The organism is Arthrobacter glycogeni (genome assembly GCF_054510815.1).
The window spans coordinates 1-56,596 of the sequence record NZ_JBTNDV010000004.1 but is presented as its reverse complement, the minus strand read 5'-3'; the positions used below and the strand labels follow the sequence as shown (position 1 = coordinate 56,596).

Here is a 56,596-nt window from a genome sequence, read left to right as displayed (position 1 = left end):
GGTGCGTTGCAGTCCCAGCGCCCAGGTCAGGCCGACGACGGCGCGCAGCACCCTCACCGGGAGGTTCACGACGCGTCGGGCACCCAGCTGTCCGGCGACTCTGACCGGGGTAAGGACAGGTTCGGCGGCGATGTTGAACGCCCCACCGACGCGTCGGCTGACTGCCCGCCAGTAGGCATCGGCGACGTCGTCGGCGTGGACCGCCTGGAAGATCAGCCGATCCGGGATGGGGAGCAGCGGGAGCCGCAGCCGGTCCAGCAGAACCTTTGGCACCAGCGGCCCCAGGAAGTACCGGCCGATCTCGCTGCCAGCATCCTGCTGGAAAATCAGGCCGGGGCGCAGCCGGGTAACGGGGATTTCCGGGTACTGCAGTTCGAAGTCGTCAAGAAGCGCCTCCTGCTCCGCCTTATGTCGGCCGTAATGCGAGGTGCTGATCCCGCCGTGGGGCCAACTCTCATCCACCCGCTGTCCCTTGGTGGCCGGGCTGTACGCACCGACTGAGGAGGCGCACACGAAGTGGCGGACGGCGGCGTCGGCGGTTGCCCGCAAAGCGTTGGCGGTGCCGGTGACATTGGTGCGGTGCATCGCCGCTTCGTCGCGGTTCGGTTGGATAGCCCAGGCCAGATGCACGACGGCGTCGACCCCCTTGAGCGCAGCGGTCAGCGCCAGGCGACCGTCGTCGGTCCCGATGTCCAGGGCGTGCCACTCGCAACCCGCATAAGGCGCCTGAGTGTCGTCGGGAAGACGGCGTGCGAATCCCACCACCTCGACGCCCCCCGGATGTTCGCCCGCGGCTCGCCGTAACCGGCGCAGCACAGCGGTTCCGACGTTGCCGGTGGCACCGATGACGGCGATTCGCAGCGGCCTGGAGGATGAAGTCGGAAAGGGAGCCATCCTTCAACGGTAATCCTTGGGTAGGCTAATGCCCTAGTAAGCGTCCTGAGGATCAGGTGAGTCCTGGCGAACCAAGTGGAGGTACCAATGGCACGAAGCGGTGGCACAACGGCGGACTCGCCCGCGGCACAGACCCAGGACAAGGCCCAGAACGCGCCGCATCCGGACGATGACCGGAAAGCGGACAGTCCCACCGAGCTGAAGAAGCCTGCGTGGGGGTATGTGCTCAAGCGCACGGTCCGGGAATTCGGCAAGGACCAGTGCACAGACCTGGCGGCCGCGCTGACCTACTACGCGGTGCTCGCCATCTTTCCAGCCCTGCTGGCACTGGTGTCGATGCTCGGGGTATTTGGGCAAGCCGAAGCCACCACGGCAACAGTGCTCGACGTCCTCGAGGGCGTGGCTCCCGACATTGCCCGAAACAAGACGCTGACCGACACCATCGAGGGTCTCGCGTCCTCGTCGGGTGCCGGCCTCACGCTGGCGATCGGCATCCTCGGGGCTATCTGGTCGGCCTCCGGCTATGTGGGCGCCTTTAGCCGGGCGATGAACCGGATCTACGAGGTCGATGAAGGCCGGCCATTCTGGAAGCTGCGCCCCGCAATGCTCCTCATCACCGTCTCCGTCCTCCTCCTAGTTGTGATAATGGCGCTCCTGCTGGTGCTCTCCGGACCCATTGCCGAATCAGTCGGCAATGTGATTGGCCTCGGCGACACCGCGATCCTGATCTGGAACATCGCCAAGTGGCCGGTCATGGTGGTCTTCGCCGTACTGATGATCGCCGTCCTGTACTACGGCGCCCCGAACGTGAAGCAGCCTAAATTCCGCTGGATGAGCATGGGAGCCTTCGTTGCGTTGCTGGTCTTGGCGATGACGACGGCGGGCTTCTCCCTCTATGTTGGGAATTTCGGCAGCTACGACAAGACCTACGGTGCGATTGCCGGCGTCGTTGTGCTGCTGCTGTGGCTGTGGCTGGCCAACCTGTCCCTACTCTTCGGTGCAGAGTTCGACGCCGAGGTGGAACGGGGTCGACAACTTCAGGCCGGAATCGAGGCGGAAAAGACCCTCCAGCTTCCGCCGCGGGACGACAAGATGAGCCGCAAGAAGCTGGACAAGGAACTCGAGGACATTGACAAGGGCCGGGAGTTGCGCCGGAAGTACGAGCGCGAATCCGCCCAGCACAACAATGACTAATCGGCGACCCGCACGGTCCTGCACCTAAGCTTGAGTCATGAGCGAAAACGAGCACAGTACCCGCGGCGCCTACGTGAACACGGGTAAAGAATTCAGCCGCGACACCACCTACATCGAAACCCGGATTACCCGGGACGGTGCCGACGGTTATCCGGTGGAAGCCGGCCGGTACCGGCTGATTGCGGCACGCGCGTGCCCCTGGGCCAACCGCGCCATCATCGTGCGCCGCCTGTTGGGGCTCGAGGACGCCATCTCGTTGGGCACCCCGGGTCCGACGCACGACATGCGGTCCTGGACCTTCGACCTCGACCCCGGCGGACGCGACCCAGTGCTCGGAATCGAAAGGTTGCAGGAGGCGTTCTTCAAGCGGGACCCCGAGTACCGACGCGGCATTACGGTACCCGCGATGGTCGATGTGCCCTCCGGCGCTGTGGTCACCAACAACTTCCCGCAGATCACCCTGGATTTCTCCACCGAGTGGAAAGACTTCCACCGGGAGGGCGCCCCCGAGCTGTACCCGGAGGCACTCCGCACCGAAATCGACGAGGTCAGCAAGCGGGTGTTCACCGAAGTGAACAATGGTGTCTACCGGTGCGGATTCGCCGGTTCACAGAAAGCCTACAACGACGCCTACGACCGGCTGTTTGCGGCCCTCGACTGGCTGGAAGAGCGTCTGCAGCACCAACGCTTTCTGGTCGGAGACACCATCACCGAGGCCGACGTCAGACTGTTCACCACGCTGGTGCGCTTCGACCCCGTCTACCACGGGCACTTCAAGTGCAACCGGAACAAGCTCACGGAGATGCCGGCCTTGTGGGGCTATGCCCGGGACCTGTTCCAGACCCCCGGCTTCGGCGACACGGTGGACTTCGCCCAGATCAAGGACCACTACTACATCGTCCACGAGGACATCAACCCCACCGGGATTGTGCCCAAGGGTCCGGACCTGGCGAACTGGCACACCGAACATGGGCGGGAAAGCCTGGGCGGGCGCCCCTTCGGCAAGGGCACCCCTCCCGCCGCAGTCTGAACCGTCTGCGCAGTACCGCCCCGTATCGGATTGCCCAGGTATTGGGCGGGGTTTCGGCGTGTTTGGCCAAACACGCCGAGCGAATGACGACGACGGCGTGACAACCTGGGCAGACCTGTACGCACCCGGCGGTACAACGGTCCCACACAAGGTCAATTAGGGAACAGAACCGTTTCCTAATGAAGGTGACCATAGGCTAGCCTTACTTCTGTTCGAAATTTGACGGGAAGGAGGCGTGTCATGGCAGTGCAGACTGCGCAAGCCCCTCCCGAAAGCGCTCCGACACCGGCTGGCAGCAAACCCCACGGGCGCTGGGTCCTCAAGTTCAGCGCGACGGCGGTGGTCCTGGTCCTGATCTGCGCGGCATCGCTGGCCTTCGGTTCCCGGCTCATCAGCGTCGACGTGTTCGTCGCCGCGCTGACCGACTTCGACCCGGCCAACGGCGACCACGCAGTAGTCCACTCCCGGATTCCCCGCACGGTGACCGGCCTCATGGTCGGTGCCGCACTCGGCCTCGCGGGCGCCGCCATGCAGGGCGTGGCCCGCAACCCCCTGGCCGACCCGGGCATCCTCGGCGTCAACGCCGGCGCGGCGCTGGCCATCGTCACCGGCATTTACGTCTTCGGGGTGGCCGACGTGACCGGGTACATCTGGTTCGCCTTCGCCGGAGCCGCCCTTGCCGCCGTCATCGTGTACGCCGTAGCGAGCCTGGGCCGGGACGGTGCCACTCCCATCAAACTGGCCCTCGCCGGCGCGGCACTGTCCGCCGGACTTGTCAGCCTGATGAACGCCGTCCTCGTCTCCAGCCAGGAAACCCTCGACCGGTTCCGGTTTTGGCAGGTGGGCACCGTCTCCGGTCGGGGCTGGGACGTCCTCCTGCCGGTCCTGCCGTTCCTGATCATCGGGATCCTGCTGACCTTGGCGACCGGCAAGGCCCTCAACAGCCTGTCCCTGGGCGACGACATCGCCAAAGGCCTCGGCCAGAACGTGGCGGTCGCCCGCGGCGTCGCTGCCTTCGGCGTCGTCATCCTCTGCGGTGCTGCCACGGCCGCCGCCGGGCCGATCGCGTTCGTCGGCCTGGTGATCCCCCACCTGGTGCGGGTGCTCACCGGCCCCGACTACCGGTGGATCCTACCGTTTTCGATGGTACTCGCGCCGGTCCTGCTGATCGGCGCCGATATCGTCGGCCGACTGATCCTCCCGCCGGGTGAGGTGCAGGTGGGCATCATGACCGCCATCATGGGCGCCCCGGTGTTCATCTGGCTGGTCCGACGGCGGAAACTGGCCCAGCTGTGAGCCTCCACACCGCGCCCCACGCGGCCCCGACCAGCCCGACGCCGAGAGCCGCCATCAGTGACGGCCAGCACCGCCAGGCCGCGCAGCGCCTCAGAGCGATCATCATCCTCGCTGGGATCACCGCAGTCCTGTTCGCCGTCACCGTCCTCCTCGGCACCTACACGGTGACCATTCCCGACTTCTTCAGGATCCTCGGCGGCGCTGACATTCCCGGAGCCACCTTCATCGTGATGGAAAACAAGCTGCCCCGCGCCGTTATCGGCGTCCTCATCGGCGTGGCCTTTGGTGTCGCGGGCGCCATCTTCCAGACCCTGCTGCGCAACCCGCTCGCCAGCCCGGACATTATCGGGATCAGCTACGGCGCCAGCGCCTCGGCGGTGGCGGCGATCGTGCTGTTCGGTGCCGCCGGTGTTGCCGTGTCCCTGTCCGCCCTGATCGGGGCGCTCACCGTCGCGGCCGCCATCTATTTGCTGTCCCGCCGCGGATCGGTGGCCGGCTACCGGCTGATCCTCGTGGGGATCGGCTTCGCCGCTGTCATGCACGCCATGGTCAGTTTCCTGCTGACCCGCACCGATATCCGGACAGCGTCCGACGCGCTGGTCTGGCTGAACGGTTCGCTGAACTCCAGTAACTGGGACCGCGCCACCGTCCTGCTGCTCGCCCTGGCGCTGCTGGTCCCCACCGCCGCGGTCTTGTCGCGGGTGCTGCGTGGCCTGGAACTGGGTGACGACACCGCGGCGAGCCTCGGTGTCCGGGTGGAGCCGTCCCGGCTGGCCCTGATCACCGTCGGAGTTGCCCTCACCGCCGTTGCCACGGCAGCGGCCGGCCCGGTGGCGTTCGTCGCGTTCCTCGCCGGCCCGATCGCCCGGCGGCTCGTCAAGGGCGCCGTGTCGCTCACCGTGGCTGGCCTGGTCGGTGCGGTGATCGTCCTCGGCGCCGATTTCGTTGCCGCCACAATGATTCCCGGTGTGTCGCTGCCGGTCGGCGTGGTGACGGGCGTCCTCGGCGCACCGTTTCTCCTCTGGCTGCTGGTGACCGCCAACCGCACAGGCCAGGGAGGCTGATTTGACGTTGACAGCCAGTGAGCTGACCCTCGCGTACGATGACCGCAAGGTAGTCCAGGACCTCACCGTCGAACTGCCGGCCGGCAGGATCACGGTGATCGTTGGCGCCAACGCCTGCGGTAAATCGACCCTCCTGCGCGGCCTCGCCCGGCTGCTCAAACCGACGGCCGGCGTCGTCAGCCTCGACGGCAAGGACATTCATGCGCTGTCCACCCGTGCCGTCGCCCGCACCCTCGGGCTGCTGCCGCAGACCCCCGTCGCGCCGGACGGGATCACCGTCGCCGATCTGGTGGGGCGCGGCCGCTACCCGCACCAGGGCTGGTTCAGGCAGTGGACCGACGACGACGACGCCGCTGTCGCCGCCGCCCTCGAAGCCACCGACACCCTCGACCTCGTCGACCGATTCGTTGACGAACTGTCCGGCGGTCAGCGGCAACGCGTCTGGATTGCCATGGCCCTGGCCCAGCAGACCGACATCCTCCTGCTGGACGAACCCACCACCTTCCTCGACGTCACCCACCAGGTGGAGGTGCTGGATCTGATCACCGACCTGAACCGGCGCGATGGCACCACGGTTGCCATCGTTCTCCACGACCTCAACCTCGCCGCCCGCTACGCCGACCACCTGATCGCCATGAAGGACGGCCGAATCGCCGCCCAGGGCAACCCGGCCGACGTCGTGACCGAGGAGACAGTCACAGCGGTCTTCGGCCTGCAGTGCCGCGTCATTGCGGATCCTGTGTCCGGCACACCCCTGGTGGTGCCAGTGGGCCGGCACCACTCGAACGCCGAATCCACCCCAGCTTCATCCGACTCGACCACCGGGCGGGGGTACCTGCCCAACCCGCAGGACACGCTGGCGGCCCACCATCTGGAGGCGGCATCATGACCGACGTCGGCAACCGGACCGCCCGGCAGGGTCAGCGCACCGAAGCGGCAGTCCCGGCGGTGACAGCCTTCGACGTCGTCGTGGCCCGGGTGCAGCGCCTGAGCGACAACTTCCAGCGGATCACGTTCGGCGGGTCCTGCCTCAAGGACTTCGGCGTGCGGGGGGCGACCCTCGATCTGCGGATCAAGGTGGTAATCCCCGCCAGCCAGAACGACGACGCCCCCCACCCAAATCTGCGGGAGCTGCTGGAGGCGCCCACCGAGGGGCCCGGCTGGTACCAGCAGTGGCTGGCCCTGGACCCGGCCGACCGTGGATCGATGCGCACCTACACCGTCAGGGAAACCCGGTGCGACGACGACCAGCCCGAGATTGATGTCGATTTCGTGATGCATTTCGACGCCGACGGGAACGGGGGTCCGGCGTCGCTCTGGGCCGCCGCAGCAACACCCGGCGACCGGATCTGGTTGATCGGCCCGAACGCCCACGCCGCCACCTGCACCACTGCCGGATCCTACGGCGGGATCGAATGGCGCCCGGGGCTGGCCAAACACGTCCTGCTCGCCGGTGACGAGACAGCAGTCCCCGCCATCAGCGCCATCCTTGGCTCGCTGCCCACCCACATGGGTGGGCACGCCTTCCTTGAGGTGCCGGACCGGGCGGACTTCCAGGATGTTCCTACCGACTCCTCGGTTCACATCACCTGGCTGGCGCGGGGGCAACACCCCCACGGGGAACTCCTCGACGCAGCGGTCCGCGACGCGGTTCGCGTCCCGGGTTGGGTGTCGCTGGCGGCGCCCTTCGCCGTCGGCGTGGATCCCAGCTCTCCCGCCGGTCTGACCCTCGCGGCTGCCGCTGCCGCGGCGGCCGGTCCCGAGCCGGAAGAGGTGAACATCGATGAGGCGATCCTTTGGGAGACACCCCAGCTGTTGAACGCTTCGGCACTGATCGGCTCGCCTAACCCGGACCGGCCGTCCGGTGCCCTCCCCTTTTACGCCTGGATTGCCGGCGAAGCCGCGATGGTCCGTGGATTGCGGCGCTATCTGGTCCGCGACGTCGGCATCGACCGCAAACGGGTTGCCTTCATGGGGTATTGGCGCAGCGGCCGGTCGGAGCTTAGCTAGCCGCCACGCCCTGTGATATGTAACGGAATTGTAACTTTTCCGGCCGGTGGCCTACCCTTGTAGGGAGCCATTCGCATCATTGTGGCTCCCAGACTGCACGCCTAACCCTGTCAGTAGCTGGCCCCCAATTCACCGTGGCAGGGGTGGAGGACCCATCTTTTGGCAGTTTCCTGCCTAGGGGTGCAGCCCTTCGCAGATTGCTTTTCCGCTCTCGTCGGAACAGTAGGCAGAGGGCCGAGTCAACTCTTGCTCGAATCCGACAGCTAACTTCACCGGCGTTGCAGAGAGGCTTTTGTTGTGCACCATCCGGTTACTTCCGGGCGCCGCCGCGCGTCCGTCGAACCCACATTCCCCCGCCGGTCAGTTGTCCTCGCCACCGGGGCGCTCGCCGCAGCGGCGGGCCTTACCCTGACGGCGTTCTTCCCCTCGGCGGAGGTCCCACCCCGGCCAATCGCGGACGCGGTGACGAGCCCCACCGCGCCCGTCACCGCTGACGCCGACGCCACGATCGACTTCGGTAAGGAATCACCGCTCGCCATGGCCTCCACCCCGGCCGCCAAAACTACAGTCCTGTCCAGTGACGCCGCCACGTTCGCCGCGCCCATCACGGAAGCAACGATCGCCTCGCCGTTCGGCTATCGAGTGAATCCGATGGGCGGGCTCGGCGACGAGCTGCACACCGGCACCGACTACGCCGGCGCGTGCGACACCCCGGTGTTGGCTTCCCGCGCCGGCACCGTGGTGGAATCCGGGTGGCATGCCTACGGCGGTGGCCAGCGGATCGTGGTGGACCACGGCGGGGGACTCGAAACCTCCTACAACCACCTGAACACCCTCGGTGTCAGCGTCGGGGATGCCGTAGCGAAGGGGCAGGGCATCGGCGCCGTCGGCAGCACCGGCAACTCAACCGGCTGCCACCTCCACTTCGAGCTCCTGGTCGACGGCGAAAAGGTCGACCCCCAGACCCGGCTTTAGCGCGCAGCCCGGGAATCCCGCCGGCTGAGCCCCGTGGATGGGATTGTCTAGACAATCCCATCCACCGTGGCCGGCCGGTGGGAAATTGGAGCAGCTACGGGGTCGGGTTGGTGACTACTGCTGGATCCTTCTTGCCGTAGGGCATCCGCAACCGCAACGAGTTTGCATCCACGCGCAGGGCCATGTGGGTGCCCTTGCCGAGTGGGTCTCCGTCCAGTTGGATTTCCTGCGGCTCGTCGAGCTGGATTTCGGCGCTCTTGCACTGAAAGTACTCAAGCGACGGGTCTTTTCCCTTACCCCGGGCGAACAGCTTGCCGACGACGCCGAACCAGCCCAGCCGACCGGTCGGTGCAACGGTCATGACGTCCAGCAGGCCGTCGTCGATCTTCGCCCCCGGAAAAATCTCCAGTCCGCCCATAATCTTGCCGCAGTTTCCACCCATCACGCTGCGCAGGCGGCGGACGATGGGCTCGCCCCCGTCAAGGGTGATACGGGTTCGGGTGGGTTTCCCGCCCAGGTTGCGGATGCCGGCGTCGACGTAGGCCAGCCAGCCCACCTTGTCTTTAAGGTCGTCGCGGGTGTCAGCCATGATTGACGCGTCAAAGCCCAGGCCCGCCATCACCAGAAACACGTGGGATTCCTGCGCGCGGTCCACTGTGACGTGGATGACGTCCACATCGCGCTCGGTGCCGAACAGGGCAGCTTTGGCCGCCTCCTCGGGATTGTCGACGGCGATGTCCAGGTTACGCGCCAGCAGGTTGCCCGTCCCGAGCGGGATCAGGCCCAATGCGACGCCGGTGCCATTGACTACCTCTGCCACGCAACGGACCGTTCCGTCGCCGCCGGCAGCGATCACCACGTCCACACCAGCGTCAACGGCTTCTTTCGCCTGGCCGCGCCCTGGATCGTCGGCCGTCGTCTCCAGGTATAGGACCTCATCCCACCCGTCGGCGGCGCAGAGTTCCGAAACGATCGCGCGAATGTCAGCGCCGGTGTTCTTGACCGGGTTGATGATCAAGGCGGCACGCTTGTTCCGGGTTTCGGCGGGCTGGGTCATGGTGTCCTTCTCGGGGGTCGATGGGGGAATGATCAGGGAACGATCAAGGAATGGGGCTACTTCAACAGAAATTTATCAGGGTACTTGCTAACCCACCTTATCCCGCGCCGGGAGCGGGTAGCCTCGTCTAGTGGAATTTTCTCAGCGGTATGTGGCCCTTGGCGATTCGTTTACGGAAGGCGTGGGCGACTGGCATGAAGCCAGCCCCAACGGTGTGCGCGGGTGGGCGGACCGGGTGGCCGAGCAGCTGATCCTTGCGGACAGCTCGTGGGGCTACGCGAACCTCGCCGTCCGCGGGAAGAAGGTGCGCCAGGTCCTTGACGAACAGATTGATCGTGCGCTCGCCCTACAGCCCACCCTGATCACCATCTACGCGGGCGGCAACGACATTCTGCGGCCGCGCATCGACATCGACGCGTTGATGGCCGCGTACGACGACGGCGTGGGCCGGCTGGCGAGCTCGGGCGCCGCCGTCGTGCTGTTCACCGGGTTTGATTCAGTGGGTTCCGCAGTGTTCGGCACGACCCGCGGCCGGACCGCTATTTACAACGAGCTGGTGCGGGAGATCGCCGACCGGCATCATGCCGATGTAGTGGATTACTGGCGGTTCAGGGAGTTCCAGAACTGGGGATACTGGGACACCGACCGCATGCACATGTCAGCTGCCGGGCACACCCTGATGGCTAAACGGGTGCTCGAAGTCCTGAGGGCCTCCCATGAGATTGACCTGCCCGAGTTGGAGGCGGTGCCGGCGTCGTCGCGCATTGATCAGCTGAGAGCCGACGCCCAGTGGGCCCGGGATTACCTGTCACCGTGGGTCGGCCGACGACTGCGGGGCGTGTCCTCGGGGGATGTGTTGGCGGCCAAGTTTCCGGAGCTCACCCGACCAGTCTGGTCATAAGGGCCACACCCCCACTGCGCCGCCCGAGCGTTCTATGCCAGACTTGATTGATGACCGGTGCTCGATGGTTGAACCCCGATGAGCGGCAAGCCTGGCTTGCCCTCTACGCAGTCACCACCATTTTGCCGGGCACCCTCGACGCCCACCTTTTCCGGCAGGCGAAGATTACCCTGTTCGACTACCATGTCCTGGCGATGCTCTCCGAAACGGAGGACCTCACGCTCGCGATGAGTGAGCTGGCCGGCCGATCGAACGCTTCCCTGTCCCGCCTGAGCCACGTGGTGAAGAAGCTCGAGCAGCGTGGCTGGGTGACCCGGCGCCCGAGTGCCAGCGATGGTCGGGTGACCACAGCACGGATCACTGAGGAGGGCGTGGAGAACGTCCAACTCCTGGCCAGGGAGCATGTCGGGCACGTCCGGAAGGTGGTCTTCGACGCCCTGACCGAGGATGATGTGCACGATCTTGAGCGGATTGGCAAGAAAATCCTGGCCCGTCTCGACGATAGCCACTGGATCCTCGGTGAACCCCCACCCGGGGCTCAGCCGTGAAGCCGCCAAAGCCCACGCTGGCGATTGGTCTTAAACCGCGCCAGCTCCTAGAATGGGAGGGCATCAGGTGGCGGAGCGTGTGCAATTGCTCCGATGTCCGGGAAGTTAGCCTCCGGATGTCGGTAGTTAGGGGCTCAGGTTGCGCGAGAACCGCTCGTCATCCCAACGGCTTTGGCTATTGTTTTGGGGCGCCCCTGATCGCATTCCATGGCAGGTAAGACTGCCGGTACTCAGGTACTTTCATTTAACTCTTTTGGAGGATCGTCATGGCAGCTCACTGCCAAGTGACTGGAGCCGAGCCGGGCTTTGGGCACAGCATTTCCCACTCACACCGCCGCACGAAGCGCAGGTTTGACCCGAATATCCAGAAGAAGCGCTACTGGGTTCCGTCCCTGCGCCGCAATGTCACGCTGCAGGTTTCGGCCCGTGGCATCAAGACCATCGATGTGCGCGGAATTGACGCTGTTGTCGCGTCGATCCTGGCCCGGGGAGTGAAGCTCTAATGGCAAAAGATAAAGACGTACGCCCGATCATCAAGCTGAAGTCGACGGCCGGCACCGGGTACACCTATGTGACCCGTAAGAACCGCCGCAACGACCCGGACCGCATGGTCCTGATGAAGTACGATCCCAAGATCCGTAAGCACGTCGAATTCCGAGAGGAGCGCTAAACACATGGCTAAGAAGTCTAAAATTGCCCGCAACGAACAGCGCAAGGTCATTGTTGAGCGCTACGCCGAGAAGCGCCTTGAGCTGAAGAAGACTCTCGTTGACGCCAACGCGTCGGACGAAGCTCGCGAAGCTGCACGCCTGGGCCTGCAGAAGCTTCCCCGCAACGCCTCACCGGTGCGACTGCGCAACCGCGACCAGATTGATGGGCGCCCCCGCGGCACGCTGCAGAAGTTCGGTATCTCCCGTGTCCGCTTCCGCGACATGGCTCACCGCGGCGAGCTGCCCGGTGTAACCAAGTCCAGCTGGTAACACCGGCTGGCTGGTGCTAACCAGTGTGCAAGAGGACGGCGACCCACGGTCGCCGTCCTCTTGCGTTGAGCGCTCGTGCACTGGTCGCTGTAGTGGTGGTCTATGTAGGCCCGAAGCAGGGATTTCCCGGAGCGAGAACCCGAAATAGGGCCCTTTGGCACCCAAAACCCCCCAAAAACGCCGTAAACGACCGGAGTTTGGTGGTCAAGCTGGTAAGTTTTCGCACAGAGGCTTTCAGAACCGTGAAGGCTTTACAAATAACGGACAAGTCCAGGAGGACGTAAATTGGCAACGAAAGAAACCAAGAACCGCAGCGAACTGGTAGCAGAAGTAGCAGCGAAGGCTGACACCAGCCAGACCGCCGTCAACGGCGTTCTTGACGCACTGTTCGATGTACTGGCAACCTCGGCTGCCAACAACGTGAAGGTCACCATCCCAGGCTGGCTCGCTGTTGAGCGCACTGAGCGTGCCGCCCGCACCGGCCGCAACCCCCAGACCGGCGAGACCATCCAGATTGCAGCAGGCAGCAGCGTCAAGCTGACCGCCGGTTCCAAGCTGAAGGCTGCTGTCAAGTAGTCATTCACCTGGTCCGCTAGGGACTCCAGGCCGTCACCCTTTCCGGTGGCGGCCTTTCCTTTTAACCTGCTGCTCAGAGGGACGTGGAGCGCGGCGGATGACTGCGAATTGTTAGCGCTTCTACGGAGGGTAGACAATAGGAAGCGTGGCTACTACAACGAAGGCGCCCCGGCAGACCGACCGCCCGGGCGCACAGCAGGTCAAGGTTGGCTGGCTCATCGCCGGCGGAGCCGCCGTCGTGACGACCCTCGTCCTTGCGTTGCTGTTCACCGGTGCCGCCAGCCCGCGCCAGCTCGGCGACCCGGGGGCCCTGACCCGCTGGGGTCTGCCCGTGGCCAAGGCTCTCAATAACGTGTCGGCCGCCGCGGTGATCGGGTCACTGGTCTTCGCGGTGATGATCCTCCCGCGCCGGGTCGCTGGCTCACGCCGCCGCTCCAGCGAAGCAGAGGCCCCTGGCGAGGAACATCCGGCGTTCGGCGCGGTCATGACCCTCGCCTCGGCCGCTGCGGTGTCGTGGACCCTGGCCGCGGTCGGGGTGCTGCTGTTCACCTACTCCGACGCTGCGGGTCTGCCGCTAAGTGGCGATCCGGGCTACACCGAAGGCCTGGCGTCCTACCTCACCGACTTCGATACCGGCCGTGCCTGGCTGTCGACCGTGTTGATCGCCGCCGTCGTCGCCACCATGACGTTCGGTGCGCGCTCCAGTGGCTGGCTGGCCCTGACCGGCATCCTGTCCCTCCTTGGACTGATACCCATGGCTCTGATCGGTCATTCGGCCAGCGGCGATGACCACTACGCGGCCATCAATTCGATCGCCCTGCACCTGGTGGGGGTCTGCCTGTGGATCGGCGGCATCATCGTCCTGGCAGTGATCAGCGGACGATTGGGTTCCCTGACCCCCAGCGTGCTCCACCGCTTCTCGGCCCTCGCCGGGTTCGCTTTCGTCCTCGTGGTGGCATCCGGAATCATCAACGCCAGCCTGCGGATCAACGACCTGGGCCAGCTCAGCTCGGAGTGGGGGCTGCTGGTCACCTTCAAGACCGTAGCGACGCTCCTGCTCGGCGGTATCGGACTGATGCACCGGCAGTGGATCATCCCGCAGCTCGGAGACGGCAGCGGCGCGCCTGCCGGCGGTCAGCTCTCCGCCCGGCGAGTCCTGTGGCAGCTGATCGCCGTGGAACTGGTCATCATGGGCGCCGTCTCCGGCGTCGCCGTGGCCCTGGGGCGCACCGCGCCTCCCGTCAGCGACGAAATCGCGCCCGACGCAACCCCTGCACGCATCCTTTCCGGGTATGACCTGCCGCCCGAACTGACCCCCGAACGGTGGTTCTCCGAATGGCGCTTCGACTGGCTATGGGTCGCCTTCGTGGCGGTCGCCGGCGTCGCCTACCTGCGCGGCGTCATCAGGGTGCGCAAACGCGGCGACGACTGGTCCCTCCTGCGCCTGGCCAGCTGGCTGGTGGGGTTGGCGCTGCTGACCTACGTCACCTCCGGCGCTCCCGCCGTCTACGGCATGGTGCTGTTCAGCGCCCACATGGTAGGCCACATGGCACTGACCATGGTGGTCCCGCTGTTCCTGGTCCTTGGCGCACCGGTCACCCTGGCGCTGAAAGCGCTCACCCCGCGCGGGGACGGTTCCCGGGGCCTCCGCGAGTGGATCCTGGTGGTGGTGCACTCCCGCTTCTCGGCGCTCGTGACGCACCCGCTGTTCGCCGCGGCCAACTTCGCTGGCTCCATCGTGATCTTCTACTATTCGCCGCTGTTCGGCTTCGCGGTGCGCGAGCACGTCGGCCACGAGCTCATGTACGTGCACTTCCTGATCACCGGCTACCTCTTCGTGCTGTCCATGCTGGGCTCTGATCCGGTGCCGCGCCGCGCGCCCTACCCGCTGCGGATCCTGCTCCTGTTCGCCACGATGGCTTTCCATGCCTTTTTCGGTGTCGCGCTCATGGGGTCGACGTCGCTGCTCCAGGCGTCCTGGTTCGGCAACATGGGCCGGGATTGGGGTCCGTCGGCCCTTGAGGACCAGCAACTCGGCGGCGCACTCACCTGGGGAATAGGCGAGATTCCGACGCTGCTGGTGGCGATTGGCGTTGCGATCATGTGGTCGCGCGACGACGCCCGCGAGTCCAAACGGACCGACCGCGCCGCGGACAGGAATAACGACGCCGATCTCACCGCTTACAACAACATGTTCGCCTCGCTGGCGAAACGCGACACCCGCCGCAGTTCGGGGACACCCGGAGCCGGTGAGTCAGCCCCATCCCCCACACCTGACCGACCAGGAGAGCGTGAATGACTGAGACATCGATGACTTCGATCCGCACCGACTACCGGGTGCGCGCCTCCGAACTGGTGGGCCGCAACTGGCTGAACACCGGGGGGCGTCAGCTCACCCTTGAGGACCTGCGCGGGAAAATCGTCATCCTCGATTTCTGGACGTTCTGCTGCATCAACTGCCTACACGTGCTGGACGAGCTGCGTCCGCTGGAACAAAAGTTCAGCGACGTCGTCGTCACAGTGGGCGTCCATTCGCCCAAGTTCGAACACGAAGCTGATCCGGACGCGCTGGCCGCCGCGGTGGAACGCTACGACATCCAACACCCGGTGCTTGACGACCCGGAGCTGACCACCTGGCAGGCCTACACCGCACGCGCCTGGCCCACCCTGGTTGTCGTGGACCCCGAGGGCTACATCGTGGCTCACCTCTCCGGGGAAGGCCATGCGGCCGGTCTGGAGTCGCTGGTGCAGGAACTCGTCGAGGAGCACACCTCCAAGGGCACGCTGCACCGCGGCGACGGGCCCTATGTTCCCGCCGAAAGCACAGCCGGCGTCCTTCGGTTTCCCGGCAAAGCTGTTCCGCTGGATAACGGCTCTCTCCTCGTCGGCGACACCGGCCACCACCGTCTGGTGGAACTCGACGCGGATCTGGTCACCGTCCGCCGCACCATCGGGTCGGGGGAGAAGGGCTTTGTCGACGGGGCCGCCGCCACAGCCCAGTTCAACGAACCTCAGGGCCTCGCTGTCCTCCCCCCGCACATCGCCCGGGAGGTAGGGTACGACGTCGTCGTCGCCGACTCGGTCAACCACCGGCTCCGCGGCGTCGCCCTCGCTGATGGTGCAGTCAGCACCGTCGTGGGTAACGGCGTTCAGCGCCTGCTGGATGCCGGAAACCAGGTGAAGGCCCGCCCGTCCGAGCTTCAGGAGAACGCCGACCAGGCGAACGGGTACGACGTCGGGACCCCCGAGGATGCGACCCCCCGCCTCACCGACACCCACCTAGGCACCCGACCGCTGGAGGTCTCGCTGTCCTCCCCGTGGGACGTGCTGTGGTCCACGGTGCTCGAACGCGTGGTCATCGCGATGGCGGGCACCCATCAGCTGTTCACCTTCGACCCCGTCACCGGTGCCGTGGACATCCTCGCCGGCACCGGGCTTGAGGGCCTGCTCGACGGCGACGCGTCCGAGGCCTGGTTCGCCCAATCCTCGGGGCTCGCCGAAGACGCCAGCGGCAACATCTGGGTCGCCGACTCGGAGACCTCGGCGATCCGGACCCTGTCCTTCCCTGAGGTGAACGGCCACCGGCGGACCCAGGTGCGGACCGCCGTCGGCACCGGACTGTTCGACTTCGGGTTCCGCGACGGTCCAGCCGATCAGGCCCGGCTGCAACACCCCCTGGGCATCACGGCGCTCCCCGACGGATCGGTGGCCATCGCTGACACCTACAATGGGGCAGTCCGCCGCTTCGACCCCGTCACCGGGCAGGTGTCGACGCTGGCACGTGGCCTCTCAGAGCCCTGCGACGTCCTGCTGGACCTCACGCCCACCGCGACCGGCAGCGAACCACTCCTGATCGTCGTGGAAGCCAACCGGCACCAGCTGGTTCGCGTGCCCATCCCCAAGGAGGCGCTCGCCGTCGATGAAGGTGCCTCCCAGACGCTGCGGCCGCAGACCGCCGTCGTCCCTGGTTCGCACGCGCTGACCATCCGGTTCGCCGCACCCAAGGGGCAGAAACTCGACGACCGGTGGGGGGACCCGACGCAGCTGAAGATATCCTCGTCGCCGGATGAATTGTTGGTTTCCGGCGGGGGGACATCGGTGGGACTGACCCGGGAGTTGGTGCTGTCCGATGCTGTCACCGAGGGTGTTCTGCACATCACCGCGCGCGCTGCGGCCTGCGACGGCGAGCCGGGCGGGGAAATCCCCGATCACGCGGCCTGCCACTTGTACCAGCAGGACTGGGGCATCCCGGTGCGGCTGAGCGCCGACGGCGAAACCGAACTGACGCTGGACCTGCGCGGCCTGGATTAGTCCTGGCCCGCTAGTACTGGACCACCGGGGTGACGGCGATCTTGTCGTCGCTCACTGACAGTCGTGCGGTGAAGCCGAACTCCCGGGGGACCGTCACCGCTTCGATGGTGCCGGTGAACAGGTCCTGGAGCGACGTGGACAGCTCGGCGGTGCCCGACAGGGGCGCCATCACCCAGTCGCCGTTGAACGGTTCAATGGCGACGGCCGGGTACTCGGTGATGGACCACCGGATGTCCCCGGCCACCCTGTTCTCGGTCTGGAAATTGAACGGGCAGTTGGCCGGCTGGAACACCTTCTGCGCCGCGCACTCATCAAGGAAGCGCCGGACCTGACCGTTAACGGTCTCCACCAGGGCATCGGTCGCCGCGGTGGCCAGGGCGATCCGCTTTCCGGTGGCCATCCGGTCGGTGACGGCCACCGTCTGGGCGGGAGCCGCAAAGTACTCGCTGGTGTAGTGAGCTTCGAAATCGCCGGGATAGAACACCGCGAACCGGTTCCTGCCCTCGGGCATGCCGACCCGGGTGCCGTTGAGGGTGGCCTCCGCCTGATTGATCACCGAGAGCTCGAGCGTGGGCAGCACCGAGGGCACAAACTCCCAGGTGTTGAAGAACAGCCACTCGGTGCCAGCGCGTTCGAGCAGGAATGTGGAGGTGTGTTCGGTGCCGCGGACCGTGTAGGTGATGGCGATGTCCACCCGACCATCACCGACCTCAACAGGTTCGCTGACCGTGACGTTCTCCACGGCTGACATGGACTGCTGCAGGGGCGCGCCGTCAATCATCGCCGCATTGGCTGCCGGGACCGAGCCGTTGAGCAGGCCCAGGGCGCGTTCGCCGTCGCCGTCGGAGAGCGCCTCGAGGTAGTCGTGGACCTGTTCCTCGGGGCTGAAAAGGTGGGCGTTGACCAGCACCACGGTGGTGATCGCACCGGCAACCACGACCATCAGCCCCAGCAGCCAGGCTGCGAGGACTTTGATCACCGAGGACGTTTGCACGTTATTACGTTACCCGTTGAGCGGTTGACGGTTACCAACGACGACGACTACGCCTCCGCTGGGTGCCGAACAGTCCGCGGGCCAGCTCGGCCCCGATCGACCCGGCGGCCTTCACCGCAAGGTCCATCAGGTCACCGCCCTGCTCGCGCTCCTCGGGAGCCGTCCGGCTCGGTGATCGGCCGGGCGGGGCCGGGGCTGTGGTGGGTGGCGCCGCTGGCTGTTCGCGCGGCGTACCGGCGGCGAGTTTCTCGAATGCCGAGTGGTTATCGACGGCGGACCCGTAGCGTTCGCTGAGCGGGGAGAGACTGACGATACGTTCAACAACTCCTGGTGTTGAGGCTCCCATGGTCGATTCGGGCGATCTCATCCTGGCCCACGCCACGGGAGTGGGTGCGCCCTGGTCGTTCATGACGGTCACCACCGCTTCACCCGTCCCAGCGGAGGTGAGCACCTTCGACAGGTCATAACTGCTGGTCGGAAACGTTGACACAGTGGCTTTGAGGGCCTTAGCGTCGTCCGGGGTGAAGACTCTCAACGCGTGCTGGACGCGGTTGGCCAACTGACCCAGCACCTCAGCGGGGACGTCCCGGGGAGTCTGGGTCACAAAAAAGATGCCGATTCCCTTCGACCGGATGAGGCGCACCGTCGTCTGAATCGATTGCAGGAACTCTTTGGAGGCGCCGTTGAAGAGCAGATGTGCTTCGTCAAGGAAGAAGACCAGCTTCGGCTTGTCCTGGTCGCCAACTTCGGGCAGGTCAGCGAACAAGTCGGCGAGCAGCCACATCAGGAACGTGGAGAACAGTTGGGGTGACTGCAGCATGGTGGGCAGTTCCAGGCAGCTGATCATTCCCCGGCCGTCAGCTGCGAGACAGAGCAGATCGGCGGTGTCGAATTCAGGCTCCCCAAAAAACACCTCCATACCCTGGGTCTGGAGGGTGATCAGCTCCCGCAGGATGACCCCGGCGGTGGCCTTGGACAGTCCACCGAGATCCTTGAGGGCGGGTTTACCCTCGTCGGAGGTCAGGAAGGAAATGACCGCCCGCAGGTCGGCGAGATTGAACAGTTCAAGACCCGCCTGATCCGCGTAGTGGAAGACCAGGGCCAGACTCGATTCCTGGGTCTCATTCAGGTCCATCACCCGGGAGAGCAGCAGCGGGCCGAACGCCGAGATGGTGGCACGCACCGGAATTCCCACCCCGTTGCCGCCCAGGGAGAAGTATTCGACGGGGAAACTCCTCGCGGCCCATTGCTGGCCCACGCTCCGGGTCCGGGACAGCAACTTCTCGGTGCCGTTGCCGGGGGTGGACAGACCGGTCAAATCGCCCTTGATATCGGCCAGAAACACGGGAACACCCTGAGCGCACAGCTGCTCAGCCATCACCTGCAACGTGATGGTCTTCCCGGTTCCCGTGGCGCCGGCCACCAGACCGTGACGGTTCATCATCGCCAGCGGCAGCCGCACCGGCGCCTCAGGATGGACTTCCCCGTCCACCAGTGCAGCACCGAGATGAATCGATGCCCCGGCGAAAGTGTAGCCCTCGACAATCTCGGCAACCTGCGCTGAGCCGTCAGCGACTGTCATGGTTCACAGCGTGCATAGCTGTCACTTCCTCTGGCGTTGGGACCCCGACGACGCAGGTCACCGATGAATGGTGGGTCAGCTGGCGGCCGCGTGCTTGCCGCCACCTTGCTGGCCGGCGTCGTCGGTGACGTTACCCTGCCGGTTACCCGACCCGTGACCGTTGGCTCGGTCTGCTTCCTGGGCGGTGGCGATCTCCTCGGCACGCTCCTCCCCGGCTTCTGCGGTGAGGGCTGCGCCGGCCTCGGCGTCGCGTGTCAGGTTCTCCCCGGACTCAGGATCAAACAGGTGTAGTTTGCGGGTGTCCAGCCAGATGTCCGCTTCACGGCCACCGCGGATCCGGCTGGCGGCGTCGAGGGTCACCACAATCTGGGGGCGGAGCTCATCGGCGTCCATGTCGCGGGCCAGGTTGTTCAGCAGCTCACGCACCTCGGGGTCCGGGTCGAAGTTAATGTAGCCGTACTGCTCGTTACCAAGCCACTCGGTGTGGGTGAGGGTGGCCGAGAAGACCGAGCCGTGGGGTCGCTTGGATTCTTCGACGAGCTTGGCGTCCTCAAAGAACTCGGGCCGCACCCCTACCAGAACCACCTTTTTACCTTCGGCCTTCGCTGCCTTCTCGGCGGGGATGTCGAGCTCGCCGAGGACCGTCTTCAGCTTGCCTCCCTCGATGGTGGCGGGAAGGAAGTTCATCGACGGTGAGCCGATGAATCCTGCCACGAAGAGGTTCACCGGCTGTTCGTAGAGCTCCCGGGGGGAGGCGATCTGCTGCAGTTCCCCCTTCTTCAGCACGGCAACCCGGTCGCCCAGAGTCATGGCTTCGGTCTGGTCGTGGGTGACATACACGCTGGTCACCCCGAGCCGGCGCTGCATCTGTGAAATCTCGGAGCGCATCTGGCCGCGCAGCTTGGCGTCCAGGTTGGACAGTGGCTCGTCGAAGAGGAACGCGTCAGCCTGGCGCACAATGGCCCGGCCCATCGCCACTCGCTGCCGTTGACCGCCGGAGAGGTTGGCCGGTTTGCGCTGCAGGTGGTCGGTGAGCTCCAGGGTGGCGGCCGCCTCGGTGACCAGCTCGTTCACCTGATCCTCGGTGTGCTTGCCCTTGGCGAGGCGCAGCGGGAACGCGATGTTCTCGTACACGGTCAGGTGGGGGTACAGCGCATAGTTCTGAAACACCATGGCCAGGTTACGGTCGCGGGGTGCCTTGTCGTTGACGCGCTTGCCGTCGATCAGGAGCTCGCCGTCCGTGATGTCCTCAAGCCCCACGATCATGCGGAGGAGAGTCGATTTGCCGCAGCCCGACGGGCCAACCAGGATGATAAATTCGCCGTCGGCAATATCGATGCTGATGTCATTGACGGCGGGGAACCCGTCGCCGTATTTCTTGACCAGGTTGTTGAGAGTAATTGAAGCCATTTTCTGGTGATCCTTTTCTATGTAACTGGCGCGAGCGGCGGGGACTGAGCCGTTAGCCCTTTACGGCGCCGGAGGTCAGGCCTGAAACGATTTGGCGTTGGAACAGCAGGACCAACAGGACGATCGGGATGGTGACGATGATCGCCGCAGCCGAAATGGCGCCGGTGGGTGACTCGAACTGCGAAGCACCGGTGAAGAACGCCAGTGCTGCCGGAACCGGCCGCGCGGCTTCGGTGGACGTCAGCGAAATGCCGTAGACGAAGTCGTTCCACGCGATGAAGAACGCGATAATCGCCGTCGTGAAGACACCCGGGGCGGCCAACGGGACGATGGCTTTGCGGAAGGCCTGCCAGGTGGTGGCGCCGTCCACCTGCGCCGCCTGCTCCAGTTCCCATGGGATCTGGCGGAAAAACGCTGCCAGCGTCCAGATGGAGATCGGTAGGGTCAGGGACAGGTAGGGGATGATCAGGCCCAGCCAGGTGTCATACAGCCCGATGTTGCGCCACAGGTTGAAGAGGGGAGTGACGATCGAGATCACCGGGAAGATGGAGACCGCCAGGGCGGTGGTGAGGACCAGTTTCTTGCCGGGGAAATCCAGTCGTGCAATCGCGTAGGCGCACAGGGTGGCCAGGATGACGGCGATCGCCGTTGCGATGAGCGAGATGCCGATGGAGTTGCGCAGGGATGTCAGGAACAGTTCCTGTGCGTCGCCGACCAGAATCTGCTCGTAGTTGGAGATGGTGGCGGCTCCCGACGACGGCAGGAAGCTTCCGTTGGTGAGATCGCTGGGGGACTTGAACGAGGTGGCCAAGATGGAGGCCACCGGGAAGAGGGCGTAGATCAGTACCAGGACCGAGATAACCGCCCACCAGATCTTTTCGCGCCGGGAAGAGTTCTTCATTTCTTTTCTCCTCTCGTGCCGGCAAGATCCACTTTGAAGATCTTGATGGCAGCGAAACTGATCAGGATGACGCAGAGGAACAGCAGGACAGACACCGCCGAGCCGAGACCTATCTCGAGGCGGCTGATCGACGTCCGGTAGGCAAGAAGCGAGAGCACTTCCGTGTTGTTCTCACCGTTGGTCATGATGAACACGTTGTCGAAGATTCGGAAGGCGTCCAGTGCCCTGAAGAGGACGGCGACCATGATCGCTGCCTTCATGTTGGGGATCACCACTTTACGCATCTGCTCCCACCAGGTGGCGCCGTCGACCTTGGCTGCCTCGGTGAGCTCATCGGGTACCTGCGCCAGGCCGGCGAGGAGCAGCAGCGAGATGAAGGGGGTGGTCTTCCAGATCTCGGACGCCATGATCACGAACAGCGAGGTGCCGGTCTGGGCGAACCAGTTCAGGTCCGAATCGATGCCCGGCACCCAGTCAAACCAGGCGTTTACGTAGCCGGAATTGATGTCGAAGGCGTAGAACCAGGCGTACGCCGACACCACGGTGATAATGCCGTAGGGCACCAGGATCGCGGTCCGGAGGATGCCTTTCAGCGATTTCAGGGCCTTGCTCATGACCAGGGCGAGGGCAAAGCCGAGAACCAACTCGACGGCGACGGTTATCACCGTGATAAGAACTGTTACCAGAAGGCCCTGCCACCACACGCCGTCGGAGAGGATCGTAATGTAGTTCGCGAACCAGATGAACTCCCGCTCGTCGGGGGCGGTGAGCCGGAACGCGAAGAGGGATTCGAAGAACGCCTGCAGAATCGGGTATAGGGTCACCAGCAGCATCACGACGAAGGCTGGACCGGCGAGGTACCAGCCCATCCGCCGTTCGGCTTTGACCCGGTCGCTGTACTGCTTCTTCGGCGACTTACCGGTTCGCTTGTTGGCGGCGTCGGGCTTGTTGATCGTTGAGCTACTCACAGTAGCCTCTCCCCTCTGAGCACTGCGGTGATGAACTCCTGGGACTGCTCCGGGGTCCGGTCAGAGTCCACCTCGTTGGGTGGTGACCATTCCTGCTGCAGTCCGGTGGAGATTTCGTTGTAGAACGGTGTCTGGGGCCGGGGGGCCGCGAGTTCAAGGGAATCCCTGATGGTGGTGGCCATCGGGAAATCTTCCTCGATCGTGGGATCGTCGTAGGCCTCCGAGTTGGATGGCGGGTTGCCGTTGGTGATGAAGTACTCGGTCTGGTTCTCCGGCTTGACGATGCACTCGATCGCCTCGTAGGCCAGCTCCGGGCTGTCGCTGGCCGCTCCGACGCCGAGGTTAATTCCGCCCAGGGGTGGCGCGGTGTCCTCGCCCTCGGTGACCGCTGGGAACAGCGCCCACCCGATGTCGTCGACTACCGACTGGTCAAGGGATCCCGCCTCGACGGCGCCCAGGGTGGCGGGCCAGACGAACGGGTAGTTGACCATGAAGGAGCCCTCATCGCCCTGGAACAGGGTGAGGGACGTGTTCTCCGTGGAAGTCGGCAGACCCGGACCGCCGAGTCCCTCAGCGCCGATGGTGCCGATGATCCGGGCCGCCTCGCGGCCGGCGTCGGACACCAGTCCCAGTTCGAGCTCGTCGGCCGGAGCCTCGGGGTTCTCGAGGATCTGGCCGCCGGCGGATGCCACGAGGGCGTTGATCCACACGGTCATCGACTCGGCGGGGGAGCCCTGCACGCCGAGCAGTTTGTCCTGTTCGGTGGCCGCGTCGATCAGCTGGTCCCACGTCACCGGCTGGGACATGTCCAGCCCTGCAGCCTCAGCCACCGATTCGCGGTACCAAAGTATCTGGGTGTTCGCCCAGAAAGGCACTGTCACCAGTTCGTCTTTCCAGGTGGCGCCGGCAAGGGCGCCTTCGAGAACGTCTTCGGAGAACACGTCTACCGAGTCTTCGGGAATGGGTGCGAGGAAGCCCGGCTCCGCAAGTTCGGGGATGAACGGCGGGTCAATGCTCATGATGTCCATCGACGTGTCGCCGGCAGCGAGCCTCCGCGCCAGCTGCTCGCGCTGTGCTGCTGCATCGGTCGGCAGGAGCGACGTCTCAATCCGGTAGGCGCCGTCGGCCTCTTCGGTGCAGCTGGCAGCAATCGCAGCCTGTCCACCGGCGTCGGGGTTGATGTACCAGGTGAGCGTCGTTTCGCTTTCCGCCGGGCCGCAACCGGTCAACAGCATGGTCCCCGTGACCAGGGTTGCCACAGCCGCGGACTTTGGCCGGCTCCGGACTGGATCGAGTTTCCTTCGCCTTTTGGGCATTCCCACTGTGCCTCCACCTCATTGTAGAAAGCCCGGTCGCCCTAGATACAGCAGACGAACCAAAGCAACCTTATCTTTGAGACCCTATGCCCTGAGCTGGAAATCCGCCAGAATATCCGATTGCAATCCGGGCGAGGCCGATCGACGGAGGCAAAGCGAAAAGTAAATTGTTACTGGGAAAGAGTTGAATTATTCAGGGCGTGCGGGGGCCGCTCAAGGCCTTCGACGACGCTCTCTGCGGGGTCGGTGCCAAGGTCGACGATGCGGTTCCGCCCGTCGACGTGGACCACGGTCGGCAGGAAGTGGTGCGCCTCGGCGTCGGTCAGTTGCGCGTAGGTGATCAGGATGACCGTGTCGCCGCGGTGGACCAGGTGGGCTGCCGGTCCGTTGATGCCCAGCACTCCGGAACCGCGCTCGCCGGCAATCGTGTAGGTCTCCAACCGGGCCCCGTTGGTGACATCCACAATCGAGACCATCTCACCGGGCAGAATGTCGGCGGCCTCAAGCAGGTCGAGGTCCACGGTGACAGAACCCACGTAGTGCAGGTCTGCGTGGGTTACCGTGGCGCGGTGAATTTTGGACTTGAACATTGTGCGATTCATCAGCATCCAGTCTACCGCCGTCCCGGAGCGCCCCGCTATGTGCTGTTGCCCACGCTCACCGGGCGGGTTTCCCGACGTCGGTGTGCAGGTTTGCCCGGATAGTGCACCGGACGTCGTCGTTCACCGGGGTGGCGGGCCGGGACACACGGGTGGACAGCGAGAACCTGAGCAAACTTGCACACCCGCGCCGAATCCGACGGTGGTCAGGCGTCGGACGCCTTCCGGAGGGCGCGTCCCATGATCGCCGAGGTCAATGCCGCCACGAGTTCCTGATTGGCGAGAGGATTGCTGAGGAGGGTGAAGTCGACGGCGCCCACCGGCGGCAGATTAAAGCGGTTGCTGACCTGCACCAGGTCCTCGGGGATCAGGGACTGCGGGAACACGGCGAGGCCGATCCCGGCGCGGGCGGCCGCGAGGACACCGTTAATCTCCCGGGTGTTGCAGGTAATGCGCCAGGTCCGGCCGGCCTTTTCGAGGGCATCGATGGCCATTTGGCGGGTGAGGCTGGGGGACTGGTAGACGATCAGCGGGACCGGCGCGCCGTCCTCGAGGGTGGTTTTTCCGTGCCCGGCCCAGACCAGTTGATCACTTTGCACCAGGGTTCCCTCCCCGGTGCCGCTCATGTACTTGATGAAGATCAGGTCCAGTTGGCCCGCACGCAACCGGCGGAGCAGGAGCGGGCTCTGGGTCACGGTGAGTTCGAGATTGATCTGCGGATAGAGCTGACGGAAATGGCGGAGGATGCGTGGCAGCTGAGTGATGGCCAGGTCATCGGCGACGCCGAACCGGAGCCTGCCGCGCATCGCCGAGCCGGAGAAGTAGACCAGCGCCTGCTCCTGCGCTGCGAGGATGGTCCGCGCGAAGCCGGCCATGGCATCCCCATTGTCGGTCAGACTCACGCCGCGGGTGTCGCGCGAGATCAGGAGCCGCCCGGCCGCCTCTTCCAGCTTCCTGATGTGCTGACTAACCGTGGGCTGGCTCAGGTTCAGTCGGCCCGCGGCGCCGGTGAAACTCAGCGTCTCAGCGACGGCGAGGAAGGTCTTCAACTGAACGGGGTCGTACATAAGTTTCACCACTCATTACGTTTTCGAATACGAGTTATAGCCACCATACGCTTTCATTATGAATCGGTGGTGCGTAGCGTGGAGAAGGTTCCCACCCTCTGCACAGGAAGACACCTTGGCACCCCCACCGCCCTCCGCCGGCCCGGCCGGAGACCCCACGCTTACCGCACCCCTGCCGATCACCACCCAGCGTCCGGCCTGGCGTGACACGTTCATCTCGCTTCGTATCCCCAACTTCCGCAGCTTTGCGATCTCCCACCTGATTGCGGTGATTGCGGTCTGGATGCAACGCATCGCCCAGGACTGGATGGTGCTGGAGCTCTCCGGCTCGGTCACCGCCGTCGGCATCACCGTGGCACTGCAGTTCGCGCCGTTCCTTCTGCTCGGCCCGTGGGGCGGCATCATCGCCGACCGGTATCCCAAGCGGCTTCTGCTGATGATTACGCAGAGCCTGGCCGCCCTGATGGCGGCTGTGATGGCGGTTCTGGCCCTCACCGGTGTGGTGGAGGTGTGGCACGTTTACGTCATCGCCTTCGTGCTGGGACTGGTGACGGTGGTGGATGCACCCGCCCGGCAGGTGTTTGTCAATGACCTGGTGGGGCCGGTTCACCTGCGGAACGCGATCAGTCTCAACTCATCAATCTTCCAGGTCGGCGCGATGGTGGGTCCTGCTGTCAGCGGCGTGCTGATCACAGCCATCGGCGGCGGGTGGGCGTTCGCGGTGAACGCCGTCGCCTGCCTCTACACCGTCCTCACCCTCGCCCTCCTGAAGACCGACCAGCTGTCGGTTGCCGTCCGGGCCACCCGGACCAAGGGACAGCTCCGGGAGGGAGTCCGCTACGTGAGAGGTAAGCCAGCCATCTTCTGGTGCATGCTCACCGGCGCGTTTGTTTCGGTGTTCGCCATGAGTACCCCGGTCCTGATGGCCGCTTTTGCCGACACCGTTTTTGACTCGGGCGCCCAGGGCTATGGGTTTCTCAACACGGCGCTGGCAACCGGGTCGCTGGTCGGTGCTCTTGCGTCCACCCGGCGCACCAACCTGAGACTGCGCGGGGTGCTCGGCGGCGCAGCGGCGTTCGGCGGTTTTATGGCCCTCGGGTCGGTGGCCCCCAACCAGACAGTTTTCGCCGTCCTGATGTTCTTCGCGGGCATCGGCTGCCTCTGGTTCATCACCGGGGCGAACCAGTTGGTGCAGGTCTCCTCTAACCTGGCCATTCGGGGCCGGGTGATGGCGCTGTACATGATGGTCCTCATCGGTGGGCAGGCGATTGGTGGGCCAATGATCGGCTGGCTTGCCGAAAACATCGGGGCGCACCCCACGGTGCTGATTGCCGGAGGGGTGCCCCTGCTCGCCTCGGCGGTATTCGCTGTCGTGCTCGCACGGAAGGGTCAGCTGACGCTGCGGTTCCGCTACACCGCTACCCCCAGACAACGACGGCGGCTGTTGGCGATCGTCCCCAAGTCACCCGACGCACGAAGCCACGCGGCCGTCTAATCCCGTCACCTTGTCCGGCGCGTGCCTGGCGGAAGAATGTGCGCAGGTGTGGCGGGTGAAGTAGGTCTTGATTCGCCACGGCTGCGCAAAGCCCGGGGGCTGCCGCCGGTGGGCGATAATGCCGTATGACTGTTGTCCTCGTTGTGGTTCTCTTCATTCTCGCCGCCGTCGCCGAGATCGGTGGCGCCTGGTTAGTGTGGCAGAGCATCAGAGAGGGCCAGCCGTGGTGGTGGGCGGGTCTGGGAGTGATGGCCCTCGCGGCCTACGGGTTCATTGCCACCCTGCAGCCGGATGCCAACTTCGGGCGGATCCTTGCCGCATACGGCGGGATCTTCGTCGCGGGGTCGCTGGCCTGGGGCATGGTGTTCGACGGGTTCCGGCCCGACCGCTGGGACTTCGCGGGGTCGGCTCTGTGCCTGGTCGGTGTGGCAGTGATCATGTTCGCGCCGCGACCGGTGGCCTGAAGCGACGCTCAGGTCCGCCAGGCGACCTCCTGCCACCCGAAGGCGGCGGATGAAAAGTGGAGCGGGCGACGGGAATCGAACCCGCGTATCGAGCTTGGGAAGCTAGCGCTCTACCATTGAGCTACGCCCGCCTGAAGACCAGCCACAACCATGGCGTGAATCCCGGCAAAACAACGAGATTCAGCCTACCTCACCTGTGCCCTCTCGAAAACACTGGGTGTCAGGCGCCCGGCGGCCGGTATTTCACCTCTCCAGCTACCCGCAGGGCATTCAGGGTCTCCTCGACGCTCATGAGAACAGTTGTCTCATGGGCGCTCAGAGCCCCACCCTGGGTGATGGCCAGGGCCACCGCGGCCATCGACGCGTTGTCGGGTGCTTCCCACAGGCTGTACCCGTCGTGGGTGCCGAACGCGTACCAGAAACCGTGCAGCGTCCCGCCGACCGACTCGATGTAGGCCCGCGCCGCCGCTCCCCGGTCTTCAGGGTTGGCGATCAGCCGGGCCCACGTCTCAGGGGTGTAACTGAACTTCGATAGATAGAGTGGCATTGCCTTCCCTTTCCTCGGGCGCCGGACTGGCCGGCTACGCCCCAGTCTAGAATCTGCCAGCATAAAAGGACCCCCGGATCGGCCAGGAATTGCTGCGGCGAAGGTGGGTACCCTAAGACCATGAGCGTCGAGAAAAACACCCGGCACCTGGAAGCGGGCCTCCAGACGGATTTCACCGCCACAATGAGCTACGGCTCGTACCTTTCGCTGGGTGATCTGCTCTCGGCGCAGCACCCGGTGAGCCGCCCCGAGCACCACGATGAAATGCTGTTCATCATCCAGCACCAGACCTCTGAGCTGTGGCTGAAGCTCGTCCTGCACGAGCTCCGCGCCGTCAGGGCCAAACTGCAGGTTGATGACCTGCGGTCGGCGATGAAGGGGATCGCCCGGATCAAGCACATCCAGCGCTCCCTGACCGAGCAGTGGTCAGTCCTGGCGACCCTCACCCCCTCCGAATACGCAGAGTTCCGCGGTGACCTGGGCGCCGCCAGCGGATTCCAGTCCTACCAGTACCGCGCCGTGGAGTTTCTGCTCGGCAACAAGAACGCCGGCATGCTTGAGGTCTTCGCCAATGACCCGGCCGCCCGGGAGCTGCTGGCCACGCTGCTCGACCAGACGAGCATCTACGACGAGTTCATCCGCTTCCTCGCCCGCCGGGGACACGATGTCCCCACCGAACTACTGGACCGGGACGTCCGGACAGCCCACGTGTTCAACCCTGAGCTGGTTCAGGTTTACAAGGCGGTGTACGAGAACGCAGAGGACAACTGGGACCTCTACGAGGCCTGCGAGGAGCTGGTGGACCTTGAGGACAACTTCCAGCTTTGGCGGTTCCGGCACCTGAAGACTGTCGAACGCACCATCGGTTTCAAACGTGGCACCGGCGGGTCCTCCGGCGTCGGGTTCCTGCAGAAGGCACTGGAGCTCACCTTCTTCCCCGAGCTTTACGCAGTGCGCACGGAGATCGGCCGATAACCACTAACGTCGAGGACTGCGGTATTTTTGAACCGTGCTGATCTCCGACCGCGACATCCGAACCGAAATTGACCGCCAGCGAATCGTGCTGGACCCCTATGACGAGGCGATGGTCCAGCCATCCAGCGTGGACGTCCGGATTGACCGTTACTTCAGGTTGTTCGACAACCACAAGTACGCTCACATTGACCCGGCGGAAGATCAGCCTGAGTTGACCCGGCTGGTGGAAGTTTCCCCGCACGAACCGTTTATCCTGCACCCCGGAGAGTTCGTCCTCGGCTCAACCTACGAGACGGTGACTCTACCCGACGACATTGCCGCGCGGTTGGAGGGCAAGTCATCCCTCGGCCGACTCGGCCTGCTGACGCACTCCACCGCCGGCTTCATCGATCCAGGCTTCTCCGGTCACGTCACCCTCGAGCTCTCCAATATGGCCACCCTGCCCATCAAGTTGTGGCCCGGATCCAAGATTGGGCAGCTCTGCTTCTTCAGGCTCACCTCCCCGTCGGAACATCCCTACGGCTCCGGCCCCTACGGCAACCGCTATCAGGGCCAGCGCGGCCCGACGGCGTCGCGCAGCCACCAGAATTTCCACCGCACCGCCATCTGAGCGTGGGTGCTTCCGGCCCGACCGCTAGTGGGACGGTACGACGGCGATAGCCACCCGGGCGGGCGGCTTGACCGGGAGTAACACCAGTAGGCCAGCCAGCAGCACCACAAGAATGCCGATGATCCCGAACCGCTGCTCACCGAAGATGATGATTGACGTGGCAAACAGGGCAGGGGCCAGGAAGCTGACCGCCCGGCCGGTAGTCGCGTAAAGGCCAAACAGTTCACCCTCCTCCCCAGCCGGCGCCAGCCGGGCCAGGTACGCGCGGGATGAGGCCTGGGCCGGACCGACGAACAGGGTGAGCATCAAGCCGAACACCCAGAACGTCACATCACCGGTCCAGGTGAAACCGAAGACGTCGCGGGTGCTGGGCCCTAAAATCAGTACCGCGGAGCCGGCGATCAGCAGACCGATCAGCGAGACGATGATGACCCGCTTCGGCCCCACCCGGTCATCCAGGAAGCCACCGACAATCGCTCCCATGGCGGCGATCAGGTTGCCTGCGATGGCGAAGACGATCACCTCGCTCAGGGTGAAACCGAAGGTGCCCGCCGCGATGATGCCGCCGAAGGTGAAGACGGCCGCCAGTCCGTCACGGAAAATCGCGCTGGCCAGCAGAAAAAAGATGGTGTGGGGGCTGGTGCGATAGATGGCCTTGACCCGCCGGAACAGCAGGCCGTAGGACGCGAGGAACCCCAACTGGGCTGCTTTCTCCTTCCTGGGCACCTCCGGGACGGCGAACATCACGGGCAACGCAAACGCGAGGAACCAGAGCGCCGAGAACACTGCCACCAACCGGATGTTCAGGCCGTCAGCGGTGTCGGAACCGAACCAGGCGAAGATCGGCTCCACGAAGGCCACCAGCACCAGCACCAGGGCGACGATGCCGCCGACATAACCCATCGCCCAACCAAATCCGCTGATCCGGCCGATGCTGTCCGGGGTGGAAATCTGGGTCAGCATCGCGTTGTAGTTCACGCCGGCAAACTCGAAGAAGACGTTGGCCAGCGCGATCAGCGCGACGCCCAGGAGCAGGAACTCGGGCTGGGGGTAGACGAAGAAGCACAGCCCCGTCAGCAGTGCCACAACCAGGCTGTTCACCCCGAGCCAAAGCTTGCGGCGGCCGCCGTTGTCCGAGCGCTGCCCCGTCACGGGTGCCAGCAAAGCAATCAACACCCCAGCGGTGGCAAGCCCCCAGCCAAGTATCACTGACGCCTGGTCCTCCCCGCCAAACGCATCACTGGTGAGGTACACGGTGAACACGAAGGTGGTCATCACAGCGTTGAAGGCGGCCGATCCCCAATCCCATGAGGCCCACGCAAGAACCGGCCGGGACAGTAACCGGCCCGCACCGCCAGGAGCACCGGGCGAGGGGCCCTCCGGTGGGCCTGTCGGGAGGAAAGGTGATGGCACAGGCTGGGGGAAATCCACGCTCATACGGTGAATGCTATCCCGCCACTCCAAAGAATAGAGGAGAACAGTGGCGCGCGGTCGCGCAAACGTAACGGCATCAGCTGGTATTCCGCGAATCCGTGGACAGCCGCCCACGGCGTAACGCGGCCTGCCTGCCAGTATTCCGCAGGTAGAATAGATGGAAGCCCTTGACCGTCCGTGCTGGTAACAGCTGACCGTCTCATCTGAGAGATCAGGAGATCATCGTGCTCATCGTGCTCATCGCGTTGTTCGCCGTGTCTCTCAGCGCGCCCCTGATCTTCCGGCGGCTCGGCCGCTCGGCCTTTTATGTACTTGCCGCCGTCCCCGCGGCGGCGTTCGTCTGGCTGATTGCCACGTTCGGTCAGTACACGGGAGAGGGCCAGAGCCTCCCGGAAGGTCAGCCCAACGCACCGCCGTCGATAGTTTTCCAATGGATCCCCGACCTCAAGCTCGAACTGGCGTTCAGGATGGACACGCTGTCAGCAGTCCTGTCGCTGCTCATCCTGGGTATCGGCGCCCTCGTGCTGTTCTACTGCGCTCGGTACTTCAAACAAGATGAGTCGAACATCGGCCCGTTCGGCGCCCAACTGCTCGCCTTCGCGGGCTCGATGTTCGGGCTGGTCACCGCCGACGACCTGATCCTGCTGTTCATCTTCTGGGAACTGACCACAGTGCTGTCCTACCTGCTGATCGGTTACTCGCGGCACCGTCTGGCGGCCCGACGCGCGGCCCTGCAGGCCCTGATCGTGACCACCTTCGGCGGCCTGACGATGCTGGTGGGCATGATCATGCTCGGCCAGACCGCCGGGACCTACCGGATCTCGGACATCATGGCCCAATCCGATGCGCTGCTCGCCACCGGGATGGTGGTCGACGTCGCCGTCGGGCTGATCCTCGTGGGCGCGCTCACCAAATCCGCGCTGATCCCCTTCCACTTTTGGCTTCCCGGCGCGATGGCGGCGCCCACACCGGTGAGCGCCTACCTGCACGCCGCCGCCATGGTCAAGGCCGGCATCTACCTGGTGGCCCGGTTCGCGCCGGGGTTCGCCGAGGCCGCGTCCTGGACGCCGATGGTGATGACCCTCGGACTTGCGACCATGCTCGTCGGCGGCTGGCGAGCGCTGCGGCAGCATGACCTCAAACTGATCCTTGCCTACGGGACGGTCAGCCAGCTTGGCTTCCTCACCATGGTGGTCGGGTTGGGCGGGCCAGGCGGTGCGCTGGCCGGGTTGGGTTTGCTCGTTGCCCACGGGCTGTTCAAGGCAACCCTATTCCTCGTCGTCGGCATCATTGACCATCAGTCGGGTACCCGTGACATCCGCAAACTCGCGGGGATCCGCCGGACCGCGCCAGTGCTGGCCGTCGTCGCCACCATCGCCGCGGCATCCATGGCCGGGCTGCCGCCCTTGCTGGGGTTCGTCGCCAAGGAGTCGGTCTTTGAGACCTTCGTCCACCAGGCCGAGACCGACCCCACGCCCCTCGGGGCGATACTGCTCGTCGGCATTGTTGCCGGTTCGGCCCTCACCTTCGGCTACAGTGCCCGGTTTGTCTGGGGCGGATTTGCGGGCAAAGGAAAGGAACCCACCCCGTTCAAGACCGTCGAAAAGTCCTTCCTCCTCGCCCCGGCGGTGCTCACCGTATGCACAGTGGTCCTCGGTTTCTGGCCGGCCCCGCTGGATTCCATCATCCAGCCGTACGTCACCCTCTTCGAGGCCGACGGCGAGGAACGTTACCTCGCCCTCTGGCACGGGTTCACACCCGCCCTGCTGCTGTCCGGGGTGACTATCGCCGCCGGGCTGCTGCTGTTCTGGTTCCGCGCCCACGTGGAACGCGCCCAGGCCAAGGTTCCGTCGCTGGTTGATGCCGAGCGCGGCTACAAGTACACCATTGGGACCCTCGACGACGTCGCCGTCTGGGTCACCGGCCGCACCCAGCGTGGTTCGCTGGCGTTCTACCTGTTCGTCATCCTGACCATGGCCATCCTGACCCCGCTGACGGCGATCGTCTTCTACGACGCCCCGCTACCGGACCAATGGCACCTCGCTGACTCTCCGGGCCAGATGGTCGCCGGCGTCGTCATTATCCTCGGGGCCCTCGCGGCCCTCCGCGCCACCAAACGCTTCATGGCGGTCCTGATGGTGGGCGTCACCGGCTACGGGATGGCGCTCATTTTCGCTCTGCAGGGTGCACCCGATCTGGCACTGACCCAGATGCTGGTGGAAACCATCGTCCTGGTGGCATTTGTCCTCGCCCTCCGCTCCCTGCCAGCCCGGCTGTGGCAGCGGGAACCTGGCCGGTACCGGTTGCTGCGAGCGGTGCTGGGCATCTCCTTCGGCCTGGTGATGGCCGCGATCGCCATGTCCTCCATGGCCTCCCGCGTCGCCGTCCCGGTGTCGCTGGAATACCCTGCGTTGGCCTACGACGACGGCGGCGGAGAGAACATCGTCAACGTCACGCTCGTGGATATCCGGGCGTGGGACACCTACGGCGAAATCTCCGTCCTGGCCATCGCTGCCACGGGCATTGCCAGCCTGATCTTCATCCGCGGGCGCGGCGACACCCGCCAGCGGGCGAAGAGCGTCAAATCCGGAACTGTTGACCGTGGACAGGAGCCGATTGCCAAGTTCGGCCGGGAAGCTGCAGCCTTGGAACTGGCGCGGAAGTTCTCGTCGGTTTCCCGCGACGCCTGGCTGGTCGCAGGCCGCACCCTCGCTCCCGAACGCCGCTCCATCATCTTCGAAGTGGTCACCCGGCTGCTCTTCCACTCGATCATCATCTTCTCGATTTACCTGCTCCTTGCCGGCCATAATCTTCCGGGCGGCGGGTTCGCTGGTGGCCTGATGGCGGGGCTGGCCCTCACCGTGCGGTACCTGGCCGGTGGACGCTTCGAGCTTGCAGAGGCCAGCCCGGTCAGTGCGGGCGTCCTGCTGGGAACGGGAATGGCCACCGCGTCGCTGACCGCCGTCGTGCCCGTCCTTCTGGGCGGCCAGATCCTGCAAAGCGCCATCCTCGAATTCACCATGCCCGTCTTCGGGGACGTCAAATTCGTCACCTCCACGATCTTCGATATCGGTGTCTACCTGGTGGTGGTGGGGCTGGTCCTCGACGTGCTGCGCAGCCTCGGATCGGAGATTGATGAGCGCAGCGAAGGCCTTTCAGCGACCGACGACCCGGACGACATGCAGGCCCAACAGCAAGAACACACCGAATCCGGCGAGGGAGTGGTCCGATGAGCGTGAACATCACCCTGCTGGTGGTGATGGCCGCCCTGTTCGCGGCAGGCATCTACCTCCTATTGGAACGCAGCCTGACCAGGGTACTTCTGGGCCTGATTCTCCTTGCCAACGGCGCCAACATCCTGCTTCTTTCGACCGGGGGCCAAGCGGGCGTCGCTCCGCTGTTTTCGGCGGACATTCCCGCCGAGGACTACTCCGATCCGCTGCCCCAGGCGCTGATCCTCACGTCCATTGTGATCTCCTTCGCCGTGACGGCTTTCATGCTGGGCATCATCTACCGGTCCTGGGTGCTGGGCCGTCGCGACGAGGTCCAGGATGACATGGAAGACCGCAGGGTGGCGAGCCAGGGCAGCTTCGATGCCGAAGACGACGCCGACGTTCCCGAGGAGACAACAGAATTCACTCCGCTGGAGGAAGCTGAGGAAGCCCCTGGATCTCAAAACGCCGGAGTCCTCAGCCCTCCCTCCGACCCGAAGGAGTCCCGGTGAACATCGCAAGCCTCGCACCGTTGGCCGTAGTCTTGCCGTTCCTCGGCGCGGCAATTGCCTTTCTACTGATCCGTCATTCCCGGTCCCAGCGCGCGGTCAGCATCTCGACTCTCAGTATCACCCTGGTGCTCGAACTGTTTCTGCTGCACAATGCCGCCAACCATGGGGCGACGGCGGTGTTCATCGGCGGGTGGATGCCGCCGTTCGGGATCACCCTGGTTGTCGACCAATTCTCGGCCCTGATGCTGGTCATCTCCACGGCCGTCAGCCTCGCCGTGCTGATCTACGCTACCGGGCAGGGTATGACGGACGGCGATGAAGACGGACCGATTTCGATCTTCCACCCCACCTACCTGATCCTGGTGGCCGGCGTCTCCAACGCTTTCATGTCCGGAGACCTCTTCAACCTGTACGTGGGCTTTGAGATCCTGCTGACCGCAAGCTACGTCCTGATGACCCTGGGCGGAACCACGCCACGGATCCGGGCGGGCGTCACCTATGTGGTCGTCAGCGTGGTGTCCTCCCTGCTCTTCCTCATCGCGATTGGCATGATCTATGCCGCCACCGGCACTATCAACCTGGCAGACCTCGCGATCAAGCTCGGCGAGATAGACCCCTCCACCCAGATGATGCTGCACCTGATGCTGCTGGTCGCCTTCGGGATCAAGGCGGCGGTGTTCCCACTCTCCTTCTGGCTCCCGGACTCCTACCCGACGGCGCCCGCGCCCGTTACCGCCGTGTTCGCCGGGTTGCTCACCAAGGTTGGCGTCTACGCGATGGTGCGCACCGAGACGCTGCTCTTTCCTGGGGACCGGATCAACACCTTGCTGATGGTGGTAGCCATCCTCACCATGCTGGTGGGGATCCTGGGTGCCCTGGCTCAGGCGGACATCAAACGAATGTTGTCCTTCACCCTGGTTAGCCACATCGGGTTCATGATTTTTGGGCTGGCGATCTCGACAGTGGTCGGGTTGGGCGCCGCGATCTTCTATGTGGCTCACCACATCACGGTGCAGACCAGCCTGTTCCTGGTCACCGGGCTCATCGAACGCCGCGGTGGGACCGCCAACATGGACCGTCTCGGTGGGCTTGCCAGGATATCCCCCTTGCTGGGCGTCCTTTTCTTCATCCCGGCGATGAACCTGGCCGGCATCCCTCCCTTCTCAGGTTTCCTGGGCAAGCTAGGCATCCTGCAGGCCGGGGTGGAGCTGGGTTCGCCGATCGCCTACAGTGCCGTCGCCGCCAGTGTGCTCACCAGCCTGCTGACCCTGCTGGCGGTAGCCCGGGTCTGGAACCGCGCGTTCTGGCGTCGCCCCGAAGACGCCCTCCACCCGGATCCGATCCTGCTGGCCACCAAAGCTGATGGCTCCTCGGTTCGCACCTCGCAGCGCGTCAACGGCGAATCCACCGGCCGATTCTCAGGGCGGAATCCGGTAGACCTGCTGCCCCGTACCATGGTCGGCCCAACGATGGGGCTGGTCGGGCTGGGCGTGCTCCTGACGCTGCTGGCAGGGCCGCTCTTCGAAATCAGCGACAATGCTGCACGGAACATGCTGGAGCGCACCGACTACATCGATGCTGTCCTCGGCGAGGGGAGCACTCCATGAGTCGGCAGCGGATCCCCTTCATCACCGAATTGCCTTTGATTATCTGGCTGGTGATCGTCTGGGGCGCCCTGTGGCAGGACTTCAGCGTAGGCAACCTCGTCTTTGGCGGACTGATCGCCTACGGGGTTGCCAACCTGCTCTACCTTCCGCCGGTGGAGCTCAGTGGCCGGTTCAATGTGCTGTACGCGGTGCCCTTCACGGGGCGCTTTATCTACAAACTTGTAGTCGCGAGCTTCGAGGTGTTCTGGCTCTCCGTTACCCGCGGTCCACGGCTCGTCAACGCTGTTGTCGCGGTGCGGCTGCGCAGCCAGTCTGACCTGTTGGTGACCGCCACTGGCCACGCGCTGTCCCTGATTCCAGGGTCCTTGATCGTCGAGGTGGACCGGTCTACGTCCACCCTGTACCTGCATTGCCTGAACGTCGCAACGCCCGAGGACGCTGCAAAGATCCGAGCTGATGTGCGCGCCACCGAAGCCTGGCTCATCCGGATGATGGGAACCCGGGACGACCTCGTGTTGCTGAAGACCGAAATGCGCTTTGCCGCGGAGAACGCGAACCACCAAGGAGGGGCCAATACATGATGGTCGCTGCTATCACCATCGCCGGAGGATTCCTCATCCTGGCGGCCCTGTGTGCGCTTTACCGGATTGCCCGCGGCCCGTCGATCCTGGACCGGGTGCTGGCCATCGACGTGCTGCTTGCAACCATCGGTGGAGCGCTCGCCATGGACATGGCCGTCAACCGGCATCTAGATAATGTGGTGCTCCTGGTCGCCATCTCGGTGATCGGGTTCATCGGTTCGGTCACCGTGGCCCGCTTTGTCACGGACAGGAGCAGGACATGAGCGACACAGTGACCGATGCCCTGACCGCCCTGCTGCTCATGGGTGGAGCTCTGATGTCGTTGGCGGCCGGGATCGGACTGCTCCGGTTCCCTGACCTGCTGACCCGGATGCACGCGGCCACCAAACCACAGGTACTGGGGTTGCTCTTGTTCCTGCTGGCGATGGGGCTGCAACTGCGCAGTTGGGTGTTGGTTCCTGTCCTGGTGGTGTGCTGGATTTTCATGCTGCTGACCGTCCCGGTCTCAGCACACATGGTGGGCCGGGCAGGCTACCGGACCAAGCACATGAGGCGTGATCTGCTCAGCATGGACGAACTGGATGAGGTAGTGGAGCGTGCGGCCAACAAAAGGGCGCCCGGTCGGAAACCGACCGAGCGCCCCGAGGATACGTAGTACTGTCTACGTCAGATTGCGGGTCTTCGCGAAGCGCAGGGCTGCCTTCTGGGTGGTGCGGTTGGTCAGCACCTGTAAAACGGCACGCACGGCTCCCGAGATCAGAGCGAACGCGATGGCGGAACGCAGGCTGTTTTCGAGGGCATCCTCTTCCTTTGGTGTCGATTTGCCGGTGGCCTTATGCCAGATAAAATCCACTAGCTTGGCGCCAACAATGCCAGCGCCAAGGCTCAGCGCAACGCCGAGCAGTTTCATAAGCTGATTCATGGGTTTCTCCTTCGGTGGTGGCTTTTTTCCAAGCCTAGCGTTTCCCTCCGGCTACGACGACGCGCCTCCCGCCATCGGACTCTCCCATCCCTGCCGCGTTGGCAGCCAGGAACACCACGGGTGTAGAGTCGAGATTGCTAAACATACGACAGGGGAGCGCCGTCCATCCAGGTGGGCGGGCGCTGAGAGTGCGGACTGCCGCAGACCCTCGAACCTGATCCGGCTAGTACCGGCGAAGGGAGTCGAGTATCTCAGGGTGCCCGGCCAGCGGCATTGCTGCGGGCCGGTCTACCCTCCCCTCCTGCACCTCAGGAGGATTCTTCATGGCTTCATCAACAGCACAGACCCACAGCACCCCCACCTTTCGGACCCGCAATCAATGGCGGGTGGTCGATATCGTGGTCGCCTCGGTGGTGGCGGTCGCCGTCGGGGTGGTGTTTTTCGCCTGGTCGGCTGGCTACACGGGTATTTCAGCCCTCACCGGTGCCTTCCCTCCACTGGCCGGTCTCTACACCGGCGGCTGGCTGATCGCCGGAGTCCTCGGGGGCCTCATCATCAGGAAACCGGGCGCCGCCATCTACTGCGAGGTGCTGGCAGCAGCCGTTTCGGCGATGCTCGGCACCCAGTTCGGACTGACCACCCTGTTGTCCGGCCTCATCCAGGGGATCGGCGCGGAGCTGATCTTCCTGCTCTTTCTGTACCGCACGTGGAACCTTGGCGTGGCACTGCTTGCGGGCCTCGGCTCCGGGCTCGCCTTGGCGATCAGCGAGAACGTCCTCTACAACGCGCTGTGGGCGGTGGAGTGGCAGTTGATGTACGTGGCATTCGCTGCCATCTCGGGGGTAGTGATTGCCGGGTTGGTCTCCTGGCTGGCGGTCCGAGCCCTGGCCAAAACGGGAGTCCTCTCGGCTTTCGCCTCCGGACGAACGGCTGACGTCTAACCGGGATGGCTGAACTGGTCAGCGCTCCGGCCGTCAGCATCAGCGCGCAGGGCTGGAGTTGGCGCCACGCCGGGCGCAAGATCCCCGCGGTCCAGGACCTTGACCTGGCGGTCGCGCCTGGTGAGCGGGTGTTGCTGTTGGGTGCGTCCGGGTCAGGGAAATCGACCCTGCTGCACGGGCTGGCCGGGGTCCTCGGGGACGAGGGGCAGGGCGAACAGCACGGGTCCCTCACCCTCGATGGCCAGCCCCCGGGGGCAGTGCGCGGGCGCGCCGGACTGGTCCTCCAGGACCCCGACACGCAGATCGTGCTGGCCAGGGTGGGCGACGAGGTGGCTTTTGGTGCCGAGAACCAAGCCGTTCCCCGGACGGAGATTTGGGAACGTGTCCGACGCGCGCTCGACGACGTCGGGCTGGCCGTCCCCCTGAACCATCCGACAACGGCACTCTCCGGGGGCCAGAAGCAACGCCTGGCGCTGGCGGCAGTGCTGGCGATGCAGCCGGGGTTGCTGCTCCTCGACGAACCCACGGCTAACCTCGACCCGGCCGGCGTGCTGGAGGTACGCGACGCCGTCGTGCGGGTCCTGGACCGCACCGGCGCCACGTTCGTGGTGGTGGAGCACCGGGTGGCCGTGTGGGCCGACGTGGTGGACCGGGTGGTGGTGCTTGCGGCCGACGGCGGTATCCTCGCTGATGGACCGCCCGGCACGGTGCTCACCGACCCGGCGGCCCGCGCCCGGCTGGCGGAAGCCGGAGTGTGGATCCCCGGCCAACAACGGACGCCCCCCGTGCTGCGGCCCGAGCCGGGGGAAGCGCTGCTCGCAGCGAGCGGACTCGCGGTGGCGCGGACCAAGCGCGGCCCGGCCGTGCTCGACGGCGTCAATGTCACCCTGAGCGCAGGATGCTCTCTGGGAATTGTCGGTCCCAACGGGGGAGGGAAGTCGACGCTTGCACTGACCCTCGCTGGCCTGCTACCGACGCGGGGCGGCCGGTTGGAGGCGGCACCCGCGCTAACCCGTGGCATCGGGAGCAATCCGCACGCCTGGAAGTCGGCGCAACTGGTGACCCGCATCGGAACGGTCTTTCAGGAACCCGAACACCAGTTCCTGACCCACCGGGTGATCGACGAGCTGGAGTTTGGTCCCCGGCGGTTGGCGGGCAGCGACGAGGCAGCAGTGCGACGGCGGGTGGATCCCATCGCCGAGCGGCTCAGGCTGACCTCGCTGTTGCAGGCCAACCCGTTCACGCTGTCCGGCGGCGAAAAGCGGAGGCTCTCGGTGGCGACCATGCTGGTCACCGATCCTGACATCCTGGTGCTGGACGAGCCCACCTTCGGGCAGGATGCCAACACTTGGGCGGAACTGGTGGCACTGCTGGCGGAACTGATCCACAACGGCGGCAGCCTCCTCGCGGTCACGCATGACCAGGAATTCACCGCAGCGCTGGGGAGCCGGGTGCTGCGGGTCGACGATCGCCGGGCCGTGCTGGAGGCGACGTTGTGAGCGTCAATGTTCTGACCCCCCAGCTCACGGGACGGCTGCTGTCACGGGCCAACCCGTTGTCGAAGCTGTTCGCCGCTGTGCTGGTAACGATCGTGGTGATGCTCAGCATCGATTGGGTGAGCGCCGCCGTCGTCCTCGGGTGTGAACTGCTGCTGCTGCCGCTGAGCGGCATCAGCGCCTGGCAACTGCTGAAGCGGACCTGGCCCCTGGTGGCGGCAGCGGTGGTCGCCGCCTACGGCACGGCACTGCTGGCCGAGAAGACCGGCGCGGTCCTGCTGGAAATTGGGCCGATCCTGTTCACCCAGGACTCGGTGAACTCGGGGATCGCCATTGGTCTACGCGGGCTGGCCATCGCCCTTCCCGGTATTTTACTGCTGAGCACCACCGACCCGACAGATCTGGCCGATGCGCTGGCGCAAAAGCTGCGGCTGCCGCACCGCTTTGTGTTGGGTGCCCTGGCGGGGTTGCGGCTTGTCGGGTTGCTGGTCGATGAGTGGCGGACCCTCGGACTGGCCCGGCATGCACGGGGCGTCGGGTCTGAAGGTAACCCGGTGGCCCGGCTGAAAAGCTTTCTTGGGCAGGCGTTTGGCCTGATCGTGCAGGCTATCCGCCGTGCCACCCGGCTGGCGGTCGCCATGGAGGCGCGCGGTTTCGGGGCCGGAGACCGCACCTGGGCGAGGGAAAGCACCTTCAGCCGGCTCGACCTCTGGGTCTGTCTGGCGGGGATACTGATCGCCGGGGCCGCGGTGACCGCAGCGGTACTGGCGGGGACCTGGAACTTCCTCCTCGGCGCGTCCTAAGGAGCTCGGCGCCGTCCAGCGATCTCGGCGGCCCGCCGGCGGAGATGGTCACGTTCCGCTTCGTTCCCGCATAAGGCGATAGCGGCGTCGAATGAGGCACCTGCCTCAGCGTTCCGCCCCGCGCGAACCAGGAGTTCCGCCCGCACCGCAGGCAGCCGGTGATGATGGGGGAGCCGTCCGTCTAGCCCATCGAGCAACAGGAGCCCGGCGTCCGGCCCATCGGCTTCCATCACCGCAACAGCGCGCGCGAGGCGGACCACCGGCGAACCGGTCAGCGCGTCCAACTCGGCGTACAGGTAGGCGATGCGTCCCCAGTCGGTCTCTGCTGCGCGCGCGGCGACCGCGTGCTGGGCAGCGATCCTCGCCTGGAGCGCATAGTCCCTGGCCAGAGCAAGACTGTCGGCGGGGACCCGTCCCAGCAGTTCCAGCCCAACGCCGATCTCGCCGGTGTGCCACTGGCTGCGATCCTGATCGGGAAGGAGCACCAGCGCCCCAGAGGGTGAGACCCGAGCGTCCCGACGGGAATGCTGCAGGGTCATCAGGCTCAGCAGGGCGAGCACGACCGGTTGGTCAGGAAGCAGGGCATCAAGCACCCGTGCCAACCGGATGGCCTCGGCCGCTGACGACGTCCGTACCGGTCCATCGCCGGTGGCCGGCGCGTACCCGGAGGTGAACACAAGGTAGATGACGGCGGCGACGACGTCCAGCCGTTCGGCCATCCGCTCCGGTGCGGGCACGGTGAAGGGGATGCCAGCTGCCGCCACCTTCTTTTTCGCCCGGGTGAGGCGGGCCGCCATGGTTGGCTCCTGCACCAGGAATAGCCGGGCGATCTCGCTGACGTTCAGCCCGTTGACGAACCGGAGGGACAACGCCGCCCGGGCGTCGGGGGACAGAGCGGGATGGCAGCAGGTGAAGAGCATCCTTAGCCGCTCGTCGGGGATGTGCCCGCCGTCGTCGACGGCGTTGGCCGCTGCGTCCCGCGCCTCGGCGTCCACCACCATCAGCGGTTCCCGGCGTTGCGCGATGGCCTCCGAACGCACCCGATCAAGGGCCCGACGGCGGGCGGCAGTCAGCAGCCACGCCGCCGGCGACTCCGGGATGCCGTCGCGCGGCCAGGTGCGTACCGCCGTGGCAAAAGCATCAGTCAGCGCGTCCTCGGCCAGATCCAGGCGACGGAAGCGGCCCACCAGGAGGGCCAGCAACCGCGCCCAGTGCTCTTGCCAGGCCCGCTCGAGCGCGACCGCTGCGGCATCGGGTAGACCCGGCATCGGCGTTGGCCTTTAGTACTCGACGACGGGACGCAGTTCGACCGTGTATTCGGGCAGCAGCTTCACCAGGTCAACCGCCACGTCAAGGTCGGGGACGTCGAGCACATAGAACCCGCCCAGCTGCTCCGCGGTCTCCGCGAACGGTCCATCGGTGAGGCCCACCTGGTTGCCTCGACGGCGTACCGTCGTGGCGGTGGACACGGGGGCGAGGGCTTCACCCGCGATGACCTTCCCCCGTCGGCGTGCGGCCTCGGAGAAGGCATCATGTTCGGCCATGTACCGCGCTTGCTCGGACTCGGTGGCGTTGGCCCAGACCGACTCATCCTGGTACAGAAACACTGCGACTTTCATTTAGCCGCCCTCGCTCGGTCGGATCGTGGCCCGGATCTCCGCCGGCCCGGTGGTATCAGCCAATAACTCATTGACCAGTTTCGTCAGCGCTTCTACGTTGTCGGTTTCCACCAGATAGAACCCGCCCAGCTGTTCGGCGGTCTCGGTGTAGGGGCCGTCCGTGATGCCCACAGTCTCGCCGCGGAGGATCCTGGCGGTTGCGGACGGCTGCAATTCGGCGCCGCCGGTCATGGTGTGCCCGTCTTCGGCGCAGCGCCGGGCGAACTCGGTGTGTCGGCCGTACGTCGCGGCTCGTTGCTCGGGGGTCGCTTCCTGCCAGGCTGTCTCGTTGTCGTGTAGCAGGATGATGTATTCGGTGCTCATCGCATCTCCTATCGTGCCCTTGTGAGGACGCCGTTTGCGTCGCTCATTTTCATGACGGTCGAATGGAGCCGAAATCGACACCCGGCTCAGGAAATTTTTGCCACCAACTCCGACAGCTCGGCAGTGAGCTCAGGGGCAGCGGCGATCTGCTGACCGTCGAGGGAATTTACCGGGGCGAGGAGACGGATGCTGGAAATCAGCCAGACGCCGTCGGCGTCGTACAGGTCAGCCGGGACCAGCGGCCCGTACCCCAGTTCCCACCCCGCAGCCTTCGCCACCGTGAACAACGCGTTCTGCGAGGTCCCGGGCAGGATCCCGCTTTCCAGCTGCGGGGTCAGCAGCGTCTTGATGCCGTCCCGGACCCGGGCCAGCAACACGGTCGACGTCGGCCCCTCCAGGACCTTGCCGTCGGAGGACGTGAAGATGACGTCGTCGGCGTCGTGGTCGTGCGCATACCTGACGGCCGCCATGTTGACGGCGTAGGACAGGGTCTTCGCTCCCATCAGCAACCACGGAGCCCGTTGCGCCACAGTGCTGTCGTAGCCACGGTCCAACAACAGCACGGCCAGACCGTCTCGCCGCTGACGTTGCGTCCTGGCTGGGACCGGGGACACCTGCACCCAGGCGGTGGGGGAATCGGCACCCTCAACGCCGCGGGTGACCATGAGCTTCACCGCCAGTTCCACGTCGGCCGGACCCGTCGTCGTCGCGGCGTACGCGTCGAGCGCGGTGGCGATGGCCCGACGCCAAGCATCCTGGGCGGGCAGGTCCAGGTTGAGCGCGTGTGCCGATGACCCGAGCCGGTCGAGGTGGGCCTGCACCTTCCGGGCTTCCCCATTGAGCGCCAGCAGGGACTCGAAGATGCCATCCCCGCGGGTGGCGCCGAGGTCGGTGGCCATCAGTTGCGGCACCGAGGCGTCAGCGACGCGGCCGTTGTCGTAGTCAGGATCGAGGAACACGAGAACAGTCATGGCATCAGCATAGTTGCGCGTCGGCCGACGACGGTGTCCTTGGCCTATCTTCTCGCGACAACGGTATCGGATAGAATTTCATCAGTAGTGTTACTAGTTGTACGCATCCCCGTGGTAACGGGAATGCTCTCAAAGAATGGACAGTCATTGTGATCGGATTTATCGTCGCGGGTCTCATCATCGGCGCGCTCGCGCGCCTCATCAAACCGGGCAAGCAGAACCTCGGGCTGCTGGCGACGCTGCTGTTGGGACTTGTCGGTTCAGTGATCGGCGGCATCATTGCCAGCCTCCTGGGAACCGGGAAGATCTTCGAACTTAACGTGATCGGCTTCGTGGCAGCTGTGATCGCTTCTGTATTGCTGATTGGCGTCGCCGAGGGCATCAGCGGACGCCGCAAGGTCCGCCGCTAAACAGCCGGACCGGCTCCGGCCGGTTGGTTCTTCCCGACGGCGTGCAGGTCTGCCCAGGTGCTGGTACCGCAATGGGCCGTTCGCCGGCGTGTCGCGCCGCAACCCCCTGAACGGGTCGCGCAACCTGAGCAAACCTGCAGGCTGGTCAGGCTGTGCTCAGCCAGCCATGGGTCATTTTGGTGTCGTTGATCTTGGTTCCTCTAGGTTTTGCGCTGGGAACTGTGCGCCGTTCGATTTCGCTCCTCCGCACTGATACTGATGCCTTGCTGCGTCAGATCTGATTGACGGCGCGGCCGGCTTGCCCTAGCTATCCGGGAATTCGGCGCCGAGACCGGACAACACGCCAAACGCCTTGGCCCGGACCTCATCCCACTCGTCCGCCGGGTTTGAGTCGGCGGTGATCGCCCCGCCAACACCCAGGGTCAGGCGGGTGCCGCCGTCGTCGTCCTCAAGCACGAGCGTACGGATGACGACGGCGAGGTCGGCTGCGCCGTTCAACGAGAAGTAGCCGACGGCGCCCGAATACAGGCCGCGCGGGGCTCCCTCCAACCGGTCGAGGATGGCCATTGTGCTGATCTTTGGCGCGCCGGTCATCGACCCGGCGGGGAATGCAGCGGCCACGGCCTCGGTGCGGGACGTCCCGGGTCGCAGCTGGGCGTCGATGGTGCTCACCATCTGGTAGACGGTGGCGTACCGCTCAATTTCGCACAACCGGCTGACGCTCACGCTGCCGGGGACGGCAACGTGGGACAGGTCGTTGCGCAGCAAATCAACGATCATGATGTTCTCGGCGCGGTCCTTGTGGGACGTCAGCAGGTCTTCCCGCAGGGCTCGGTCGAGTTCCGGATCAGGCGAACGACGGCGGGTGCCCTTGATCGGCTCGGCCCGCAAGGAGCCGCTGGCGCTGAGCTGCAGGAACCGCTCAGGGGAGGTGCTGGCCGCAGCGAAACCCGGAAACCTGAGGAAATGGCCGAAGGGAGCCGGGCTGACCCGGCGCAGGGAACCATACACGTCGAGGGGCCGCAGGGGCTCGGCGGTGTGGGCCTGCAGGGAGGTGGTCAGGCACACCTCGTAGGTGTTGCCCTCCCGGATCTCCGCCTGCGCCCGGCGGACCTTGTCCAGGTAGCCGGTCCGGGTGTCGCGGGAGGTGAAGACCGGCGCCGGGCCGGCGGCCGGGGCAGGGTCCTGCGGGTGCGCCTCAGCGACGGCTGCGCGGGCCGAGGCGAGCCACTCCTGTGCGTCTTCGTCGTGGGAGGTCCCGGCCAGGGTCAGCAGATAGGTGGCCTGCTGCTCGTGGTCCAGGACGACGGCGCGGCCCGCGAACAGGAGCACCGCGTCAGGGAGAGGGCTGGCGGGGACCGAAATGCCACCCGTTTCCCGTCTGAGCTCATAGCCAAGATAGCCGAGCCAGCCCAGCGTAAAGCCGCACTCATAGTCCTCGGGGGTAGGCACCGCCCGACGACCCCAGGTCGTGTCGAGCCAGCGGAAGAACGGCCCGGGGATCCGGGCCGTGACCGGCCCGGAGACGATCTCGGTGCTGCCGGCGGTGTGCCGGGCCAGCTGGCCGTACTGCCCGCCGTCGTCGGCCATGATGCTGAACCGGCTCCGCCCGCCCACACCCGCCTCCGCGTCCGAACTGTCCAGCCAGACGGCGGCCTCGGAAGGCCCATAGAGGGCGGCGAACAGGGCACCACCATCGGGACAGCCGGCCAGCCGCTCGACCTGGACGGAGGCGGCGCGGCGCTGCGCGCGCTCCACCGCGAGCAGCGATCCGCACTGAGGCAGCCCGGTCAGGGCCACCCGGGCCCGCTCCGGTGCCGCGGCGTCCTGGTGCCCGTCAACCACCAGGTCGGCGGTGACCTGCGGCTGATCGTGGTCGAGCCACGTTTGTTCCTGCCGGGCCCAGCGCTCCCAGAACGGCGCGTAGGTGTCACCGTCGCGGGTCAGCGCGCTGGAACGCCTGACCTCTTCAGGGGCGTCCACCCAGATGCTGACGTCAAGGAATTCCCGAGCGGTCCGGCAGGCTGCGCCCACCCCCTCAACGATGACGACGTCGGCTGGTTCGGTGCGGCGTCCCGGGCCATCGTCGCCGGCGGCCCAGTCCCAGGCCCGCCAGGTGGCGGTGCGCCCGGCGGCGAGAGGGCGGAGCACCGACGCAACGTAACGGTCCATGCCGGATTCCAGGCCATCCCAGCCCGGGTAAATATCTTCGAGGTGAAACAGGCTCACCGTGTGGTGCTCACGGAGCAGCGCGGCTAACTCGACCGCGAGCCGGGTCTTGCCGGCCCCCGAGCGACCGTCAACAGCAATGATCAACGGTGCGACGGCGGTCCCGGCTGTCGGTGGCATGGGCAGTGGATCCTTCGGGGTGTCGTCAGGCGACGGCGAGCAGGACGCCCACGGCTACAAACAGTAGGCCAAAGACACGGTTGAGGACGACCTGCCCGCGCGGGTTCTGCGTAAACCGCCTGAACGATTTGGCGGCAGCCGCATAGAAGAACCACATCACCAGCACGTCGATCGCCACCACAGTGCCCGCCAGGATGCCGTATTGGCCCAGCAGCGGTTCGGAGGGCCTGATGAACTGGGGGATGAAGGCGAGGAAAAAGACGATGGCCTTCGGGTTGAGCAGGTTCACCCACAGGCCCCGGCGGAACAGGGAGAAGGCGCCCTCCACCCGGCGGACGGCGGCTGCCTCCTCGAGCTCGGGGGCCTGGAAGAGCTTCCGGATGCCCAGATAGACCAGGTACGCGGCGCCTCCGAAGCGGATCACGTTGAACGCCACCGGTGAACTCGCCACGAGCAGCCCGACGCCGGCAGCCACTACCGCAATGTGCACCAGGAGGGCTACCTGCTGCCCGAGGATGCCCCACATCGACCGACGGAAACCCACCGTCAGCGAGTTGCTCATGGTGTTGACCGCCCCCGCGCCGGGGCTGAAACTGATGAGGGCCTGGGCTCCAAGCAGAGCCAGCCAGACGGAAAATGTCACCAACTGATCCTAGCTGCGGCGTTGGCCCCGCGGTGCGGGGAATCCAGACCACGAAATGTATCGTCATAGGGTGACTAGGCCAGGTATACGAAGGGCAGCCCTACTGGTGACCGGCCTGACCGCCGTGTCCACCCTGTTCGGGTTTGTCCGTGACGTTGTCATCGCCGCCGTCTTCGGCGCCGGTGCCGCACTCGACGCCTACCTGGTGGCCCAGGGCCTGATGAACATTGTGCTGGGCCTGATCGCCTACGCCATGGCCCGGTCGGCGATCCCTGTCACCTCCCGCGAGGCCGCTGAGGAAGAGGGCGGGTGCCGGGGCCACCCCGGGTTCGATACCGCCCTCACCGTCACTATGATCGTGCTCGGTGTGGGCGGGGTGGTGATGAGCATCTTCGCCGGTCCGGTAACCGCGATTATTGCCCCGGGGTTCGACGGCGCCCAGGCCGAGACCACCGAAGCGCTCACCCGCATCGTGCTGATCGCGACGGTGCTGATCGCCGGAACTGATCTGCTGGCGTCCCTGTCGCAGTCGCATGGGCGGGTTGCCTGGTCGGCTCTCCAGGGGGTTCCGTTCAACATCATCATGATCGGCGCAGCGGGACTGTTCGGTCCCACCTACGGGATTGCCGCGCTCGCCGTGGGCTTCGTCGTCGGATCGGGGGCGAGGCTGCTCCTGCAACTCCCGCCGCTGTTCTCCCTGGGTACCGGGGTGCGTCCCCGGCTGAACCTTCGCGACCCGGGGTTTCGGGAAATGGCGCGGCTAATGCCGCCCATGCTGGTGGGCAGCGCAATCGGCAACATTAACACGCTGGTGGATCGAGCGGTGGGCTCCACCCTTGATGAAGGTGCCATCACCGCCCTGTCTTACGGTTGGCGTCTCGTGAATCTTCCCGAGACCCTGATCATTGCGTCCCTCCTCGTACCCCTGTATCCGGCGTTGAGCGCTTCCTCAACCAACATCGCCGAAGTGCGCCGGCTGGTCGGGCGGGGGCTTGCGGTAGCTGTGACCGTACTGACGCCGTTGTGTGTAGTGATGATTATTGCCGCCGAACCGCTCGCGGAGGTGGCCTTCGGCCGCGGTGCCTTCACCGGCGATGACATCGCTGCAACGGCCACCGCTTTGGCCTGGTATGCGCCAGCACTGCTGGCACTTGGGTGCCGGCAAGTGGTGGTCAGTGCCTCCTACGCCCTCGGCGATGCGCGGGCGCCGGTGGTCGTAGCGGTGATCGCTATGGTCATCAACGTAGTCGGTGACATCCTGCTCGCGCCGACTATGGGCATTGCCGGTATCGCGCTGGCCACCGCTGCCTCCCTGGGCTTCGCAGCCCTTGCAAACAGCTGGCTGCTGCACCGCCGCCATCAGGGTCTTGATCTTGGGGCGGCCACGGCGCTTCTGGCACGGGCCCTGGGGCTCGCGGCGATAGCCGGAGTGGCCGGCGTCGCCGTGCTCGCGGTGGTGGCGGAGCAACCCGCCCTAGTGGCCGGCGGGGCTGTGGCGCTGGTGGTGTGCGGGGTGTACCTGGCCGGGCTGGCGCTGCTGCGCGCGCCGGAGCGGCTCCTCGCCCTCGACCTGGTCAAAGGCGTCGCACGGCGGGGGCGGCGGGGTTGACCGAGGCGGATCAGGGGACGGCTGCGGCCGGTGTGGGCTTCCGGTCCACCCGTCGCAGCCGAGCCGAGGCCAGGTGCAGGGTCGGCCCCAAATCCTTGACATCCCACACGCTGTGGCGGGACCGGCCCGCCCACCGCAGGGTGTTCACCACGTCTGCAACCGGCCCACCGCGTCGTTCGACGCTGGCCCGTCGCAGGTCCCCGGCGGTCCACGCGTAGCGCATCCCCGGGGTAGCGTCGGCTAACTTCTCTACGTTCTCACCCAGCACCAGACGCCCCCACAGATCGGTCAGTCCCGGACGTGATGCGTTGGTCAAAGCCATCGAGCCGAAGAACCGGCCGTTGAGGTCGATCAGGTGATGGACGCCGTCGTCGTCGATTAGGAACTGCAACTCCACCAGCCCCCACCAGTCCAGATCACTCAGCAGAGCCTCCGCGCGGGCGGCCAACTCCTCGTCCACGGGTACGGTCTCCGCGCGGGTGGACACACCGTTGGGTGTGGGCCAGAGCCGGGAGGTGACCTGTTGCACCCGGCCGTTGAGGCGGCCGTCGTGGAAGACGCCGATCAGCGCGCCCAGATGACCCTGGACCGGTTTCTGCAGAATCGGTTCGGCGCCGGCTTTCCGAACCCGGTCGATCTGAGGGCCAGCCGAGACGACGTCGGGGAAAAGTTTCGCTTCAATCCGGTGGGGGCGGGTCTGCCCGTGGGCCCAGTGCGACAGGCATTTGACCACCACCGGACCCCGCCACTCCGTCATGGTTTGGTCGGTGGCTGGCACAGTGCGGGGTGCCGCGAGGCCGAGCCGGTGGGCGCGTGCGGTGAGGTCCACCTTGTTGAGGGCAGCGTCGACCACCGCGGCGGGCGGATGGGCCACATGGGTGGGGATGTCGTCGCGGTAGGTTGCGAGCGCTGCCATCCAGTCGTCGCCGCCGCCGAACACGACGTCGTACGACCCGAGAGCCACCGCCCGGCGGACACCCTCGGTGAACGCGCTGCCGTCCTGGCGCGGTCGGGGCACTACATGCCGGGCGGAGCAGGCGGCTGACGCGCCGAGCATTCCGCCGTCGTCGGGGGTGCCAACACCTACCAGCCAGCCGGACTGGCGCAAGGATCGGACGGCAGCGAGGGCACCCCTGTCCCGGCTGGTACTGATGACCAGGGCTCGCGGCCCCTCATGTGATGTGTATGTCACGCTCGCCTCAAGATGTGGTGAGCGGCCGCCCGATGCTCCGCACCGGTTCAGACGCTTGCTGTTGATCCAGGTTTAGTAGGCTTTTACTTTACTGTCGGGACCCCCCGCGACGGCGGGATGCCGCGCCGTCGCGGTGCTTTCTCATCAAGCTCTAATGCTCCTCGAGCATCGCCATCGCCGCACTGTGGCCACCCAAACCGCTGACTCCGCCGCCGCGCTGGGACCCCGCGCCGCACAGCAACACCCGCGGGTGGTCGGTGGCAACGCCCCACCGTTGCGCGGGCGTCTCCAAGGGTGCGTCGTCTTCAGCGAACGGCCACGACAGCGGCCCGTGGAAGATGTTGCCGCCGGTCAGGCCCAGGGTGCCCTCCAGATCGAGGGTGGTCTTCGTTTCTATGCAGGGCCGCCCGTCGCCGTCGAGCAGGATGCAGTCCTCGACGGGTTCGGCCAGCACGCTGTTCAGTGAGGCGAGCACTGCGGCCTGGAGTTCGGCCCGCAGGGCATCATGATCCGCGTCATGGGTCAGCCGGTGCGGGGTCTGCAGCGAGAAGACGGTCAGGGTGTGGGCGCCCGATTCCCGCAGCGAATCTGACAGGATCGAGGGGTCGGCCAGTGAATGGCAGTAGATCTCGATGGGCAGCGGCGACGGGATCTGACCATTCTCGGCGGCCGTGTAGGCGGTATCGAGCTGCGAGTACAGCTCGTTGATGTGGAAGGTGCCGCCGAAGGCCTGCTCGGGCTGAACCTCAGGGTCCCTGAGTCTCGGCAGTCGAGAAAGGAGCAGGTTCACCTTGACCTGCGCGCCTTCAGCGCCGCCGCCGTGAGCGAGCCAACCATCAGTGCGGGGGCCGCCCATCAGCTGACCCAACACGGCCGGGGTGACGTTGGCGAGTACGTACTCACCGGTGACGCGCTGCGTCCGAGAAGTCTCGCCGGTGGGGTGGTAGTGGACGACGCCGTTGGGGGCCACCCCGGTCACCTCGGCGTCGGTGCGGATCACCACCCCCGCTGCCCGCGCGGCTCGTTCCAGGGCGCCGCTGACAGCGCCCATCCCGCCCACCGGGACATCCCAGTCCCCGGTGCCGCGACCCACCACGTGGTAGAGGAAGCATTTGTTTTGCTGCAGGTCCTCGTCGTGGGCCCGGGCGAAGGTGCTGATCAGGCCGTCGGTGAGGAGCACTCCGCGGGCCAGATCGCTGTCCACGGCCCGCTCAATCACCCCGCCGAGTGGCTGCTCGATGAAGTCGTTCCAGATCTCGTCGTCGCCGACGAGGCCCTTCGCCTCGGACCGCCTAAGCAGTGGTTTGGTGAAGGTGGGCCAAAGCTTGTCCGCAAGGATCGCAGTGCGGCCGTAAAATTCGCCGAAGGCACCGGCGTCCGGGCCGGCGCCAATGCGCCGGAAACTGTCGCGGGTCGCCTTCCGGTCCTCGGTGTCGACCAGCAGCCCCGACTCGCCCCCGGGTAAGGGCGTATAGGAGGAGTAGCGTCGGCGGACCAGTTCAAGGTCGAGCCCCAAATCGTCGATGATCTGCTGCGGGAGCAGGCTCACCAGATAGGAGTAGCGCGACAACCGCGCCCCAGTGCCTGGAAAGGCCTCGGCCGACACCGCCGCTCCACCGACGTGGTCCTGGCGTTCAAGGACCACCACCGACCGGCCCGCTTTGGCCAGATACGTGGCGGCGACCAACCCATTGTGTCCGCCGCCCACCACTACTGCGTCGAAATGATCCTGTCCGGCCCGTGATCGATCCATTGACTCACCCTAGCAACCCGGCTAAAGGGCTGGTGGTTGGTCCACGTCATTCCGCGCCGCAATGGTCGCCGCGGTAATCTGGCGCATCATCTCGGCGAGCAGCAGTTGCTCCTTGGTCGAGAAGTTCTTCAGCGCGCCGCTGATGTGCTGCGCTAGGGGGGCGAAGAGCTTCCCCCCGGTCTCCATCGCTTTTTCGGTCATCTCGAGGTGAACCTGACGGCGGTCGACGTCGCTCCTGGTGCGTTTCACGTGGCCCGCACTGTTCAAGCGGTCCACCAACGCGGTGGTGGCGGGGGAACTCAGGTGCAGTTCGGAGCGGAGCATTCCGGGAGTCACCGTTGCCCCTGCGCGGGCCGCGCCCATCATCACACCGAGGGCGTTGAGATCAGTGCGGTAGAGGGAATCGCGCGCGCTGACAGCATCAACATACCGATCCGTCTCAACGGTGAACTGCTGGAGCAGCGCCATCAGTTCAGGGCCCGGATTCTCTACCATGTGTCCTTTCACCTCATCGGTTGAACAGGTGCCGCATCGACAACTCTAGTCCGTCTATCCATTTATCTCCATCATAGATATAGTCTTCTCTAGAGATAATTACTTCGAGAGGCGTTCATCATGCACAGCAAGTGGTTGCGGGTCCTGCTGCCCGCCGTCGTCGTCCTGGTGTGGCTAGTCGGCGCGGCGTTCGGTGGCCCCACGTTCGGCAAGTTGGAGGAGGTGTCCAGCAATGACCAGGCGTCGTTCCTGCCAGCGAGCGCCGAGTCCACGGAGGCTGGGGAGCTGCAGACACAGTTCACCGATTCGGATGCCCTGCCCGCCGTAATCGTTGTGGAATCGGCTACGGAGATCCCGCCGGCGGAGCTGGGGGTCTACGAGGAGCTGACTGCGTCGCTCGCCGCCGTCGACGGTCTAGAAGCGACTGAGGCTGGTGGCCCCACAGTCATTGGGCCCGTGCCATCCGAAGATTCCTTTGCCATCCAATACATCGCGTTCGTTGCCGACGATGCCGAGCTGGGTGAGGTGGTGGAGTCGCTCCGCGATGTGCTGACCGCCGAAATTCCCGAGGGCACCACCGGCTATGTCACGGGGCCAGCCGGCTTCGCCACCGACTTGGTCAGCGCGTTCGGCGGTATCGACGGGCTATTGCTCGGCGTCGCCCTCTTGGCAGTCTTCGTGATTTTGTTGGCCGTCTACCGATCCATTATTCTGCCGTTTCTGGTGCTGCTGACCTCTGTATTTGCTCTCGCAACCTCCATCCTGCTGGTCTATGCCTTGGCCAGCTGGGGATGGATCCAGCTTAGCGGTCAGAGTCAGGGCATCCTGTCCATCCTGGTCATCGGTGCCGCCACCGACTATGCCCTGCTGCTGGTGGCCCGGTTCCGTGAGGCTCTCGGCGAGTTCGAGTCCAAGTGGGAGGCGATGCGGGTGGCGTACCGCGGCTCGTTTGAACCGATCCTCGCCTCCGGCGCGACAGTCATCCTGGCGTTGCTCTGCCTGCTTTTCTCCGATCTGAACTCGAACCGGAGCCTGGGGCCGATCGCTGCGATCGGGATTGTGTTCTCGCTGGGCGCCGCCCTGACCCTGCTACCGGCGTTCCTGCTGCTCTTTGGCCGGGCTGCGTTCTGGCCGTTGCGCCCCAAGGCCGGCTCCCATCATGTCCAGCCGGCCGGCGTCGACGCCACCGGGCTGGAAGGTCTGCGCGGTATCTGGAAGCGGACGGCGACGCTGATCTCACGGCACGCGCGGACCGTGTGGGTGGCGTCCTTCCTGGTGCTGGTCGCCGGGTCGTTGGGACTGCTTCAACTGCAGGCCAACGGGGTGCCGCAATCGGCGTTGATCCTGACCGAATCCAACGCTGTGGACGGGCAGGACGCCCTGGCACGCCACTTCGACGCCGGCTCCGGCAGCCCGGTTTCGGTTATCGCCCCCGAAGAGGACCAGGATGCTGTGCTGGAGGTGGTGCAGGGTCAGTCGGGCATCACCAACGCGGCACTGACTGTCGAGTCGCCAGAACCCGGTGCCGCCGTCGTCGTCCGCGACGGCAACGTGTTGATCTCCGGAACCCTGCAGTCCCAGGCGGATTCAGAAGCGGCCGAGGACGTGGTGCGGGACCTGCGGACCGAGCTCGACGACGCCAGCCCGGAGGCGCTGGTGGGCGGTGTGACAGCGATTGCCATCGACACCAACGACACGGCGCAGGCCGACCTGGTGAAGATCATCCCGATTGTGCTCGCGGTGATCCTGGTCATTCTCATGCTGCTGCTCCGCTCCGTGGTAGCGCCGGTGCTGCTGATCTCGAGCGTGGTGTTGTCCTACGCCACGGCGCTGGGCGTTTCGGCGCTGGTATTCAACAACGTGTTCGGCTTCGACGGCGCCGATGCCTCGGTGCCACTCTTCGGGTTTGTGTTCCTCGTGGCGCTCGGCGTGGACTACAACATCTTCCTGATGACACGCGTCCGGGAGGAGTCGCTGCGGATCGGCACCCGCCCGGGAATCCTGCGGGGTCTGGGCGTCACTGGCGGCGTGATCACGTCGGCGGGGGTAGTGCTGGCCGCGACCTTCGCCGCGCTCGGGGTGATTCCGATCCTGTTCCTGGCCCAGATTGCGTTCATCGTGGCCTTCGGGGTGCTGCTGGACACGCTCATTGTTCGCTCGCTGCTGGTGCCCGCTCTGGCCTACGACCTGGGTCACCGCATCTGGTGGCCGTCACGGCTGGGCAGGGAATCCGGACCGGTGCACAGGGGCTCTGCGGGAGAGGCTCCCGGGCGCCAGGAGCACGAACACCGCGCCGAGCCAGCCCATCGCGGGTAAGCATCCCCCGTACGCTCTTTCTTAGCGTTCCGGCCAAGCGGCATGCCACGATTACCCTCTTCGCCGAGGCGTGGGATCTGGCGGATTGACGGCGTTCTGAGTCGTTCTGAGACGCCGGATCTCCCACTTCGGCGATTGGGGAGGGGCTTCACCTTAGAAGGGTGGTGGGGTTTCTGGTGGTGGGGTGGGTGGTGGGTTGGGTTTGGTGGTGTAGGTTTCCCCGGCGGGGGAGATCGCGGTGATCGTCCCGGGTTCGGGTTGGGTGTAGTGCCAGAAACCCTCCGTTTTGAACATGTGGTGACGTTTACAGAGCGCTGCCAGATTTGAGTAACTGGTCGTCCCGCCCCGGGACCAGGGGATCGTGTGGTCGAGTTCGCAGAACACCGCCAACCGGTTACACCCCGGATGCCGGCACGTCCCGTCTCTGACTCTCACAGCATCTTGGAGGTCTTTGGGGACCCGGTACGTGGTTGCATCAGCCCCGAGCCTGGCCCCCGTGAAGGGGTGGGTGAGGATCCTGGTAAACGACGGCGCGTGCCCGGCGAGCCTGCGGGCAGTGTCCGGGTCGATTGGCCCGTACCCTTCCAACTCACCCGGCGCATCCCCACCCATGAGGGTCAACACCGGGACCGTCACGAAGACCTTCGCCTGCACACCCCAAAACTGGTTGCCTTCACCGGACTGGTTGCCCTCCCCGGACTGGTTACCCTCCCCGGACTGGTTGCCTTCACCGGACTGGTTGCCTTCACCGGACTGGTTGCCCTCCCGCGGCTGGTTGCCTTCACCGGGTGCTTCGGCCTGTGACCGGGCCCGTGATCGGGTAAGAGAATCACCGGTAGCCCTCTCAGGGTTGGTCTCACCAACGGATTCGGGGCCGGCGCTGGTGAGTGCGTCGATGAGGACGTCAGCCCTGAGTTGGGTGAGGGTGCGGGGTTCGTCGGGGCCCTGTAAGTTCCGGGCAGCAGTGTCGACCCGGTGGTAGATCCCCGCGGCTTGCTCGGTCGGTAGGAATGCTTGGAGCCAGGCCATCCCGTCCTGGGCCGGGTCCAGATACACGCGGCGTTCCTGGACAGCCTTGCGATGCCGGCTACTAATCGACTCGGGGTGCAGGACTTGAGCCTGTCAAGTTGTTTGTGTAAGCGGGGTGCCTCTGGGTGGTTTTCATAGGTGGGGGTTGATGCGGTCGGGGTAAGCGAGGGCGAGTTGGGCGAGGGCTTGTTTCCAGTTGGTGGTGACTTGGCCTTCGACGAGGCGTCCGTCGGCTTTGCGTATAGCGTCATGGCCGCGGCCTCGTTCTTTGGCTCGTTCGCGGGCGCGTTTGTCCTCGATGTTGCAGATCGCCAGCCAGAGCAGTTTCACGACCGCGTCGTCGGAGGGGAAATGGCCGCGGTTCTTGATGATCTTTCGGAGCTGGAAGTTCAAAGACTCGATCGCGTTGGTGGTGTAAATGACCCTGCGCAGCATCGGCGGGAAGGCTAGGAACGGGGTGAATTGGTCCCAGGCGTCCTCGAAGGCCCGGACGGTGTTCGGGTTTTTCTTCCCTAGCTCCGAGGCCGCGAATTCCTCCAACGCTGCCCGCGCCGCGGGCTCGTTCGGGGCCTGAT

General features: G+C 65.4%; 55 protein-coding genes, 1 tRNA gene and 2 riboswitches (1 of these 58 cut by a window edge). Of the genes, 31 read left to right on the top strand and 25 right to left on the bottom strand.

The features are described 5' to 3' along the window. Positions 1-861, bottom strand: the 5' portion of a protein-coding gene (locus ACX80G_RS05715; RefSeq protein ID WP_459306657.1) for an NAD-dependent epimerase/dehydratase family protein. Its footprint begins 177 nt before the window's first position; 861 of the gene's 1,038 nt are visible here — the first part of the coding sequence; its start codon is at positions 859-861; the stop codon falls past the left edge of the window. A 120-nt stretch (positions 862-981) separates the two neighbouring features. On the opposite strand from ACX80G_RS05715, the gene ACX80G_RS05710 reads away from it, so the two are divergent. The 7 genes from ACX80G_RS05710 (at position 982) to ACX80G_RS05680 (ending at position 8,463) form a co-directional block, all read left to right on the top strand. Continuing rightward, positions 982-2,088 (top strand): YihY/virulence factor BrkB family protein, encoded by a 1,107-nt coding sequence (locus ACX80G_RS05710; protein ID WP_459306315.1) that lies wholly within the window; start codon positions 982-984, stop codon positions 2,086-2,088. Between the two features lie 37 nt (positions 2,089-2,125). Then, positions 2,126-3,118, top strand: a complete 993-nt coding sequence (locus tag ACX80G_RS05705; RefSeq protein WP_459306313.1) for a glutathione S-transferase family protein — start codon at positions 2,126-2,128, stop codon at positions 3,116-3,118. A 240-nt stretch (positions 3,119-3,358) separates the two neighbouring features. Continuing rightward, the gene (locus tag ACX80G_RS05700; protein ID WP_459306311.1) at positions 3,359-4,414 is read left to right on the top strand and encodes a FecCD family ABC transporter permease; all 1,056 of its coding nucleotides are present in this window, start codon (positions 3,359-3,361) and stop codon (positions 4,412-4,414) included. A 53-nt stretch (positions 4,415-4,467) separates the two neighbouring features. Then, positions 4,468-5,478 carry a FecCD family ABC transporter permease gene (locus ACX80G_RS05695; protein WP_459306655.1) on the top strand — a complete coding sequence of 337 codons (1,011 nt, stop codon included), beginning with the start codon at positions 4,468-4,470 and terminating at the stop codon, positions 5,476-5,478. Position 5,479: 1 nt separating this feature from the next. Continuing rightward, positions 5,480-6,367 carry an ABC transporter ATP-binding protein gene (locus ACX80G_RS05690; protein WP_459306309.1) on the top strand — a complete coding sequence of 296 codons (888 nt, stop codon included), beginning with the start codon at positions 5,480-5,482 and terminating at the stop codon, positions 6,365-6,367. Then, positions 6,364-7,488, top strand: a complete 1,125-nt coding sequence (locus tag ACX80G_RS05685) for a siderophore-interacting protein (protein ID WP_459306307.1) — start codon at positions 6,364-6,366, stop codon at positions 7,486-7,488. Before ACX80G_RS05690 ends, ACX80G_RS05685 begins: the two co-directional genes overlap by 4 nt. Before the next feature lie 105 nt (positions 7,489-7,593). Next, positions 7,594-7,781: riboswitch (cyclic di-AMP (ydaO/yuaA leader) on the top strand. A gap of 4 nt (positions 7,782-7,785) precedes the next feature. Continuing rightward, the gene (locus ACX80G_RS05680) at positions 7,786-8,463 is read left to right on the top strand and encodes a M23 family metallopeptidase (RefSeq protein ID WP_459306305.1); all 678 of its coding nucleotides are present in this window, start codon (positions 7,786-7,788) and stop codon (positions 8,461-8,463) included. A 94-nt stretch (positions 8,464-8,557) separates the two neighbouring features. On the opposite strand, the gene ACX80G_RS05675 is transcribed toward ACX80G_RS05680, so the two are convergent. Next, positions 8,558-9,520, bottom strand: a complete 963-nt coding sequence (locus tag ACX80G_RS05675; protein WP_459306304.1) for a diacylglycerol/lipid kinase family protein — start codon at positions 9,518-9,520, stop codon at positions 8,558-8,560. 130 nt (positions 9,521-9,650) lie between these two features. Between ACX80G_RS05675 and ACX80G_RS05670 the strand changes: the two genes are divergently transcribed. The 8 genes from ACX80G_RS05670 to ACX80G_RS05635 all read left to right on the top strand — a co-directional run bounded on the left by ACX80G_RS05670 (position 9,651) and on the right by ACX80G_RS05635 (position 16,836). After that, positions 9,651-10,421 (top strand): SGNH/GDSL hydrolase family protein, encoded by a 771-nt coding sequence (locus ACX80G_RS05670; protein ID WP_459306303.1) that lies wholly within the window; start codon positions 9,651-9,653, stop codon positions 10,419-10,421. Between the two features lie 50 nt (positions 10,422-10,471). Then, positions 10,472-10,969, top strand: coding sequence for a MarR family winged helix-turn-helix transcriptional regulator (locus tag ACX80G_RS05665; protein ID WP_459306302.1), 498 nt, complete (start codon positions 10,472-10,474; stop codon positions 10,967-10,969). Between the two features lie 266 nt (positions 10,970-11,235). Next, complete coding sequence (gene rpmB, locus ACX80G_RS05660) at positions 11,236-11,472, top strand: 50S ribosomal protein L28 (RefSeq protein ID WP_019481733.1); 237 nt, start codon at positions 11,236-11,238, stop codon at positions 11,470-11,472. Next, a complete protein-coding gene (gene rpmG, locus ACX80G_RS05655) occupies positions 11,472-11,639 on the top strand; it encodes a 50S ribosomal protein L33 (RefSeq protein WP_019481734.1) in 168 nt (55 codons plus the stop codon). Before rpmB ends, rpmG begins: the two co-directional genes overlap by 1 nt. Positions 11,640-11,643: 4 nt before the next feature. Continuing rightward, positions 11,644-11,949 carry a 30S ribosomal protein S14 gene (gene rpsN / locus ACX80G_RS05650; protein ID WP_196840064.1) on the top strand — a complete coding sequence of 102 codons (306 nt, stop codon included), beginning with the start codon at positions 11,644-11,646 and terminating at the stop codon, positions 11,947-11,949. A gap of 285 nt (positions 11,950-12,234) precedes the next feature. Continuing rightward, entirely contained in the window at positions 12,235-12,525 is a 291-nt protein-coding gene (locus ACX80G_RS05645; RefSeq protein ID WP_019481737.1) for an HU family DNA-binding protein, read from the top strand. Between the two features lie 145 nt (positions 12,526-12,670). After that, positions 12,671-14,824, top strand: a complete 2,154-nt coding sequence (locus ACX80G_RS05640) for a bifunctional copper resistance protein CopD/cytochrome c oxidase assembly protein (protein WP_459306300.1) — start codon at positions 12,671-12,673, stop codon at positions 14,822-14,824. After that, complete coding sequence (locus tag ACX80G_RS05635; protein ID WP_459306298.1) at positions 14,821-16,836, top strand: NHL domain-containing thioredoxin family protein; 2,016 nt, start codon at positions 14,821-14,823, stop codon at positions 16,834-16,836. The genes ACX80G_RS05640 and ACX80G_RS05635 overlap by 4 nt, the downstream gene beginning before the upstream one ends. A 10-nt stretch (positions 16,837-16,846) precedes the next feature. On the opposite strand, the gene ACX80G_RS05630 is transcribed toward ACX80G_RS05635, so the two are convergent. From ACX80G_RS05630 to ACX80G_RS05595, 8 genes are all read right to left on the bottom strand, one after another. Next, the gene (locus ACX80G_RS05630; protein ID WP_459306296.1) at positions 16,847-17,830 is read right to left on the bottom strand and encodes a hypothetical protein; all 984 of its coding nucleotides are present in this window, start codon (positions 17,828-17,830) and stop codon (positions 16,847-16,849) included. Between the two features lie 31 nt (positions 17,831-17,861). Further along, on the bottom strand, positions 17,862-19,412 hold the full coding sequence (locus tag ACX80G_RS05625) for a helicase HerA-like domain-containing protein (protein ID WP_459306294.1): 1,551 nt from the start codon (positions 19,410-19,412) through the stop codon (positions 17,862-17,864). Positions 19,413-19,487: 75 nt separating this feature from the next. Beyond that, the gene (locus ACX80G_RS05620; protein ID WP_459306292.1) at positions 19,488-20,822 is read right to left on the bottom strand and encodes an ABC transporter ATP-binding protein; all 1,335 of its coding nucleotides are present in this window, start codon (positions 20,820-20,822) and stop codon (positions 19,488-19,490) included. A gap of 52 nt (positions 20,823-20,874) precedes the next feature. Then, positions 20,875-21,723, bottom strand: a complete 849-nt coding sequence (locus tag ACX80G_RS05615; protein WP_459306291.1) for a carbohydrate ABC transporter permease — start codon at positions 21,721-21,723, stop codon at positions 20,875-20,877. Beyond that, positions 21,720-22,676 (bottom strand): carbohydrate ABC transporter permease, encoded by a 957-nt coding sequence (locus ACX80G_RS05610; protein WP_459306654.1) that lies wholly within the window; start codon positions 22,674-22,676, stop codon positions 21,720-21,722. Before ACX80G_RS05610 ends, ACX80G_RS05615 begins: the two co-directional genes overlap by 4 nt. Before the next feature lie 11 nt (positions 22,677-22,687). Further along, on the bottom strand, positions 22,688-24,007 hold the full coding sequence (locus ACX80G_RS05605) for an extracellular solute-binding protein (protein WP_459306290.1): 1,320 nt from the start codon (positions 24,005-24,007) through the stop codon (positions 22,688-22,690). A 170-nt stretch (positions 24,008-24,177) separates the two neighbouring features. Further along, positions 24,178-24,609, bottom strand: coding sequence for an aspartate 1-decarboxylase (panD, locus tag ACX80G_RS05600; RefSeq protein WP_459306289.1), 432 nt, complete (start codon positions 24,607-24,609; stop codon positions 24,178-24,180). Between the two features lie 203 nt (positions 24,610-24,812). After that, complete coding sequence (locus ACX80G_RS05595) at positions 24,813-25,673, bottom strand: LysR substrate-binding domain-containing protein (RefSeq protein WP_459306288.1); 861 nt, start codon at positions 25,671-25,673, stop codon at positions 24,813-24,815. A 115-nt stretch (positions 25,674-25,788) separates the two neighbouring features. Here ACX80G_RS05595 and ACX80G_RS05590 point away from each other — a divergent pair, with 115 nt between their 5' ends. Continuing rightward, positions 25,789-27,168, top strand: a complete 1,380-nt coding sequence (locus ACX80G_RS05590) for an MFS transporter (protein ID WP_459306287.1) — start codon at positions 25,789-25,791, stop codon at positions 27,166-27,168. A gap of 125 nt (positions 27,169-27,293) precedes the next feature. Further along, entirely contained in the window at positions 27,294-27,632 is a 339-nt protein-coding gene (locus ACX80G_RS05585) for a YnfA family protein (RefSeq protein ID WP_459306285.1), read from the top strand. 57 nt (positions 27,633-27,689) lie between these two features. On the opposite strand, the gene ACX80G_RS05580 is transcribed toward ACX80G_RS05585, so the two are convergent. Both ACX80G_RS05580 and ACX80G_RS05575 read right to left on the bottom strand, forming a co-directional pair. Next, positions 27,690-27,763, bottom strand: a tRNA-Gly gene (locus tag ACX80G_RS05580). An 89-nt stretch (positions 27,764-27,852) separates the two neighbouring features. Then, positions 27,853-28,179 (bottom strand): GYD domain-containing protein, encoded by a 327-nt coding sequence (locus ACX80G_RS05575; protein ID WP_459306284.1) that lies wholly within the window; start codon positions 28,177-28,179, stop codon positions 27,853-27,855. 120 nt (positions 28,180-28,299) lie between these two features. Between ACX80G_RS05575 and kynA the strand changes: the two genes are divergently transcribed. Together kynA and dcd are read left to right on the top strand one after the other, a co-directional pair. Further along, complete coding sequence (gene kynA, locus ACX80G_RS05570) at positions 28,300-29,154, top strand: tryptophan 2,3-dioxygenase (RefSeq protein WP_459306283.1); 855 nt, start codon at positions 28,300-28,302, stop codon at positions 29,152-29,154. 34 nt (positions 29,155-29,188) lie between these two features. Beyond that, positions 29,189-29,764, top strand: coding sequence for a dCTP deaminase (dcd, locus tag ACX80G_RS05565; RefSeq protein WP_459306282.1), 576 nt, complete (start codon positions 29,189-29,191; stop codon positions 29,762-29,764). Positions 29,765-29,788: 24 nt separating this feature from the next. Here dcd and ACX80G_RS05560 read toward each other — a convergent pair whose 3' ends face one another. Then, positions 29,789-31,201: an MFS transporter gene (locus ACX80G_RS05560; protein WP_459306281.1), complete on the bottom strand. Its 1,413-nt coding sequence runs from the start codon at positions 31,199-31,201 to the stop codon at positions 29,789-29,791. A 221-nt stretch (positions 31,202-31,422) separates the two neighbouring features. Between ACX80G_RS05560 and ACX80G_RS05555 the strand changes: the two genes are divergently transcribed. Genes ACX80G_RS05555 through mnhG form a run of 6 tightly spaced genes read left to right on the top strand, consistent with a single transcriptional unit; the run spans position 31,423 to position 37,765 of the window. Further along, a complete protein-coding gene (locus tag ACX80G_RS05555; protein ID WP_459306280.1) occupies positions 31,423-34,431 on the top strand; it encodes a Na+/H+ antiporter subunit A in 3,009 nt (1,002 codons plus the stop codon). Beyond that, positions 34,428-34,922 carry a Na(+)/H(+) antiporter subunit C gene (locus ACX80G_RS05550; protein ID WP_459306278.1) on the top strand — a complete coding sequence of 165 codons (495 nt, stop codon included), beginning with the start codon at positions 34,428-34,430 and terminating at the stop codon, positions 34,920-34,922. The genes ACX80G_RS05555 and ACX80G_RS05550 overlap by 4 nt, the downstream gene beginning before the upstream one ends. Then, positions 34,919-36,529 (top strand): Na+/H+ antiporter subunit D, encoded by a 1,611-nt coding sequence (locus tag ACX80G_RS05545; RefSeq protein ID WP_459306277.1) that lies wholly within the window; start codon positions 34,919-34,921, stop codon positions 36,527-36,529. Before ACX80G_RS05550 ends, ACX80G_RS05545 begins: the two co-directional genes overlap by 4 nt. Continuing rightward, positions 36,526-37,110 carry a Na+/H+ antiporter subunit E gene (locus tag ACX80G_RS05540; protein ID WP_459306275.1) on the top strand — a complete coding sequence of 195 codons (585 nt, stop codon included), beginning with the start codon at positions 36,526-36,528 and terminating at the stop codon, positions 37,108-37,110. Before ACX80G_RS05545 ends, ACX80G_RS05540 begins: the two co-directional genes overlap by 4 nt. Further along, positions 37,110-37,373, top strand: coding sequence for an MrpF/PhaF family protein (locus ACX80G_RS05535; RefSeq protein WP_459306652.1), 264 nt, complete (start codon positions 37,110-37,112; stop codon positions 37,371-37,373). The genes ACX80G_RS05540 and ACX80G_RS05535 overlap by 1 nt, the downstream gene beginning before the upstream one ends. Then, positions 37,370-37,765 (top strand): monovalent cation/H(+) antiporter subunit G, encoded by a 396-nt coding sequence (gene mnhG / locus ACX80G_RS05530; protein ID WP_459306274.1) that lies wholly within the window; start codon positions 37,370-37,372, stop codon positions 37,763-37,765. Before ACX80G_RS05535 ends, mnhG begins: the two co-directional genes overlap by 4 nt. A gap of 6 nt (positions 37,766-37,771) precedes the next feature. On the opposite strand, the gene ACX80G_RS05525 is transcribed toward mnhG, so the two are convergent. After that, positions 37,772-38,032, bottom strand: coding sequence for a DUF4235 domain-containing protein (locus tag ACX80G_RS05525; protein ID WP_459306273.1), 261 nt, complete (start codon positions 38,030-38,032; stop codon positions 37,772-37,774). A 140-nt stretch (positions 38,033-38,172) separates the two neighbouring features. Further along, positions 38,173-38,290, top strand: a riboswitch (TPP riboswitch). A 65-nt stretch (positions 38,291-38,355) separates the two neighbouring features. Here ACX80G_RS05525 and ACX80G_RS05520 point away from each other — a divergent pair. From ACX80G_RS05520 to ACX80G_RS05510, 3 genes are read left to right on the top strand one after another with little or no spacing between them, the layout of a single operon-like run. Beyond that, positions 38,356-38,973, top strand: a complete 618-nt coding sequence (locus tag ACX80G_RS05520) for an ECF transporter S component (RefSeq protein WP_459306271.1) — start codon at positions 38,356-38,358, stop codon at positions 38,971-38,973. A gap of 5 nt (positions 38,974-38,978) precedes the next feature. Next, on the top strand, positions 38,979-40,472 hold the full coding sequence (locus ACX80G_RS05515; RefSeq protein ID WP_459306270.1) for an ABC transporter ATP-binding protein: 1,494 nt from the start codon (positions 38,979-38,981) through the stop codon (positions 40,470-40,472). After that, the gene (locus ACX80G_RS05510) at positions 40,469-41,272 is read left to right on the top strand and encodes an energy-coupling factor transporter transmembrane component T family protein (RefSeq protein ID WP_459306268.1); all 804 of its coding nucleotides are present in this window, start codon (positions 40,469-40,471) and stop codon (positions 41,270-41,272) included. The genes ACX80G_RS05515 and ACX80G_RS05510 overlap by 4 nt, the downstream gene beginning before the upstream one ends. Here the strand turns inward: ACX80G_RS05510 and ACX80G_RS05505 are convergent. From ACX80G_RS05505 to ACX80G_RS05490, 4 genes are all read right to left on the bottom strand, one after another. Next, positions 41,269-42,540: an RNA polymerase sigma factor gene (locus ACX80G_RS05505; RefSeq protein WP_459306267.1), complete on the bottom strand. Its 1,272-nt coding sequence runs from the start codon at positions 42,538-42,540 to the stop codon at positions 41,269-41,271. The two genes, ACX80G_RS05510 and ACX80G_RS05505, sit on opposite strands and share 4 nt — an antisense overlap. A 12-nt stretch (positions 42,541-42,552) precedes the next feature. Beyond that, positions 42,553-42,891, bottom strand: coding sequence for a YciI family protein (locus ACX80G_RS05500; protein ID WP_459306265.1), 339 nt, complete (start codon positions 42,889-42,891; stop codon positions 42,553-42,555). Continuing rightward, positions 42,892-43,254 (bottom strand): YciI family protein, encoded by a 363-nt coding sequence (locus ACX80G_RS05495; protein ID WP_459306263.1) that lies wholly within the window; start codon positions 43,252-43,254, stop codon positions 42,892-42,894. It abuts the gene before it with no gap. A gap of 86 nt (positions 43,255-43,340) precedes the next feature. Further along, positions 43,341-44,225 carry an aminodeoxychorismate lyase gene (locus ACX80G_RS05490; protein ID WP_459306261.1) on the bottom strand — a complete coding sequence of 295 codons (885 nt, stop codon included), beginning with the start codon at positions 44,223-44,225 and terminating at the stop codon, positions 43,341-43,343. Between the two features lie 149 nt (positions 44,226-44,374). On the opposite strand from ACX80G_RS05490, the gene ACX80G_RS05485 reads away from it, so the two are divergent. Next, positions 44,375-44,635 (top strand): GlsB/YeaQ/YmgE family stress response membrane protein, encoded by a 261-nt coding sequence (locus ACX80G_RS05485; RefSeq protein WP_459306260.1) that lies wholly within the window; start codon positions 44,375-44,377, stop codon positions 44,633-44,635. Between the two features lie 303 nt (positions 44,636-44,938). On the opposite strand, the gene pabB is transcribed toward ACX80G_RS05485, so the two are convergent. Both pabB and ACX80G_RS05475 read right to left on the bottom strand, forming a co-directional pair. Continuing rightward, positions 44,939-46,984: an aminodeoxychorismate synthase component I gene (gene pabB / locus ACX80G_RS05480; RefSeq protein ID WP_459306258.1), complete on the bottom strand. Its 2,046-nt coding sequence runs from the start codon at positions 46,982-46,984 to the stop codon at positions 44,939-44,941. Positions 46,985-47,009: 25 nt separating this feature from the next. After that, positions 47,010-47,627, bottom strand: a complete 618-nt coding sequence (locus ACX80G_RS05475; protein ID WP_459306257.1) for a LysE family transporter — start codon at positions 47,625-47,627, stop codon at positions 47,010-47,012. Positions 47,628-47,733: 106 nt separating this feature from the next. Between ACX80G_RS05475 and murJ the strand changes: the two genes are divergently transcribed. Continuing rightward, positions 47,734-49,236 carry a murein biosynthesis integral membrane protein MurJ gene (gene murJ, locus ACX80G_RS05470; protein WP_459306256.1) on the top strand — a complete coding sequence of 501 codons (1,503 nt, stop codon included), beginning with the start codon at positions 47,734-47,736 and terminating at the stop codon, positions 49,234-49,236. A 10-nt stretch (positions 49,237-49,246) separates the two neighbouring features. On the opposite strand, the gene ACX80G_RS05465 is transcribed toward murJ, so the two are convergent. The 3 genes from ACX80G_RS05465 to ACX80G_RS05455 form a co-directional block, all read right to left on the bottom strand. Then, a complete protein-coding gene (locus ACX80G_RS05465) occupies positions 49,247-50,428 on the bottom strand; it encodes an ATP-grasp domain-containing protein (RefSeq protein WP_459306254.1) in 1,182 nt (393 codons plus the stop codon). Positions 50,429-50,579: 151 nt separating this feature from the next. Beyond that, positions 50,580-52,181, bottom strand: coding sequence for a phytoene desaturase family protein (locus ACX80G_RS05460; protein ID WP_459306252.1), 1,602 nt, complete (start codon positions 52,179-52,181; stop codon positions 50,580-50,582). Positions 52,182-52,202: 21 nt separating this feature from the next. After that, the gene (locus ACX80G_RS05455; RefSeq protein WP_459306250.1) at positions 52,203-52,676 is read right to left on the bottom strand and encodes a MarR family winged helix-turn-helix transcriptional regulator; all 474 of its coding nucleotides are present in this window, start codon (positions 52,674-52,676) and stop codon (positions 52,203-52,205) included. A gap of 120 nt (positions 52,677-52,796) precedes the next feature. Between ACX80G_RS05455 and ACX80G_RS05450 the strand changes: the two genes are divergently transcribed. After that, entirely contained in the window at positions 52,797-54,992 is a 2,196-nt protein-coding gene (locus tag ACX80G_RS05450; protein ID WP_459306248.1) for an MMPL family transporter, read from the top strand. 153 nt (positions 54,993-55,145) lie between these two features. Here the strand turns inward: ACX80G_RS05450 and ACX80G_RS05445 are convergent, their stop codons facing one another. Both ACX80G_RS05445 and ACX80G_RS05440 read right to left on the bottom strand, forming a co-directional pair. Further along, positions 55,146-56,048: an HNH endonuclease gene (locus ACX80G_RS05445; RefSeq protein ID WP_459306246.1), complete on the bottom strand. Its 903-nt coding sequence runs from the start codon at positions 56,046-56,048 to the stop codon at positions 55,146-55,148. A gap of 105 nt (positions 56,049-56,153) precedes the next feature. Further along, positions 56,154-56,596, bottom strand: a 443-nt coding sequence (locus ACX80G_RS05440) for a transposase (RefSeq protein ID WP_459306244.1), incomplete at its 5' end; no start/stop codon positions are given.

Excerpts from the sequence above, each read along its gene's own strand:
- ACX80G_RS05585 (WP_459306285.1), top strand. The coding sequence starts at position 27,294 with ATGACTGTTGTCCTCGTTGTGGTTCTCTTCATTCTCGCCGCCGTCGCC.
- ACX80G_RS05540 (WP_459306275.1), top strand. The coding sequence starts at position 36,526 with ATGAGTCGGCAGCGGATCCCCTTCATCACCGAATTGCCTTTGATTATC.
- panD (WP_459306289.1), bottom strand. The coding sequence starts at position 24,609 with ATGAATCGCACAATGTTCAAGTCCAAAATTCACCGCGCCACGGTAACC.
- ACX80G_RS05605 (WP_459306290.1), bottom strand. The coding sequence starts at position 24,007 with ATGCCCAAAAGGCGAAGGAAACTCGATCCAGTCCGGAGCCGGCCAAAG.
- kynA (WP_459306283.1), top strand. The coding sequence starts at position 28,300 with ATGAGCGTCGAGAAAAACACCCGGCACCTGGAAGCGGGCCTCCAGACG.
- ACX80G_RS05455 (WP_459306250.1), bottom strand. The coding sequence starts at position 52,676 with ATGGTAGAGAATCCGGGCCCTGAACTGATGGCGCTGCTCCAGCAGTTC.
- ACX80G_RS05505 (WP_459306267.1), bottom strand. The coding sequence starts at position 42,540 with ATGCCGGGTCTACCCGATGCCGCAGCGGTCGCGCTCGAGCGGGCCTGG.
- pabB (WP_459306258.1), bottom strand. The coding sequence starts at position 46,984 with ATGCCACCGACAGCCGGGACCGCCGTCGCACCGTTGATCATTGCTGTT.
- ACX80G_RS05620 (WP_459306292.1), bottom strand. The coding sequence starts at position 20,822 with ATGGCTTCAATTACTCTCAACAACCTGGTCAAGAAATACGGCGACGGG.
- ACX80G_RS05495 (WP_459306263.1), bottom strand. The coding sequence starts at position 43,254 with ATGAGCACCGAATACATCATCCTGCTACACGACAACGAGACAGCCTGG.
- rpmG (WP_019481734.1), top strand. The coding sequence starts at position 11,472 with ATGGCAAAAGATAAAGACGTACGCCCGATCATCAAGCTGAAGTCGACG.
- ACX80G_RS05550 (WP_459306278.1), top strand. The coding sequence starts at position 34,428 with ATGAGCGTGAACATCACCCTGCTGGTGGTGATGGCCGCCCTGTTCGCG.
- ACX80G_RS05575 (WP_459306284.1), bottom strand. The coding sequence starts at position 28,179 with ATGCCACTCTATCTATCGAAGTTCAGTTACACCCCTGAGACGTGGGCC.
- ACX80G_RS05525 (WP_459306273.1), bottom strand. The coding sequence starts at position 38,032 with ATGAATCAGCTTATGAAACTGCTCGGCGTTGCGCTGAGCCTTGGCGCT.
- ACX80G_RS05665 (WP_459306302.1), top strand. The coding sequence starts at position 10,472 with ATGACCGGTGCTCGATGGTTGAACCCCGATGAGCGGCAAGCCTGGCTT.
- ACX80G_RS05625 (WP_459306294.1), bottom strand. The coding sequence starts at position 19,412 with ATGACAGTCGCTGACGGCTCAGCGCAGGTTGCCGAGATTGTCGAGGGC.
- ACX80G_RS05515 (WP_459306270.1), top strand. The coding sequence starts at position 38,979 with ATGGCTGAACTGGTCAGCGCTCCGGCCGTCAGCATCAGCGCGCAGGGC.
- ACX80G_RS05500 (WP_459306265.1), bottom strand. The coding sequence starts at position 42,891 with ATGAAAGTCGCAGTGTTTCTGTACCAGGATGAGTCGGTCTGGGCCAAC.
- ACX80G_RS05520 (WP_459306271.1), top strand. The coding sequence starts at position 38,356 with ATGGCTTCATCAACAGCACAGACCCACAGCACCCCCACCTTTCGGACC.
- ACX80G_RS05535 (WP_459306652.1), top strand. The coding sequence starts at position 37,110 with ATGGTCGCTGCTATCACCATCGCCGGAGGATTCCTCATCCTGGCGGCC.
- ACX80G_RS05460 (WP_459306252.1), bottom strand. The coding sequence starts at position 52,181 with ATGGATCGATCACGGGCCGGACAGGATCATTTCGACGCAGTAGTGGTG.
- ACX80G_RS05490 (WP_459306261.1), bottom strand. The coding sequence starts at position 44,225 with ATGACTGTTCTCGTGTTCCTCGATCCTGACTACGACAACGGCCGCGTC.
- ACX80G_RS05700 (WP_459306311.1), top strand. The coding sequence starts at position 3,359 with ATGGCAGTGCAGACTGCGCAAGCCCCTCCCGAAAGCGCTCCGACACCG.
- ACX80G_RS05710 (WP_459306315.1), top strand. The coding sequence starts at position 982 with ATGGCACGAAGCGGTGGCACAACGGCGGACTCGCCCGCGGCACAGACC.
- ACX80G_RS05705 (WP_459306313.1), top strand. The coding sequence starts at position 2,126 with ATGAGCGAAAACGAGCACAGTACCCGCGGCGCCTACGTGAACACGGGT.
- ACX80G_RS05595 (WP_459306288.1), bottom strand. The coding sequence starts at position 25,673 with ATGTACGACCCCGTTCAGTTGAAGACCTTCCTCGCCGTCGCTGAGACG.
- ACX80G_RS05685 (WP_459306307.1), top strand. The coding sequence starts at position 6,364 with ATGACCGACGTCGGCAACCGGACCGCCCGGCAGGGTCAGCGCACCGAA.
- rpsN (WP_196840064.1), top strand. The coding sequence starts at position 11,644 with ATGGCTAAGAAGTCTAAAATTGCCCGCAACGAACAGCGCAAGGTCATT.
- mnhG (WP_459306274.1), top strand. The coding sequence starts at position 37,370 with ATGAGCGACACAGTGACCGATGCCCTGACCGCCCTGCTGCTCATGGGT.
- ACX80G_RS05450 (WP_459306248.1), top strand. The coding sequence starts at position 52,797 with ATGCACAGCAAGTGGTTGCGGGTCCTGCTGCCCGCCGTCGTCGTCCTG.
- ACX80G_RS05675 (WP_459306304.1), bottom strand. The coding sequence starts at position 9,520 with ATGACCCAGCCCGCCGAAACCCGGAACAAGCGTGCCGCCTTGATCATC.
- ACX80G_RS05615 (WP_459306291.1), bottom strand. The coding sequence starts at position 21,723 with ATGAAGAACTCTTCCCGGCGCGAAAAGATCTGGTGGGCGGTTATCTCG.
- rpmB (WP_019481733.1), top strand. The coding sequence starts at position 11,236 with ATGGCAGCTCACTGCCAAGTGACTGGAGCCGAGCCGGGCTTTGGGCAC.
- ACX80G_RS05635 (WP_459306298.1), top strand. The coding sequence starts at position 14,821 with ATGACTGAGACATCGATGACTTCGATCCGCACCGACTACCGGGTGCGC.
- ACX80G_RS05560 (WP_459306281.1), bottom strand. The coding sequence starts at position 31,201 with ATGAGCGTGGATTTCCCCCAGCCTGTGCCATCACCTTTCCTCCCGACA.